This is a genomic window from Niallia endozanthoxylica, from assembly GCF_008710145.1.
In the GTDB taxonomy this organism is placed as follows: domain Bacteria; phylum Bacillota; class Bacilli; order Bacillales; family Cytobacillaceae; genus Bacillus_BD; species Bacillus_BD endozanthoxylica.
The window spans coordinates 1-57671 of sequence record NZ_VYKL01000011.1 but is presented as its reverse complement, the minus strand read 5'-3'; the positions used below and the strand labels follow the sequence as shown (position 1 = coordinate 57671).

General features: G+C 41.7%; 55 protein-coding genes (1 of these 55 running past the window's edge). 48 read left to right on the top strand and 7 right to left on the bottom strand.

The genetic code is table 11. The features are described from left to right. The 32 genes from rpiB to spoIID all read left to right on the top strand — a co-directional run. Nucleotides 1-45, top strand: partial view of a ribose 5-phosphate isomerase B gene (gene rpiB / locus F4V44_RS05265; RefSeq protein ID WP_150438952.1) — the 3' portion only. 399 nt of this gene lie to the left of the window's left edge; the window shows 45 of its 444 coding nt (coding positions 400-444); its start codon lies beyond the left edge, outside the window; the stop codon is at nucleotides 43-45. Nucleotides 46-138: 93 nt separating this feature from the next. Continuing rightward, the gene (locus F4V44_RS05260) at nucleotides 139-699 is read left to right on the top strand and encodes a TIGR01440 family protein (RefSeq protein ID WP_396897476.1); all 561 of its coding nucleotides are present in this window, start codon (nucleotides 139-141) and stop codon (nucleotides 697-699) included. A 285-nt stretch (nucleotides 700-984) separates the two neighbouring features. Further along, nucleotides 985-2226 (top strand): serine hydroxymethyltransferase, encoded by a 1242-nt coding sequence (locus tag F4V44_RS05255; RefSeq protein WP_150438950.1) that lies wholly within the window; start codon nucleotides 985-987, stop codon nucleotides 2224-2226. A 243-nt stretch (nucleotides 2227-2469) separates the two neighbouring features. Next, nucleotides 2470-3099: a uracil phosphoribosyltransferase gene (upp, locus tag F4V44_RS05250; RefSeq protein WP_150438949.1), complete on the top strand. Its 630-nt coding sequence runs from the start codon at nucleotides 2470-2472 to the stop codon at nucleotides 3097-3099. Nucleotides 3100-3527: 428 nt separating this feature from the next. Continuing rightward, nucleotides 3528-4670, top strand: a complete 1143-nt coding sequence (gene wecB / locus F4V44_RS05245) for a non-hydrolyzing UDP-N-acetylglucosamine 2-epimerase (protein ID WP_150438948.1) — start codon at nucleotides 3528-3530, stop codon at nucleotides 4668-4670. Nucleotides 4671-4816: 146 nt separating this feature from the next. Continuing rightward, on the top strand, nucleotides 4817-7063 hold the full coding sequence (locus F4V44_RS05240; RefSeq protein ID WP_150438967.1) for a S8 family serine peptidase: 2247 nt from the start codon (nucleotides 4817-4819) through the stop codon (nucleotides 7061-7063). Between the two features lie 349 nt (nucleotides 7064-7412). Continuing rightward, nucleotides 7413-7637: an AtpZ/AtpI family protein gene (locus F4V44_RS05235; protein ID WP_150438947.1), complete on the top strand. Its 225-nt coding sequence runs from the start codon at nucleotides 7413-7415 to the stop codon at nucleotides 7635-7637. Continuing rightward, on the top strand, nucleotides 7637-8014 hold the full coding sequence (locus tag F4V44_RS05230) for an ATP synthase subunit I (protein WP_150438966.1): 378 nt from the start codon (nucleotides 7637-7639) through the stop codon (nucleotides 8012-8014). The genes F4V44_RS05235 and F4V44_RS05230 overlap by 1 nt, the downstream gene beginning before the upstream one ends. Nucleotides 8015-8035: 21 nt before the next feature. Further along, on the top strand, nucleotides 8036-8746 hold the full coding sequence (atpB, locus tag F4V44_RS05225) for a F0F1 ATP synthase subunit A (protein ID WP_150438946.1): 711 nt from the start codon (nucleotides 8036-8038) through the stop codon (nucleotides 8744-8746). 70 nt (nucleotides 8747-8816) lie between these two features. Next, nucleotides 8817-9029 (top strand): F0F1 ATP synthase subunit C, encoded by a 213-nt coding sequence (gene atpE / locus F4V44_RS05220; RefSeq protein WP_150438945.1) that lies wholly within the window; start codon nucleotides 8817-8819, stop codon nucleotides 9027-9029. 185 nt (nucleotides 9030-9214) lie between these two features. Further along, a complete protein-coding gene (locus tag F4V44_RS05215; protein ID WP_150438944.1) occupies nucleotides 9215-9739 on the top strand; it encodes a F0F1 ATP synthase subunit B in 525 nt (174 codons plus the stop codon). Further along, nucleotides 9736-10272: a F0F1 ATP synthase subunit delta gene (locus F4V44_RS05210; protein WP_150438943.1), complete on the top strand. Its 537-nt coding sequence runs from the start codon at nucleotides 9736-9738 to the stop codon at nucleotides 10270-10272. The genes F4V44_RS05215 and F4V44_RS05210 overlap by 4 nt, the downstream gene beginning before the upstream one ends. A 23-nt stretch (nucleotides 10273-10295) precedes the next feature. Continuing rightward, the gene (gene atpA / locus F4V44_RS05205) at nucleotides 10296-11807 is read left to right on the top strand and encodes a F0F1 ATP synthase subunit alpha (protein ID WP_150438942.1); all 1512 of its coding nucleotides are present in this window, start codon (nucleotides 10296-10298) and stop codon (nucleotides 11805-11807) included. Nucleotides 11808-11869: 62 nt separating this feature from the next. Continuing rightward, nucleotides 11870-12730: a F0F1 ATP synthase subunit gamma gene (locus tag F4V44_RS05200; protein ID WP_150438941.1), complete on the top strand. Its 861-nt coding sequence runs from the start codon at nucleotides 11870-11872 to the stop codon at nucleotides 12728-12730. A gap of 81 nt (nucleotides 12731-12811) precedes the next feature. Next, nucleotides 12812-14224, top strand: coding sequence for a F0F1 ATP synthase subunit beta (atpD, locus tag F4V44_RS05195; protein WP_150438965.1), 1413 nt, complete (start codon nucleotides 12812-12814; stop codon nucleotides 14222-14224). Between the two features lie 22 nt (nucleotides 14225-14246). After that, a complete protein-coding gene (locus F4V44_RS05190) occupies nucleotides 14247-14654 on the top strand; it encodes a F0F1 ATP synthase subunit epsilon (protein WP_150438940.1) in 408 nt (135 codons plus the stop codon). A gap of 573 nt (nucleotides 14655-15227) precedes the next feature. After that, nucleotides 15228-15602, top strand: a complete 375-nt coding sequence (locus F4V44_RS05185) for an NADH-quinone oxidoreductase subunit A (RefSeq protein WP_150438939.1) — start codon at nucleotides 15228-15230, stop codon at nucleotides 15600-15602. Nucleotides 15603-15628: 26 nt separating this feature from the next. Next, on the top strand, nucleotides 15629-16105 hold the full coding sequence (locus F4V44_RS05180) for a NuoB/complex I 20 kDa subunit family protein (protein WP_396897477.1): 477 nt from the start codon (nucleotides 15629-15631) through the stop codon (nucleotides 16103-16105). A 3-nt stretch (nucleotides 16106-16108) separates the two neighbouring features. After that, nucleotides 16109-17299: an NADH-quinone oxidoreductase subunit C gene (locus F4V44_RS05175; RefSeq protein WP_150438937.1), complete on the top strand. Its 1191-nt coding sequence runs from the start codon at nucleotides 16109-16111 to the stop codon at nucleotides 17297-17299. A gap of 3 nt (nucleotides 17300-17302) precedes the next feature. After that, nucleotides 17303-18403 carry an NADH-quinone oxidoreductase subunit D gene (locus F4V44_RS05170; protein ID WP_150438936.1) on the top strand — a complete coding sequence of 367 codons (1101 nt, stop codon included), beginning with the start codon at nucleotides 17303-17305 and terminating at the stop codon, nucleotides 18401-18403. Next, complete coding sequence (nuoH, locus tag F4V44_RS05165; protein ID WP_150438964.1) at nucleotides 18403-19410, top strand: NADH-quinone oxidoreductase subunit NuoH; 1008 nt, start codon at nucleotides 18403-18405, stop codon at nucleotides 19408-19410. The genes F4V44_RS05170 and nuoH overlap by 1 nt, the downstream gene beginning before the upstream one ends. A 149-nt stretch (nucleotides 19411-19559) precedes the next feature. Further along, a complete protein-coding gene (gene nuoI / locus F4V44_RS05160; RefSeq protein WP_150438935.1) occupies nucleotides 19560-19979 on the top strand; it encodes an NADH-quinone oxidoreductase subunit NuoI in 420 nt (139 codons plus the stop codon). After that, complete coding sequence (locus tag F4V44_RS05155) at nucleotides 19976-20488, top strand: NADH-quinone oxidoreductase subunit J (RefSeq protein WP_150438934.1); 513 nt, start codon at nucleotides 19976-19978, stop codon at nucleotides 20486-20488. Before nuoI ends, F4V44_RS05155 begins: the two co-directional genes overlap by 4 nt. Further along, on the top strand, nucleotides 20488-20805 hold the full coding sequence (nuoK, locus tag F4V44_RS05150) for an NADH-quinone oxidoreductase subunit NuoK (RefSeq protein ID WP_150438933.1): 318 nt from the start codon (nucleotides 20488-20490) through the stop codon (nucleotides 20803-20805). The genes F4V44_RS05155 and nuoK overlap by 1 nt, the downstream gene beginning before the upstream one ends. Nucleotides 20806-20896: 91 nt before the next feature. Next, nucleotides 20897-22765, top strand: coding sequence for an NADH-quinone oxidoreductase subunit L (nuoL, locus tag F4V44_RS05145; protein ID WP_150438932.1), 1869 nt, complete (start codon nucleotides 20897-20899; stop codon nucleotides 22763-22765). Next, nucleotides 22762-24270 carry an NADH-quinone oxidoreductase subunit M gene (locus F4V44_RS05140; protein WP_150438931.1) on the top strand — a complete coding sequence of 503 codons (1509 nt, stop codon included), beginning with the start codon at nucleotides 22762-22764 and terminating at the stop codon, nucleotides 24268-24270. Before nuoL ends, F4V44_RS05140 begins: the two co-directional genes overlap by 4 nt. Nucleotides 24271-24276: 6 nt before the next feature. Then, entirely contained in the window at nucleotides 24277-25803 is a 1527-nt protein-coding gene (gene nuoN, locus F4V44_RS05135) for an NADH-quinone oxidoreductase subunit NuoN (protein WP_150438930.1), read from the top strand. A gap of 149 nt (nucleotides 25804-25952) precedes the next feature. Further along, nucleotides 25953-26252 (top strand): DUF810 domain-containing protein, encoded by a 300-nt coding sequence (locus F4V44_RS05130; protein WP_150438929.1) that lies wholly within the window; start codon nucleotides 25953-25955, stop codon nucleotides 26250-26252. Nucleotides 26253-26699: 447 nt separating this feature from the next. Beyond that, on the top strand, nucleotides 26700-26942 hold the full coding sequence (locus F4V44_RS05125) for a DUF1146 family protein (RefSeq protein ID WP_396897475.1): 243 nt from the start codon (nucleotides 26700-26702) through the stop codon (nucleotides 26940-26942). Between the two features lie 211 nt (nucleotides 26943-27153). After that, nucleotides 27154-27882: a YwmB family TATA-box binding protein gene (locus F4V44_RS05120; protein WP_191090575.1), complete on the top strand. Its 729-nt coding sequence runs from the start codon at nucleotides 27154-27156 to the stop codon at nucleotides 27880-27882. A 31-nt stretch (nucleotides 27883-27913) separates the two neighbouring features. Next, nucleotides 27914-29224 carry a UDP-N-acetylglucosamine 1-carboxyvinyltransferase gene (gene murA, locus F4V44_RS05115; protein WP_150438927.1) on the top strand — a complete coding sequence of 437 codons (1311 nt, stop codon included), beginning with the start codon at nucleotides 27914-27916 and terminating at the stop codon, nucleotides 29222-29224. Between the two features lie 521 nt (nucleotides 29225-29745). Further along, the gene (gene spoIID / locus F4V44_RS05110) at nucleotides 29746-30780 is read left to right on the top strand and encodes a stage II sporulation protein D (RefSeq protein WP_150438926.1); all 1035 of its coding nucleotides are present in this window, start codon (nucleotides 29746-29748) and stop codon (nucleotides 30778-30780) included. Between the two features lie 123 nt (nucleotides 30781-30903). Here spoIID and F4V44_RS05105 read toward each other — a convergent pair whose 3' ends face one another. Beyond that, entirely contained in the window at nucleotides 30904-31329 is a 426-nt protein-coding gene (locus F4V44_RS05105) for a VanZ family protein (protein ID WP_150438925.1), read from the bottom strand. A gap of 375 nt (nucleotides 31330-31704) precedes the next feature. On the opposite strand from F4V44_RS05105, the gene F4V44_RS05100 reads away from it, so the two are divergent. The 8 genes from F4V44_RS05100 (at nucleotide 31705) to F4V44_RS05065 (ending at nucleotide 38834) form a co-directional block, all read left to right on the top strand. Further along, a complete protein-coding gene (locus F4V44_RS05100) occupies nucleotides 31705-32718 on the top strand; it encodes a M23 family metallopeptidase (RefSeq protein WP_150438924.1) in 1014 nt (337 codons plus the stop codon). Nucleotides 32719-33157: 439 nt separating this feature from the next. Further along, nucleotides 33158-33430 (top strand): sporulation transcriptional regulator SpoIIID, encoded by a 273-nt coding sequence (gene spoIIID / locus F4V44_RS05095; RefSeq protein WP_071393313.1) that lies wholly within the window; start codon nucleotides 33158-33160, stop codon nucleotides 33428-33430. Nucleotides 33431-34107: 677 nt separating this feature from the next. After that, nucleotides 34108-35109, top strand: a complete 1002-nt coding sequence (gene mreB / locus F4V44_RS05090; RefSeq protein WP_150438923.1) for a rod shape-determining protein — start codon at nucleotides 34108-34110, stop codon at nucleotides 35107-35109. A 368-nt stretch (nucleotides 35110-35477) separates the two neighbouring features. After that, a complete protein-coding gene (locus F4V44_RS05085; protein WP_150438922.1) occupies nucleotides 35478-36311 on the top strand; it encodes a flagellar hook-basal body protein in 834 nt (277 codons plus the stop codon). 27 nt (nucleotides 36312-36338) lie between these two features. Next, entirely contained in the window at nucleotides 36339-37172 is an 834-nt protein-coding gene (locus tag F4V44_RS05080; protein ID WP_150438921.1) for a flagellar hook-basal body protein, read from the top strand. A 13-nt stretch (nucleotides 37173-37185) separates the two neighbouring features. Continuing rightward, nucleotides 37186-37452, top strand: a complete 267-nt coding sequence (locus tag F4V44_RS05075; RefSeq protein ID WP_150438920.1) for a DNA-directed RNA polymerase subunit beta — start codon at nucleotides 37186-37188, stop codon at nucleotides 37450-37452. 166 nt (nucleotides 37453-37618) lie between these two features. After that, nucleotides 37619-38056, top strand: coding sequence for a 3-hydroxyacyl-ACP dehydratase FabZ (fabZ, locus tag F4V44_RS05070; RefSeq protein WP_150438962.1), 438 nt, complete (start codon nucleotides 37619-37621; stop codon nucleotides 38054-38056). Between the two features lie 412 nt (nucleotides 38057-38468). After that, nucleotides 38469-38834 carry a hypothetical protein gene (locus F4V44_RS05065; RefSeq protein WP_150438919.1) on the top strand — a complete coding sequence of 122 codons (366 nt, stop codon included), beginning with the start codon at nucleotides 38469-38471 and terminating at the stop codon, nucleotides 38832-38834. Between the two features lie 141 nt (nucleotides 38835-38975). On the opposite strand, the gene F4V44_RS05060 is transcribed toward F4V44_RS05065, so the two are convergent. Both F4V44_RS05060 and F4V44_RS05055 read right to left on the bottom strand, forming a co-directional pair. Next, nucleotides 38976-39206 (bottom strand): hypothetical protein, encoded by a 231-nt coding sequence (locus tag F4V44_RS05060; RefSeq protein WP_150438918.1) that lies wholly within the window; start codon nucleotides 39204-39206, stop codon nucleotides 38976-38978. 120 nt (nucleotides 39207-39326) lie between these two features. Further along, nucleotides 39327-39755: a YwpF family protein gene (locus F4V44_RS05055; RefSeq protein ID WP_150438917.1), complete on the bottom strand. Its 429-nt coding sequence runs from the start codon at nucleotides 39753-39755 to the stop codon at nucleotides 39327-39329. A 254-nt stretch (nucleotides 39756-40009) separates the two neighbouring features. Between F4V44_RS05055 and ssb the strand changes: the two genes are divergently transcribed. Beyond that, a complete protein-coding gene (ssb, locus tag F4V44_RS05050; protein WP_150438916.1) occupies nucleotides 40010-40396 on the top strand; it encodes a single-stranded DNA-binding protein in 387 nt (128 codons plus the stop codon). A 100-nt stretch (nucleotides 40397-40496) separates the two neighbouring features. Beyond that, on the top strand, nucleotides 40497-40691 hold the full coding sequence (locus tag F4V44_RS05045; RefSeq protein WP_150438915.1) for a hypothetical protein: 195 nt from the start codon (nucleotides 40497-40499) through the stop codon (nucleotides 40689-40691). 204 nt (nucleotides 40692-40895) lie between these two features. Here the strand turns inward: F4V44_RS05045 and F4V44_RS05040 are convergent, their stop codons facing one another. Then, nucleotides 40896-41897, bottom strand: a complete 1002-nt coding sequence (locus F4V44_RS05040) for a LysM peptidoglycan-binding domain-containing protein (protein WP_150438914.1) — start codon at nucleotides 41895-41897, stop codon at nucleotides 40896-40898. A gap of 250 nt (nucleotides 41898-42147) precedes the next feature. Between F4V44_RS05040 and F4V44_RS05035 the strand changes: the two genes are divergently transcribed. The 6 genes from F4V44_RS05035 to F4V44_RS05010 all read left to right on the top strand — a co-directional run bounded on the left by F4V44_RS05035 (nucleotide 42148) and on the right by F4V44_RS05010 (nucleotide 51366). Then, entirely contained in the window at nucleotides 42148-44349 is a 2202-nt protein-coding gene (locus F4V44_RS05035) for a helix-turn-helix domain-containing protein (RefSeq protein WP_150438913.1), read from the top strand. A 380-nt stretch (nucleotides 44350-44729) separates the two neighbouring features. Continuing rightward, nucleotides 44730-45584, top strand: a complete 855-nt coding sequence (locus tag F4V44_RS05030; protein WP_150438912.1) for a 3-hydroxyacyl-CoA dehydrogenase family protein — start codon at nucleotides 44730-44732, stop codon at nucleotides 45582-45584. Nucleotides 45585-45635: 51 nt separating this feature from the next. Continuing rightward, the gene (locus tag F4V44_RS05025) at nucleotides 45636-46433 is read left to right on the top strand and encodes an enoyl-CoA hydratase-related protein (RefSeq protein WP_150438911.1); all 798 of its coding nucleotides are present in this window, start codon (nucleotides 45636-45638) and stop codon (nucleotides 46431-46433) included. Between the two features lie 111 nt (nucleotides 46434-46544). Beyond that, nucleotides 46545-47765, top strand: coding sequence for a thiolase family protein (locus F4V44_RS05020; protein ID WP_150438910.1), 1221 nt, complete (start codon nucleotides 46545-46547; stop codon nucleotides 47763-47765). Nucleotides 47766-47891: 126 nt separating this feature from the next. Then, nucleotides 47892-49490 carry an acyl CoA:acetate/3-ketoacid CoA transferase gene (locus F4V44_RS05015; protein ID WP_150438909.1) on the top strand — a complete coding sequence of 533 codons (1599 nt, stop codon included), beginning with the start codon at nucleotides 47892-47894 and terminating at the stop codon, nucleotides 49488-49490. 316 nt (nucleotides 49491-49806) lie between these two features. Continuing rightward, nucleotides 49807-51366, top strand: coding sequence for a long-chain-fatty-acid--CoA ligase (locus tag F4V44_RS05010; protein WP_223881808.1), 1560 nt, complete (start codon nucleotides 49807-49809; stop codon nucleotides 51364-51366). A gap of 127 nt (nucleotides 51367-51493) precedes the next feature. Here the strand turns inward: F4V44_RS05010 and F4V44_RS05005 are convergent, their stop codons facing one another. The 3 genes from F4V44_RS05005 to F4V44_RS04995 all read right to left on the bottom strand — a co-directional run bounded on the left by F4V44_RS05005 (nucleotide 51494) and on the right by F4V44_RS04995 (nucleotide 57168). After that, the gene (locus F4V44_RS05005; protein ID WP_150438907.1) at nucleotides 51494-52504 is read right to left on the bottom strand and encodes a DUF1646 family protein; all 1011 of its coding nucleotides are present in this window, start codon (nucleotides 52502-52504) and stop codon (nucleotides 51494-51496) included. 259 nt (nucleotides 52505-52763) lie between these two features. After that, complete coding sequence (locus F4V44_RS05000) at nucleotides 52764-55571, bottom strand: DEAD/DEAH box helicase (RefSeq protein WP_150438906.1); 2808 nt, start codon at nucleotides 55569-55571, stop codon at nucleotides 52764-52766. Next, nucleotides 55564-57168: an SWIM zinc finger family protein gene (locus F4V44_RS04995; RefSeq protein ID WP_223881807.1), complete on the bottom strand. Its 1605-nt coding sequence runs from the start codon at nucleotides 57166-57168 to the stop codon at nucleotides 55564-55566. Before F4V44_RS04995 ends, F4V44_RS05000 begins: the two co-directional genes overlap by 8 nt. Between the last annotated feature and the right edge of the window lie 503 nt (nucleotides 57169-57671).

Sequence of the window (57671 nt, the reverse complement as noted above, 5' to 3'; positions counted from 1 at the left end):
GCGAACCGAGTTGGAAAAATAACAGAGTATGAGAATAAGCAGTAATGGGTGATGCGAATCGGAAGGGATGATTCGCAATTGATCAATTGAATGAATAGCAGTAGCACAGGAATCAAAAGAAAGGGGGATTTCGAGAGCATGAACATACAAGAGCAAACACAAATCATACTTTCTGATTTCCGAAATATGGTCGAGTTGCGAAAAGGACAGGTTTTTGTCATTGGCTGCAGTACAAGTGAAGTGAACGGGTCGAGAATTGGAACCTCAGGTACAATTGAAACGGCGGAAATCCTTTTTACTGAATTTAAAAAGTTTCAGGAAAGTACTGGAGTTGAGCTTGCTTTTCAGTGTTGCGAGCACTTAAACAGGGCACTTGTTGTGGAACGGGCAACGGCTGAAAAGCATGGGTTTGAAATCGTATCGGTTGTACCTGTACGAAAAGCTGGCGGGTCCATGGCAACCTATGCTTATGAACATATGGCAGATCCTGTTGTTGTTGAGTTTATCCGGGCTGATGCGGGCATTGATATCGGAGACACCTTCATCGGCATGCATTTAAAGCATGTAGCGGTTCCTATCCGTGCATCCATCCATACAATCGGCAGCGCACACGTCACATTGGCCAAAATAAGACCAAAGCTTATTGGCGGCGAACGGGCTGTCTATGAGCAAACAAAGTCTAATAAGTCTTGCAGCTGATGCTATTATTAAGAGTACAGTAAAACTGGAATGTTCGGTTTTAGAACATATTGTCCATACCTGTATTTTGACCATTGGGGCTGTTTTCCTGATAAAAAGTCCTTACAAAGTCCTTGTTTTTCAAGCAGGGACTTACAAGTAAGAGGAAAAGTCGAAAAATGTGGAAAATCCTTATATTTTGCAAAAATCATATTCAATTATTCGGAAAAACGTGTTAAGATATAAAAAGTTAAATTTTCAAACTAAGTTGAATTAAGGCAGGATTTAGACAAGGAGGATATATAAATGAAACACGTAGCACAGCAGGATGAAAAAGTTTTTAAAGCAATACAACTGGAGCTTGGCCGTCAACGTTCAAAAATTGAATTAATTGCATCGGAAAACTTTGTAAGTGAAGCGGTAATGGAAGCACAAGGTTCTGTTTTAACAAATAAATATGCAGAAGGATATCCAGCAAAACGCTATTATGGCGGTTGTGAATATGTTGATATCGTAGAAGATATTGCTCGTGACCGTGCAAAGGAAATCTTCGGTGCCGAGCACGTGAACGTTCAGCCGCACTCTGGTGCACAAGCAAACATGGCTGTTTATTTTACAATCCTTGAGCCAGGCGATACAGTTCTTGGAATGAACCTTGCTCACGGCGGCCACTTAACACATGGAAGTCCGGTTAACTTCAGCGGTGTTCAGTATAACTTTGTTGAGTACGGAGTGGACAAAGAAACTCAATATATCGATTACAATGATGTAGCAGAAAAAGCACGCCAACATAAGCCAAAGTTGATTGTTGCTGGTGCAAGTGCGTATCCAAGAGAAATCGACTTTAAAAAGTTCCGTGAAATTGCTGACGAAGTAGGCGCTTTATTAATGGTTGATATGGCTCATATCGCAGGTCTTGTTGCGGCTGGCAAGCATCAAAACCCAGTGCCGTATGCACACTTTGTGACAACAACAACTCATAAAACACTTCGCGGACCACGCGGCGGTATGATTCTATGTAAAGAAGAATTTGCGAAAGCAATTGATAAATCAATCTTCCCTGGAATCCAAGGCGGTCCATTAATGCATGTAATCGCAGCAAAAGCAGTTGCGCTTGGCGAAGTACTTCAAGATAGCTTCAAGGACTATGCGCAAAACGTTATTAACAATGCACAGCGCTTAGCTGAAGGATTAAAAAAGGAAGGCTTAGGCCTTGTTTCTGGTGGAACTGATAATCACTTATTACTTGTTGATTTACGTTCACTTGGCCTTACTGGTAAAGTAGCTGAGCACGTACTTGATGAAGTCGGCATTACCGTTAATAAAAATGCGATTCCATTTGATCCAGAAAAACCATTTGTAACTAGCGGTGTACGTATTGGTACAGCGGCTGTTACTTCACGCGGCTTCGGTCTTGAGGATATGGATGAAATTGCATCAATCATCGGTTTAGTATTGAAAAACCATGAAGATGAAGCGAAACTTCAAGAAGCAAAACAACGCGTAGAATCATTAACAAGCAAGTTTGTATTGTATCCTGAATATTAATAACTTAAGCCGGCTTCTCTGAGGAGCCGGTTTTTGTGTATAAGCTTCTGCTTGAAAGGATTTCACGGTCGACTTCAGCATGCACAATGGATAAATAGCTAGTATCGGAACTTGCCATAAGTTGTCTGTTTTTTTACACTTTTTGATTCGTGTTGCTCTCGGGGTCTTTTTTCTGTACAATAATACGAAGTGAAAACAGACTAAAGTTTACAAAATTAGACAGTTACTAAAGGAGCGATTCTAGTGGCAAAAGTATATGTTTTTGACCATCCACTTATCCAACATAAACTTACATATATTCGACAAAAAGATACGGGAACAAAGGAGTTCAGAGAGCTCGTTGACGAAGTGGCAACATTAATGGCCTTTGAAATTACGCGCGACATGCCTTTAGAAGAAATTGAAATTGAAACACCAGTTCAAAAGACAAAATCAAGGGTGTTAACAGGTAAAAAGATTGGTCTTGTTCCAATTCTACGTGCAGGTATTGGAATGGTGGACGGCGTTCTTAAACTAATCCCCGCGGCAAAGGTTGGACACGTAGGTCTATACCGTGATCCGGAAACGTTAAAACCGGTTGAATACTACGTGAAACTTCCTAGTGATGTGGAGGAAAGAGATTTTATCGTTGTGGACCCAATGCTAGCAACAGGCGGATCTGCGATTGAAGCTATCCATTCATTGAAGAAGCGCGGCGGCAAGCATATCAAATTCATGTGCTTGATTGCGGCACCAGAGGGCTTAGAGGCGTTAAAAGAAGCGCATCCAGATGTGGATATCTATATTGCTGCATTAGATGAAAAATTAAATGACCACGGCTATATTGTTCCTGGATTAGGAGATGCTGGGGACAGATTGTTCGGTACGAAGTAAAATGAAATGCGGAGGCGCCTTGCCCAGACGCGACAAGCATAAGACGAGGCGGGGGTGAGGTTCGCTTTTTAACCTCATCACCGGCTTGGCTTATGACCTCGAGCGGCTAGGCGCCGGAGCTGGACAGTGAAATGTGGAAGCGCCTTGTCCATAAGAGGAACGCAGACTAAAACCGCCGCGTCCTGTGGCAACGTCTGCATGACCCGCATCCTGCGGGCCTCAGGCTTAAGATGGTTCGGGGAGAAGGTTGTTCTTTAACCTTCTCATCGAAACAGCTTAAGACCCCGAGTCCCTAGGCGCTGGAACTAGACAGAGAAGAACCCAATAAACTTTGGAGACTTGAATAGAGACAAATGGAAGAGAAGGTTGAAGCTGACCTTCTCTTTTATATAAGCTGACATTTTATAATTAGAGAAAGGGTGATAGGCATGGATCGCCCCATTAAAGTGATGACGATTTTTGGGACAAGACCGGAGGCAATCAAAATGGCTCCGCTCGTGCTGGAGCTGAAAAAGCAGCCTGAGCATTTTGAATCGATTGTAACGGTGACGGCTCAGCATCGGCAAATGCTTGATCAAGTACTGGATATTTTTAGGATTGTTCCTCATTATGATTTGAACATGATGAAGGAACGGCAGACGTTAGTGGATGTGACAACACGGGGTCTTGAAGGATTGGACGCCATTATGAAAGAGGTTCAGCCTGATATTGTGTTAGTGCATGGAGATACCACAACAACTTTTGTGGCAAGTTTGGCGGCTTATTATAATAGAATGACAATCGGCCATGTGGAAGCAGGCTTAAGGACGTGGAACAAATACTCGCCGTTCCCTGAAGAGATGAACCGGCAGCTGACAGGTGTAATGGCTGACCTGCATTTTGCGCCAACTTCAAAAGCAGCACGGAATTTGCTGCAGGAAAACAAGCGGGAGGACTGTATTTTTGTAACAGGAAATACAGCCATCGATGCGTTAAAAACAACGGTTAAAGAGGATTATACGCATGAGATTCTTCAAGGTATTGGGGACGATCGATTAATTTTAGTGACCGCCCACCGCCGTGAAAATCTTGGGCAGCCCATGCGAAATATGTTCAGTGCCATCAAACGGCTCGTCGAGGAACATGAGGATGTAAAGGTGGTCTATCCGGTCCATATGAATCCGGCCGTCCGCGAAGTGGCAGATGAGGTTCTAGGGAATGATCCCCGAATTCAATTAATCGAACCACTTGATGTGATTGACTTTCATAACTTTGCCGCTCGTGCTCATTTGATTTTAACGGATTCAGGCGGTGTTCAGGAGGAAGCGCCATCTCTTGGCGTGCCTGTATTGGTGCTTCGCGATACGACTGAGCGTCCGGAAGGAATCGAAGCAGGCACGTTGAAGTTGGCAGGGACAGAGGAAGAGACCATTTATCAAATGGCAAAGGAGCTCCTGGGCAATCCTAGTGAGTATGAAAAAATGGCCAAAGCAGCCAATCCATACGGTGATGGCCAAGCCGCCCGCCGCATTTGTGAGGCCATCCGGTTTTATTTTAATAGAATAGATACTAGACCTGAAGAATATAAATAATGATTAGAAACTGACTCTCTGCTGGGAGTCAGTTTTTTGTATTGGTCTATACATGAAAACCTCAGCAAAACTGCTCCTTTGCATATAAATTCCCTGCATAGAAAATCCTAAGGGAAAAGGAGGGGGCAATATTGAGACAGGTGAGTATGCTTTTGGTCTTATTTATTATTTTTTCTATTATTCCCACACAACAGGGGCTGGCTGCTCAAGAAAGGCTGCTGAAGCTGCCGCCGCTTCCAGCTCAAGATGAGAAAACGGAGCAAATTGCGATTTTTTTAACAAAAAGCGATTTAAAACCAGGTGAACTTAATAGGCTAATGAGAAAATACCCAGCCATTACTCTAAGGAATACCTTTAAATTCGCTTTAAAGGGCTTTTCAGCAAAAGGACCAAAAAGTCAGCTTGACAAGCTTGCGCAGGAACCGGCTATTGCCCAGCAATCCTTTGTTAATCATTATCATACATCCGATATCAAGGCGTTGCCTAACCAGGGCGACAATCTCCAAATGATTGGGGCAGATCAGGTCAGAGGTATGTTTGATAAGAATAACGGCCGGCTGACAGGTAAAGGAATCAAGGTTGGTGTGATTGATACCGGTATCGATTACCTTCATGAGGATTTGAGACAGAATTATGGCGGCGGGCAGGATGTTGTAGACGGTGACGGAGATCCGATGGAGACAACGGGTATCGGCGGCGCTTCAACGCTTCATGGAACACATGTGGCCGGAATTATTGCGGCAAATGGGCGCATCAAAGGGGTTGCACCGGAAGCGACGATTTATGCCTACCGTGCTCTTGGACCAGGCGGTATGGGGACGACGGAACAGGTGATTGCTGCCATTGAACAGGCAATTGAGGATAAAGTGGATGTTTTGAATTTATCACTTGGGAATAATGTGAATGGCCCTGACCTGCCGTTAAGTACAGCCCTGAACAATGCGGTAGATCACGGTATCGTTGCCGTGACGTCTTCAGGAAATTCTGGACCAAACGTATGGACAGTCGGCTCACCAGGTACAGCGGCAAAAGCCATTTCAGTTGGGGCTTCAACTCCGACAATGAAAATTCCTTATCTTGAGATTGAAGGCGAGCAGATGAGGTTGGAACCGCTGCTTGGATCAGTTGCGTGGGAGTTAGACCGCACGTATGAACTTGCAGACGGCGGGATGGGGAAACCAAAACAGTTAAAGGGGGTAAAGGGAAAAATTGCTCTAATTAAGCGGGGAGAGATTACTTTTTCTGAAAAAGTAATAAATGCGGAAAAAGCAGGTGCAGAAGCGGTTATTATTTATAATAATACGAAGGGGCCTTTTATAGGCAATCTTGACCGAACCAGCCTAATCCCGGTTATGAGTCTTTCAAAAGACGATGGAATAGAGTTGACACAAAAAATCAAAAAAGGAAACGCTTACGTAACGACTAATATAATAGAAGAAAAAGATATTATTGCAGACTTCAGTTCGAGAGGTCCAGTCACCTCTTCTTGGGAAATAAAGCCAGACTTACTTGCCCCAGGGGTTTCTATTCTTAGTACCATTCCGGGCGGCTACCTCAGCCTGCAGGGAACTAGTATGGCTGCTCCGCATGTAGCCGGGGCAAGCGCCTTGTTAAAACAAGCCCACCCAGAATGGAATCCGGAGCAAATAAAAGCCGCGCTTATGAACTATGCGAAGCCGCTTCAAAAGCGCAACGGAGAATTTTATAAATCATATGAGCAGGGAGCGGGTCGAATTCAATTGAAGGAGGCGATTGAGGCGGAGGTGTTAATTTATCCGGCCTCACTGCAGTTCGGTAAATTTCAGTTGTCTGACAGGCCGCATGAACATCAGGCGGTTGTGACGATTGAAAATACATCGCAAAAGCAGCAAAAGATAACCTTTGAGGTGCCGAACAAGGAACCCGGACTAACCTGGCATATGCCAATGTCTGTTTATCTTAAGGGAGGTGAGAAGAAAGAGGTAACGATTGAAATGCAGGCAGATCCGCAAATTTTTAAGAAAAAAATTCAGGATGGCCAGTTGACAATCCATACAGATGGGAAGAATATAACTATCCCGTATTTATTTGTCCTTGAAGAACCGAATTACCCGCGCGTAATGGGATTTGATTTTGGAGCAGGAGACCGCGAAGGGACTTTTCGTTATGAAGTATATTTGCCAGGTGGGGCAGAGGAGTTCGGAATTGCCTTATTTGATCCGGATACCTATCAATTTGTGCAATATCTGGACTGGAAACGAAATGCGGGCAAAGGGTTAATTCAGGAGGAAGTTCCTGTCGAAAAACTTCCGCCCGATGGAATCTATGTGTCGAAAATCTTTGCCAGGAAATCAGGTCAGGAGGACTGGATAGAGACTTATATTCAAATATCAAAATCTATAGATATAGAATAATTTTTTACATTCCCATAGTGGTAATGTTGCAATTGTGAATAAACTGTGAACATAAAGCGAGTTGTTCTGACATTATCAGACTTTTCGCTATAAACCAATTGACAAGGGAAATAAGGCTATTGTATGCTTACAAAGGATATAATGAGAGGGTTTTCAAGTAAAATTTGTGTCTAAATTTCGACAATACTAGAGATATTCACATAAAGTTCACAAAATATTACCTTTTATTATTTTAAAATCTTTATTGGTTTTTTCAGCAGTACAGATTATAATGAAAAGGATGATTTTGTGAATCTTTTTCAAACTAACATTTGTCGAAATTTCGGAAGGTTTGAAGGAGCTTGGATGTATGAGTCAAAATCGTCGCCCTTTCAAAGCCATTGCTTTAATGTCAGCCATTTTGTCACAGTTGGTCGGCACCATTTTAGTTGGCATTTTTCTGGGGAGATGGTTGGATGGTCTAATCGGCACGGAGCCGCTGTTTTTGATACTTGGCTTGCTTGCAGGATTGGCTGCCGGAATCATTGCAATTTTCCGCACCATACAACTTTTTTACCGGGAGAACGATGAATGATGCTGCAGTTTAAAACGATGTTCACGAGAGAGCGCAAATACATAGTTTATTTGTTAGCCATTTACGTGCTGGGATGGGGCTTTACATCCTATCAGCCAATATTTTTAGGTCTCATACTTGGTACAACCTTGAGCCTTTTTAATTTATGGCTGTTGGTTAGAAAAATCGATCAATTTGGTGAAGTGATGGAAAAGGGAGGCAAAATGCGCTCACTTGGATTAATGTCACGAATGGCGGCAGCAATTTTTGCTGTACTGCTGGCAGTGGAATATCCTGAGTATATCCATCTTATTTCTGTGGTCATTGGATTAATGACATCTTATCTTGTCATTATGATAGATAGTTTTATACAGCTTTTTCAATCGCAAAAAAAGTAGGGGAAGAGAGGTGAATAACAGATGAATCATGCTGCACCTATGAAAGAGTTTCTAGGTTTAAACTTCAATTTATCCAACGTACTGATGATTACAATCGCAAGCTTGATTGTATTTATCATTGCCGTTCTTTCTACCAGAAGACTTGCCATGAAGCCAACTGGCATGCAAAACTTCATGGAGTGGGTACTGGATTTTGTAAGAGGTATTATTAATAGTAATATGGATTGGAAAACAGGCGGAAGATTTCATGTATTAGGGCTAACCATTATCATGTATATCTTTGTCTCCAACATGCTTGGGCTGCCTTTTGCAATCACATATGACGGCGTACTGTGGTGGAAATCACCAACAGCTGATCCTACTATAACACTGACTTTAGCTGCCATGATTATTGGTTTATCACATTATTATGGTGTTAAATTAAAGGGAGTTGGAACATACGGAAAAGAGTTCTTCAAGCCGTTTTGGTTCATGTTCCCAATTAAATTAATTGAAGAGTTTGCTAACACATTAACGTTAGGTCTTCGTCTTTACGGTAATATTTACGCAGGGGAAATCCTGCTAGGACTTCTAGCTGGCGGTCTGGCAACAGGGTTCTGGGGCACTATCGCAGCTATAATTCCAACACTTGCATGGCAAGGGTTCTCCGTCTTTATCGGCGCAATCCAAGCATTTATCTTCACTATGTTAACAATGGTTTATCTATCACATAAAGTGAGCTCAGACCATTAAACATATATAACCTGTTCATATTATGGACAAAAAAAATACAATTTTCATAATCTTAAGGAGGAAATTTATAATGGGTCTTATAGCAGCAGCAATAGCAATTGGTTTAGCAGCACTTGGTGCCGGTATCGGTAACGGTCTTATCGTATCTCGTACAGTTGAAGGTATGGCACGTCAGCCAGAAGCAAAAGGTATGTTACAAACTACAATGTTCATCGGGGTTGCGTTAGTTGAGGCGATTCCTATCATCGCGGTTGTTATTGCGTTCATGGTTATCGGTGGCTAATACAGTCATATCGATGGTTGAAATGGCGAAGATATCTTACAGAACCTTCGCCTTTCCTTTATCATCTTTTTTTTGCAATAATGTGAGTAAAATGTAAAAATGTGTCATTTTATTTTGGGGATTATTCGAATTTCTAATAGATGAAAGTAATGAAGTGCTAAACTCTTGAAGGGAGTGAATCGAGGGTGTTAACAAACGGTCTAGTATTAGGGGCATCTGCACACGCAGGCTTTAACAGCGGGGATGTTATATTCCAGCTTGTGATGTTTATCATATTAATGGCTTTATTGAAGAAATTTGCTTGGGGTCCGTTAATGGGTATCATGAAACAACGTGAAGACCATATTGCGGGTGAAATCAGTGCGGCTGAACAAAGTCGTGTTGAATCCAAGAAACTTTTAGAAGAGCAGCGTGAACTATTAAAGCAAGCACGTTCTGAAGCTCAAGAATTAGTGGAAAGTGCGAAAAAGCAAGGCGATGTTCAGCGTGAAGAAATTATCACAGCTGCACGTGCTGAAGCAAACCGCTTAAAAGAAAGTGCAAAACTTGAGATTAACCAGCAGAAGGAGCAGGCAGTTGCGGCAATCCGCGAACAAGTGGCTTCTTTATCCGTATTAATTGCTTCTAAAGTAATTGAAAAGCAATTAAATGAGAAAGATCAAGAGAAATTGATTAACGAATACATTCAACAGATAGGAGAAGAGCGATGAGTAATTCAGCAGTAGCAAACCGCTATGCGTATGCTCTTTTCCAACTTGCAAAAGAAAAAAAGCTTCTTGAACCAATGGAAGAAGAACTTCGTGTAGTGAGAGAAGTAGTAAGTGGAAATACGGGATTAAATACTGTTTTGAAATCTCCTAAGGTTTCAAAACAAGATAAAGAACAGCTGATTAAGAAGGCCTTTTCAGCTGTGAATCCGTATGTGCTAAATACTCTATTAATTCTCATTGACCGCCATCGTGAAGATGAAATTGCACAAGTGGCAGATCAATTTATTACATTAGCAAATGAAGAAAAAGGAATTGCGGAAGCAACTGTTGTTTCTACTCGTCTCTTAACAGAAGAGGAAAGCAAAGCTCTTTCTTCGACATTTGCAGCAAAAGTAGGTAAGAAATCTCTTCGTATTGAAAATAAAGTCGATTCCAATTTGCTCGGCGGCGTAAAAGTCCGCATCGGAAACCGTATTTTTGATGGCAGCCTTAAAGGCAAGCTTGAGCGTTTGGAACGTCAATTGTTACGCTAAGTTCGTAGATAGGGGTGAAACTCATGAGCATCAAAGCTGAAGAAATAAGCGCGCTGATAAAAAAGCAGATTGAAAATTATCAGTCAGAAATTCAAGTGAGTGATGTAGGTACGGTTATCCAAGTCGGTGACGGTATCGCCCGTGCTCATGGCCTCGACAATGTCATGGCTGGAGAGCTGCTTGAATTTTCAAACGGCGTTATGGGTTTGGCGCAAAACCTTGAGGAAAATAACGTCGGTATCGTTATCTTAGGACCATACCAGGATATCCGTGAAGGCGATGAAGTTCGCCGTACAGGACGTATCATGGAGGTTCCGGTTGGTGAAGAATTAATTGGACGTGTTGTAAACCCAATCGGACAACCAGTAGATGGATTAGGTCCTATCAATACAACAAAAACTCGTCCGATCGAATATTTAGCACCAGGCGTAATGGATCGTAAGTCCGTTCATGAGCCATTACAAACAGGTATTAAAGCGATTGACGCTCTTGTACCAATTGGACGTGGACAGCGTGAGTTAATCATCGGTGACCGTCAAACAGGTAAAACATCTGTTGCAATTGATACAATCTTAAATCAAGCTGACCAAAACATGATTTGTATCTATGTTGCAATTGGTCAAAAAGAATCAACAGTCCGTGGGGTTGTTGAAACATTACGTAAAAACGGAGCATTAGATTATACAATCGTTGTTACCGCATCTGCGTCACAACCAGCTCCATTACTATATCTTGCACCATACGCAGGCGTTGCGATGGGTGAAGAATTCATGTTAAATGGTAAGCACGTTCTTATCGTATATGATGACTTAACAAAGCAAGCATCTGCATACCGTGAATTATCATTATTACTTCGTCGTCCTCCAGGTCGTGAAGCATATCCAGGGGATGTATTCTACTTGCACTCACGTTTACTAGAGCGTGCGGCTAAATTAAGTGATGCAAAAGGCGCTGGTTCAATTACAGCACTTCCATTCATTGAAACACAAGCAGGGGACGTTTCTGCTTATATTCCAACAAACGTTATCTCAATCACAGACGGACAAATCTTCTTGCAGTCTGACTTATTTTTCTCTGGTGTACGTCCTGCGATTAACGCTGGTCTATCCGTATCCCGTGTAGGAGGATCTGCACAGATTAAAGCGATGAAGAAGGTTGCTGGTACACTACGTCTTGACCTTGCTTCATACCGTGAGCTTGAAGCGTTCGCACAATTCGGTTCAGACCTTGATGCTGCAACGAAAGCAAAGCTAGAGCGTGGTGCACGTACGGTTGAAGTACTTAAGCAAGACTTAAACAAGCCGTTGAAAGTTGAAAAGCAAGTTGCGATTCTTTACGCATTAACACGTGGACACCTTGATGATATCCCAGTTGGCGATATCCGTCGCTTTGAAGCTGAGTTCTTATCTTGGTTAGACCAAAACCGTAAAGAAGTAATCTTAGATCATATTGCAACAACAAAAGAACTGCCTTCTGACGATGATATGAAATCTGCGATCAATGATTTCAAAAAGACATTCGCAGTTTCTGAATAATAGACGTTCGTTATGAATAGAAATGCCAACCGAATTGGTTGTATCAAGGGTGGTGAGAACCTATGGCATCTTTACGCGACATAAAGTCAAGAATTACATCTACTAAAAAGATGAGTCAAATTACAAAAGCGATGCAGATGGTATCTGCTGCGAAAATGAACCGTGCAGAACTAAATGCCAGGTCCTTTGTTCCTTATATGGAAAAGATTCAGGAGGTTACAACCTCTGTTGCAGCTGGAGCAAAAGACTCTAATCATCCAATGCTGAAATCACGTCCGGTGAAAAAGACTGGTTATATTGTCATCACAGCAGATCGTGGTTTAGCCGGATCGTATAACAGTAATATTTTGCGCCAGCTCCATCAAACGATTAAAAGCCGTCACAAGTCAAATGATGAATTTGCAATCATTGCACTTGGCCGTGTAGGACGAGACTTTTTCAAAAAAAGAGGCATGAATGTTATCTTAGATATTATTGGCCTTCATGACCAGCCTGCTTTTGCAGATATAAAGGACTTTACGAATAAAGCAGTTAACATGTTTGCTGATGGTACATTTGATGAGTTGTATCTGTACTACAGTCACTACGTCAATGCCATCAAGTATGATGTAACTGAGAAAAAATTACTTCCATTTGGAGACTTGGCTTCTAACTCTGGAAAGTTAACATCCTATGAGTTTGAACCATCTGCAGAAGAAATTCTGGAAGTATTGCTGCCACAATACGCGGAAAGCTTGATTTACGGTGCAGTTCTAGACAGTAAAGCAAGTGAGCACGCTGCTCGTATGACAGCAATGAAGAGTGCTACGGATAACGCAAATGATATTATTCATAATTTGAGTTTGAGTTACAACCGTGCACGTCAGGCTGCCATTACACAAGAAATTACAGAAATCGTAGGCGGAGCCGCCGCCCTCGAATAAAGAAAATAAAATGGGGTTGTAGAGACTTATCTGTACTCTACCCCCTAAAGTTTGTTTTAGAGACTGGTAGGAGGGAAAATGATGAACAAAGGACGCGTTGTTCAAGTTATGGGTCCGGTTGTTGACGTGAAGTTCGAAAGCGGTCAGCTTCCAGAGCTCAATAACGCATTGAAAATTGCAACTCGTAATGAAGATGTTGAAATCAGCCTAACGCTTGAAGTTGCCCTTCACTTAGGTGATGATACCGTTCGTACGATTGCAATGTCTTCAACAGATGGACTAACTCGCGGCGTTGAAGCTGTTGATACAGGTGCACCGATTTCTGTTCCTGTTGGTGAAGTGACACTTGGCCGTGTATTTAACGTATTAGGAGATGCGATTGATTTAGGAGAAGCGATTCCTGCGAGTGTACGCCGCGACTCTATTCATAGAGAAGCCCCTAAATTCGAAGAGTTATCAACTGAAGTAGAAATCCTTGAAACAGGTATTAAAGTAGTAGACCTTCTTGCTCCATATATTAAAGGAGGAAAAATTGGTCTATTCGGCGGTGCGGGTGTAGGTAAAACCGTACTTATCCAAGAATTAATCAATAACATCGCGCAAGAGCACAGCGGTATTTCTGTATTCGCTGGCGTTGGTGAGCGTACTCGTGAAGGAAATGACCTTTTCTGGGAAATGACTGACTCAGGCGTTATCAAGCAAACGGCGATGGTATTCGGACAAATGAACGAGCCTCCTGGTGCACGTATGCGTGTTGCCTTGACTGGTTTGACAATGGCTGAATATTTCCGTGATGAACAAGGACAAGACGTGTTATTGTTCATTGATAACATTTTCCGTTTCACACAAGCAGGTTCTGAGGTTTCAGCGTTACTTGGCCGTATGCCATCTGCCGTTGGTTACCAGCCGACACTTGCTACTGAAATGGGACGTCTGCAAGAACGTATCACTTCAACTAACAAAGGTTCTGTTACATCTATTCAAGCAATCTATGTACCAGCCGATGACTATACTGACCCGGCTCCAGCTACAACGTTCGCTCACTTAGATGCAACAACAAACCTTGAGCGTAAGCTTTCTGAAATGGGTATCTACCCTGCGGTGGATCCTCTTGCTTCAACATCTCGTGCATTATCACCTGAAATTGTTGGTGAAGAACACTATGATGTGGCTCGTAGAGTACAATCTACGCTTCAGAAATATAGAGAATTACAAGATATCATCGCGATGTTAGGTATGGATGAGCTTTCTGACGAAGATAAGCTTGTTGTATCACGTGCGCGTCGTATCCAAAACTTCTTATCTCAAAACTTCCACGTTGCTGAACAATTTACAGGTCAGCCAGGTTCATATGTTCCTGTAAAAGAAACAGTAAGTGGCTTCAAGGAAATTCTTGAGGGTAAATACGATCACCTTCCAGAGGATGCATTCCGTCTAGTAGGCCGTATTGAAGAAGTGATTGAAAAAGCAAAACAAATGGGTGTAGAGGTATAATTTCGGACCAGGAGGGTAAAAAATGAAGACGATCAAAGTCAGTGTTGTTACTCCCGACGGCCCGGTGTATGAGTCAGATGTTGAGATGATTAGTACAAAAGCTCAAAGTGGAGAGCTGGGAATTTTACCTGGCCATATCCCAATGGTAGCCCCATTACAAATCGGATCCGTTCGTCTGAAAAATGGGAGCAATACAGAATTCGTAGCAGTAACTGGCGGATTGTTAGAGGTTCGTCCAGATCAAGTAACGATTCTTGCTCAAGCTGCCGAAACAGCAGAAGATATCGATTTAGACCGCGCCATGCAAGCGAAACAACGTGCTGAGCAGCGTCTAAATGAATCAAGACAAACAAACGTTGACTTCCAGCGTGCTGAACTTGCACTGAAGCGTGCGGTTAACAGAATTAACGTTTCTAGAAGAGATATATAATTAATAATAGATGCCTCATTTCGCATTGCGGAGTGGGGTTTTTTATTGCGTTTTTTTAACATAACTTCCCCTCTTTGACTCATATACTTGAACAATATGGTTGTTCAACTATCGAGAGGGTGAGTGGTGTACAATGTCCAAGCCGTCTTTTGTTTAGCAGGAAGAGTATGCTCTGCTCCCAGATTTGTTCTGCTGCTAAGCAAGTGCCATAACAGCATGAAAAATAATTGAAATATATCTTTTATTAAATCCTTCTGTGATTAATCTATATTATCCTCTAAACAGCTGTCGTTTCATCAATCAACTCAGTTTGCCTTTCAATGGAAATAACAAGGGACAAAAATACCATTTCAATTTAAAACAAGAATGAAAGGTTGTTTGTTGAACATATGTTAATTTATAGAGATTTTCTATACAAATAGCCTGATAGAAAGGATATGAAGCTCATATAATACAAGAATAATATCCTAATCTATCTATTAATTCGGTTCTGTCGACACCAAATTGTAACAGTGCTATAATGGTTACGGTTACAATTTTTACTTTTCAGACAACAAAAGGAGGAGATGAGGCATGGATCTATTGAATGTTTATCAAAATAATTATTTAATAGTCTTTATATTTCTGATTCTTGGTATTATCCTGCCGATCGTCGCGTTATTTTTTGGAAAATTATTAAGACCGAGTAAACCTGAGGAAGCTAAGTATACCACCTATGAAAGTGGGATAGATCCATTTGGTGATTCAAGGGTCCAATTCAATATAGCGTATTATATTTTCGCTCTCATGTTTGTTATTTTCGACATTGAAACAGTATTTTTATATCCTTGGGCTGTAGCCTATGAAAAACTCGGTATTTTTGCACTGGTCGAGATGTTAATCTTTGTTGTCATGCTTATCATTGGGCTTATCTATGCTTGGAAAAAGAAGGTGTTAAAGTGGAATTAAAATATGATGGATTTACACCAGATGAAATGGAAGAGATTAAAAGAAATATATTTTTATCAACGTTTGACCAGGTTAAAGGTTGGGCGCGAAGCAACTCGATGTGGCCATTATCATTTGGGCTTGCCTGTTGTGCAATTGAGATGATGGGTACTGGAGGAGCGCATTATGATTTTGACCGGTTTGGTGTAATCTTCCGGGCCTCTCCTCGTCATGCAGATGTGATGATTGTAGCTGGTACTGTTACGAAGAAAATGGCGCCTATTTTAAAAAGATTATATGATCAAATGCCGGAGCCGAAATGGGTTATCGCAATGGGAGCATGTGCCATTGCCGGCGGACCGTATGTAAAATCCTATTCTGTTGTCAAAGGGGTCGATCAAATTGTCCCTGTTGATGTCTACATACCAGGCTGCCCACCGAACCCGGCTGCACTCATTTACGGAGTTAATAAATTGAAGGAGAAAATCCGCTATGAGGCAAAAACCGGGAAGAAGGTGATGTAACAAATGAGTGGAGAAAAGGATATAGAACAATTAAAAAAGGAAGCTGCAGCAAAAGCAAAGGCCGCAGCTGCAGCAAAGGCAAAAGCAGCAGCGCAGGCAAAAATGAAAGCGGAAGAGAAGGCAGAAGCATCGAATCAGAATGGAGAAAGTGCTCCTGCAGATGATCTAGCGAAACAAAAAGCTGCTGCAGCCGCGAAGGCAAAAGCTGCCGCATTAGCGAAAGCGAAAGCAAAGGAACAAGAGGAAGCATCATCGGGTGAAGCTGCCCCATCAGATGATTTAGCGAAGCAAAAAGCAGCCGCAGCCGCAAAGGCAAAAGCCGCTGCACTAGCGAAAGCAAAAGCAAAGGAACAGGGAGAAGCCTCAGGAGAGGAAGGTCCATCAGATGATTTAGCAAAGCAGAAAGCTGCCGCAGCTGCAAAGGCAAAAGCTGCAGCATTAGCGAAAGCAAAAGCAAAGGAACAGGCAGGGGAGACTGGAGCGGCCGATGATGCCGATGCAAAAGCGAAGGCAAAGGCCGCCGCAGTAGCCAAGGCCAAAGCCGCCGCAGCCGCGAAGGCGAAAGCTGCAGCGAGTGGTGGAGACTCGGGTGATGAAAAGGCAAAGGCTATTGCGGCTGCGAAAGCCAAGGCTGCAGCCGCAGCTGCTGCCAAAGCTAAAGGTGCTGGCGGCGGGGGTGCTAAGTCGGAAGCACCAGCAGAAGAGGCAAAGCCATCTCCAAAGCAGCCCTATTTGGATAAATATATCAAAGTGATTGAAGAACATATCGGAAAAGAGGCAATTGAAGAAAGCTATATAAATAAGCTCGCCAAAGATATGCCGACCTTAATTCTTCGCAAAGAGGATTATTATAAAGTGGCTGAATATCTCAAATATAATGAGCAGCTTAGCTTCGATTATGTATCTGAGCTGCATGGCACTGATTTTCAAACCCATATGGAAGTTTACGTTAGCTTGTATTCTTATAAAAATTCACAAGCGGTTGCTATTAAGGTGAAACTTGACCGGGATCAGCCTGAAATTGAGTCACTTGTACCTCTGTGGGCTGGCGCAAACTGGCCTGAATGTGAAGCATATGATTTATTGGGGATTATATTCAAGGGACACCCTAATCTCCATCGCATTATGATGGGAGAGGAATGGGTTGGTCACCCTCTCCGTAAAGATTATGAGCCATATGATGTGGAGGTATAGGCAATGCTAAGAACGGAAGAAATGTTGTTAAATGTTGGGCCTCAACACCCTAGTACACATGGAGTTTTCCGAATTGTTTTGAAAATAGATGGAGAAATCATTAAAGAAGCAAAGCCGGTTATCGGGTACTTGCATCGCGGTACAGAAAAGCTGGCGGAGAATCTGCAGTATACGCAAATTATTCCGTATACAGACAGAATGGATTACGTAGCAGCGATGACAAACAACTATGTTCTCTGTCATGCTGTTGAAACAATGATGGGACTTGAAATACCAGAACGTGCTGAATACCTAAGAGTAATCGCGATGGAATTGAATCGTGTGGCCAGCCACCTTGTTTGGTGGGGCACCTATTTGCTTGATATTGGTGCAACCAGTCCATTCATTTATGCTTTTCGAGACCGTGAAATGATTTTGAATCTGCTAAATGAGCTTTCCGGCGGGCGGATGACGTTTAACTATATGCGTGTGGGCGGCGTTAAATGGGATGCTCCGGATGGCTGGATTGATAAAGTAAGAGAATTTGTTCCTTATATGAAGGAACAATTGAAAGGCTATCATCAATTAGTAACAGGAAATGAAATTTTTCTCAATCGTGTAAAAGGTGTTGGAGTCATTACACCGGAGGAAGCTCTTCAGTATTCTTTAAGCGGGTCAAACCTGCGCAGTACGGGTATTAAGTGGGATTTACGCAAAGATGAACCGTATTCCATTTATGACCGCTTTGATTTTGATGTTCCTGTTCAAACAACTGGCGATTGCTGGGCACGTTATCAGGTTCGGTTAGCAGAAATCGCGGAATCGCTAAAAATTCTTGAACAAGCCATTGAACAATTTCCAAAGGATGGAGCTATTTTAGCAAAGGTTCCAAAAATCATTAAGGCTCCAGTGGGAGAAACCTATGTCAGAATCGAGTCTCCTCGCGGAGAAATCGGCTGCTATATTTCTAGTGACGGAAAAAAGGAACCGTACCGCCTGAAATTTAGACGTCCATCATTCTATAACCTTCAAATTCTCTCAAAACTGCTTGTTGGGGAAAATATATCAAACTTAATCGTCATTCTAGGAGCTACTGATATTATCCTTGGGGAGGTTGATGGATGATGATGGCCGATTTATTAAACTCGAGTCCAAGTCTCGTCAATTTTGGGATTTTCTTTTTACTAGCAACGTTATTTTTGTTTGTCGTTCTTGGATACGTAACCTATGTCATTCTTGCGGAACGGAAGGTAATGGGTTTTATGCAGCTCCGGATCGGTCCTAACCAGCTTGGGGGAAAATGGGGACTGTTGCAGACGGCTGCGGATGTTTTGAAGCTTCTTTTAAAAGAAGATATTATTCCAAAGCTTGCTGATAAGCCGTTATACATTTTGGCTCCAGTCATTGCCTTTGCACCATCCTTTATGGTAGTTGCGGTTATTCCTTTTACGGATAATTTCTATTTTGCTGATATTGGAGTCGGGCTGCTGTATTACATTGCCATATCCGGTATCACTGTGCTTGGAATGGTAACAGCCGGATGGGCATCCAATAATAAATATGCATTGCTCGGTGCCATGCGTGGTGCGGCCCAAATGATTTCCTATGAAATACCGCTCGTTATGTCTGTGGTGGGTGTCATTTTATTATCAGGCAGTTTAAATTTAACCGATATTGTGAATGCACAGCAAAACGGTTGGTTTATGATTTTGCAGCCGATTGGGTTTATCCTATTCTTCATTTCAGCTGTTGCCGAACTAAACCGGATACCATTTGACCTTCCAGAATCTGAATCAGAGCTTGTATCAGGATATCATGTAGATTATTCCGGTTTCCGATTTGCCTTCTTCATGTTAACGGAATATACGTACATGTTTGCTATGTCTGCCTTAATTGTTGTTTTATTCTTAGGAGGCTGGCTGCCGCTTCCATTCTTAGGCTTTATCCCTGGTGCGGTTTGGTTCGCGCTGAAATTCAGTGTTGTTACGTTCGTCCTATTATGGCTGCGTTCAACATTCCCGCGCGTCCGTCCTGATCAGCTAATGGAATTCGCTTGGAAAATATTACTGCCAATCGCCTTGGCCAATATCTTCCTAACAGCCATCATAAAAGAAATTATCAATCTTTTCTAAAAGGAAGCGATATGTTACCACGTTAAAGCGCCGGGGGACAGTCCCCCAGAATGTTACCGCGTTAAAGTTGCGGGGGACTGTCCCCCAATGGTTTAACGTGATAAAGCGAAAGGGGAGCAGTTTACCCCATTTACTTAAGAGGTGATCAGATGAAAGGGTTAATGAAAGGTTTGGCATACACGCTGAAGAATTTGTCACGTGAGAAGATGACGTATGATTATCCAAATGAGTCAATCCCTATGCCTGACCGTTTTCGCGGAATCCAGAAGTTTTATCCGGAGAAATGTATTGTCTGTAACCAGTGTGCCAATATTTGTCCGACCGACTGTATTAACTTAACTGGAAAGAAGCATCCAGATCCAACGAAAAAGGGGAAAGTCATTGACACATATGATATAAATTTTGAAATTTGTATTCTATGTGATTTATGTACAGAGGTTTGTCCGACAGAAGCGATTATTATGACGAACAACTTTGAGCTGTCAGCATACAGCCGTGACGATTTGTTTAAAAACCTAGAATGGCTGGATGAAAACGATGAGAATATTCGGCAGGTGAATAAACCATGAGTGGAGAATTTCTCGCATTTATCATACTCGCTTTTATTGCCGTTTCAGGAGGCGTCCTGCTGCTGAATCTGACAAAGGTTGTCCATATGGTGCTGGCTCTAGTTGCCACTTTTATCAGTATCGCAGGGATCTATATTCTACTATCAGCCGAGTTTCTAGCGGTCGTTCAGATTTTAATCTATTCAGGAGCCATTACCATTATTATGCTATTTGGGATTATGTTAACACGGCATGATGATAAGGATGAGCCAAAGGGAGGCTGGGTCAAGAAAGGAACCCTCTTCCTCGGAGTGGCAGGCTTTGCAGCTGTTGTCTATCTTGGAATCTATAATTTAGATTTTCCACAGCTGAATCAAGAACTTCATGTTAATAACACAGAACAAATCGGCATTGCCTTGTACACAAAGTACATTATTCCATTTGAATTAACATCGATTGTTCTGTTAGTGGCTCTTATCGGAGCGATTATTCTTGCAAAAAGAGATGATAAAAAGGAGGCCGATGAATAATGAGCTCATCTGTACCGATTTCAGCTTTTCTTGCATTGGCCTTAATCCTTTTCTGCGTTGGCCTTTATGGGGCGCTGACAAAGCGGAATACCGTAATTGTCTTAATCTCCATTGAGCTAATGTTAAATGCCGTGAATATTAATCTAGTTGCCTTTAGCAAGTTGGGCGTCGCACCGTCGATAAACGGGCAGATTTTTGCCTTGTTCAGCATGGCTATAGCGGCAGCTGAAGCAGCAATTGGCTTAGCTATTTTGATGGCACTATATCGTAACAGAAAAACCGTTAATATTGATGAAATGGACACGATGAAGCACTAAACTAAACGAAGCTTCAGAGTTTATGAGGAGAACGGATAATTTTTCCGCAAAACACCCTGCAGATGGGTACCTCAAAAAGGGGGATCTGAATTTGATGGAAAGCGCATGGATCATACCGCTTTTCCCGCTACTATCGTTTCTACTTCTCGTCCTTTTCGGCAAGCGGCTGAAAGAGGCAAGTTCCTATATTGCCATTCTACTGGCATTCGCCTCATTTATTTATTCAGTGTTGGTGCTTATTGATCGTTTCACAGCTCCAACCTTTAAATCAGAAGCAGTTTGGCTGAAAATCGGGGAATTAGAGCTTACGGTGGGATTTGAAGTCAATCAATTGAATGCATTAATGTTAGTCATCGTCTCACTTGTCAGCTTTCTTGTACATACATATTCAGTTGGGTATATGAAAGGTGACGACCGATTTTCTGTATTCTATTCCTATTTAGGTTTGTTTACATTTTCAATGCTCGGACTTGTACTTTCACCTAATTTACTGCAAACCTATATTTTCTGGGAATTAGTCGGAGTAGGATCATTTCTATTAATCGGGTTTTATTTTTACAAAGAAGAAGCGAAGGCAGCAGCAAAAAAAGCCTTCATTATGACCCGTATCGGTGACGTCGGTCTATTAATCGGGATGATTCTCTTATTCTGGCAGGTTGGAAGCTTTGAATATGATGCCATTTTCAAAGCGGTTACGTCGAATGAGATTTCTTATGAAATGATTACACTGACAGCCATCCTTATTTTCGTCGGGGCAGTTGGAAAATCAGGTCAGTTTCCGCTCCATACCTGGCTTCCGGATGCCATGGAAGGTCCGACGCCTGTTTCCGCACTCATCCACGCCGCAACAATGGTTGCTGCCGGTGTGTATTTAGTTGCATCATTGTTCCCGCTATTTGCGGCGAGCGAAACCGCGTTGATGACAGTTGCAGTAATTGGCGGCATTACGGCTATTTTTGCCGCAACCATCGCTCTTACGCAAAAAGATATTAAGAGAGTACTAGCATACTCAACCGTCAGCCAGCTGGGCTACATGATGCTTGCTCTAGGATCTGCCGGTTATGTAGCAGGCGTATTCCATTTAACCACTCATGCCTTTTTCAAAGCATTATTATTCCTTGCTGCTGGAAGCGTGATTCACGCCGTTCATACGCAGGATATTGAAAAAATGGGCGGTTTGTGGAAGAAAATTCCCAAAACAAGCATGTTGTTTTTAATCGGTACGATGGCCATCAGCGGTGTGCCGTTATTATCAGGTTTCTTCAGTAAAGATGAAATTCTTGTGGCAACATGGAACGCGGGTCATCCAATCTTGTTCACATTAGCTGTTATTACAGCATTCTTAACAGCCTTTTATATGTTCCGTTTATTCTTTATGGTCTTTTCAGGAGAAGCAAGAAGCAAAACGGATAATGTTCATGAATCACCGTCAGTAATGACCATACCGATGATCGTTCTGGGTGTTTTAGCAGTGATTGCCGGATATATGAACACACCATGGTTTGGAAACTTCTTAGGCGATTGGTTAACAGAAGGAAACGAGTTGCTTGGACACGGGCATCATGAAGCACCGATTTGGATTATGCTTGTGGCAACGATTGTTTCACTTCTTGGTATTTACTTGGCATGGTTAATTTACGGGAAAAAGTCTATTTACCGCGATTGGTTATCCAGAAGATTCCCGCTTGCCTACAGCGTCTCGTATAATAAATGGTTTATGGATGAGCTTTATGAATACACGGTAGTAAAGATCACAAAGCTATTCAGCTTGATTCTTCAATATATGGAATGGTTCATTGTCGAAGGATTGGTCAAACTCGTACAAGGCATTATTTCTTCACTGGCACACTTTGGTTCAAAGGTGCAAAACGGACAGATTCAGATGTACGGGGCCTTTGCTTTCGTGGGCTTAGCTATTTTAGTTGTCATCTATGCCGTAACAGGGGGGTATTTTAAATGAGTCTATTATCGTTCTTGATTTTCTCCCCTCTTATTGGAGTACTCGCGCTATTATTTATTCCAAAAACGCAGGAAAAGCTGCTGAAGCTTATTGGCCTCTTAGCAACGATTCCAGCGCTAGTGATTTCGTTAAGTTTATTTTTCCAATACCGCTCAGGGCTAAATTTAGCGACGTTGAGCGAAAAGCTGGACTGGATTGCGTTTAAAAATGCGATTCAATACGGAGAATTATTTACGATTAAATATGAACTTGGAGTAGACGGCTTTCAGCTTGTGCTAATCGTCTTAACTGCGATTGTTGCAACACTTGCTGCGATTGCCTCCATTCATATAAAAGAAGAATGGAAAGGGTATTTCATGCTGTTCCTGTTGTTAGAAACAGGAATGCTCGGTGTCTTTGCCGCTGAAAACTTAGTTTTATTTTTCATTTTCTTTGAAATGACTTTAATTCCAACCTTCTTTTTAATCGGAAAATGGGGTTACGAGGAAAAAGTAAAAGCAGCATATAGCTTCTTAATTTATAACGGCCTTGGTTCTGCGATCCTCTTGATTGTCATTATTGTGTTCTTTGCCCGCACAGGCACAACAAATATTGAGGCATTGCAGGCAATGATGACAGCGGATAATCCTCAGCTAATTGCTAGTATGTCTGATGATTTGAAGCTCGGTTTGTTTATTGCGTTGCTTGTGGCATTTGGCATCAAGCTGCCGATTTTCCCATTGCACAGCTGGATGGTGCGCGTGCACGTTCAGGCACCGCCATCCATCGTTATGCTTCACTCAGGGATTCTTTTAAAAATTGGTGCTTACGGTTTAATCCGCTTTGGAATGGGCATTTTCCCAGAGCAGTTTAAATCAATGGCCGTCATGCTTGCTGTTCTTGGAGTCATCAATTTGTTGTACGGAGCGTTCCTCGCTTTCGTGCAAAAGGATTTCAAAATGGTGTTAGCTTATTCATCGATTTCTCACATGGGAATTGTGTTAATCGGATTAGGTGCCTTAAATGAAGCAGGAGTGCAGGGGGCTGTTTTCCAGGTCGTGTCCCACGGATTAATTTCCGCATTGCTCTTCTTCCTAGTCGGTGTTTTTTATGAAAGAACACAAACAACACAGTTCGAAAAGCTCGGCGGAATGGCGAAGGCTATGCCAATTACTGCAGGCTTTTTACTAGCCGGCGGGATGGCATCCTTAGGCTTGCCAGGAATGTCTGGATTTGTCAGTGAATTTATGGCGTTCTTAGGACTATTTAAAGAGTTACCAGTACTTGCAGCAGTTGGGGCAATCGGAATTATTATGACGGCTGTTTACCTGCTTCGCGCAGTGCTTGGCATTACGTATGGAAGTGCAAACTGGAAATGGTACGGAGCAAAGGATCTTAGCCCTGTCGAATTTGTACCAGCCGTTGCGCTACTTGCCTTAATTGTGTTAATCGGTGTGTACCCAAATATACTGAGCGAACCGCTGCAGTCAACATTAGAAACTATTATGCTTAGGATCGGAGGGTGATGAGGGATGGATCTCGAAACATTGTTATCATTTGAATGGGGTATCATGATGCCTGAGTTCATCATCCTTGGGGTCTTGACCATCATAACCTTGCTTGATTTATTTATGCCAAAAACGCAGAACCGCAAAATTCTCGGCTGGATTGGCTTTGTCGGTATTTTGGCTGCGATTGTGTCCTTGGCAGGGCTCTTAGATAAAGATGTGGCATCGATTTTATATGATACATTCAGGCTGGATGCCTTTGCGAAGGCTTTTAAATTGATTTTACTCGTTGGTGCCGGGCTGGTTATGCTTCTGGCCATCAGCTATGAGCCGAAGGAAGGCATGAAGGAATATAGAGGCGAGTTCTTCTATCTATTCTTAGCTGCGCTTCTGGGCGCTATGATTATGACGTCAAGCGGAGACTTGATTACGTTATATGTAGGACTCGAATTGTTATCCATTTCTTCCTATGTATTAGCAGGTATTCGAAAAAACAATCTGCAGTCCAATGAGTCTGCGATGAAATATGTGGTGAACGGAAGTTTATCTTCTGCCATTACGTTGTTTGGTATGAGTTATGTGTTTGGGTTAACAGGCACAACGAATTTGACTGAGATGCGAGATGTACTGATGGTAATCCATGATTCGCAGCATGTGTACTTACTCGTGATTGCCTTCTTGATGATTTTTGTTGGCTTATCCTTTAAAATTGCTGCTGCGCCGTACCATATGTGGGCTCCGGATGTGTACCAAGGTGCACCAACACCAGTCACAGCCTTTCTAAGTGTAGTATCAAAGGCTGCCGGCATTGCGCTGATTGTCCGTATGATTCTATCGATTTTTGCGGCCGCTGCTACAAATGGTCCAGGTTCCACATCCATTCTTGTGAATATGGAACCTTACATCGCGATTGTTGCCGCTGTAACAATGATTATCGGAAATGTGGTGGCATTGCGCCAAAGTAACATCAAGCGGATATTTGCGTATTCGAGTATCGCACATGCCGGTTATCTGTTAGTGGCCGTTGCGGCGTTATCATTGTTTATGTTTGATTCCCTATGGTTCTATTTAGTGGCCTATCTGTTCATGAATATGGGGGCCTTTGCGATTATTCAATTGGTGACGGAAAAATCAGATTCAGAGGATTTGAGTCATTTTGCCGGTTTGTATAAACGAGAACCGCTCTTAGCCGTGGCAATGGGTATTTTAGTATTATCCCTTGCCGGAATCCCAGGTACGGCTGGATTTATCGGGAAGCTGAACATTATCACAGGGGCACTTGTTCGCGAGCAGGCCAATTATCTGTTAGTCGGCATCATGATTGCAACAACCGTCGTGTCATATGTATATTATTTCAGGATTTTGGCACAGATCTTTTTCAAACAAGCTCCAGAGGGAAGCGAGAGTTTGCCGAAGATAAAGATTCCAGTCGGAATAGGAATTGTCATCATCGTCTGTGTCGCAGCCAGTGTCCTATTCGGGATTTTCCCGAATCTGGCATTTGACTTCCTGCAAACACAGTTTTATGAGTTTGGAGACTTTTTGCGATAGGATATAAGGAAAGAAGAGCTAAAATCATCGTGATTTCGGCTCTTCTTTTTTTTAGTAGGAAGCGGTAAAACCTCTTTGTGCTTTATTTTCCTTTTTAGGTCAACATTTCACTTTTAATACATATGCTTGAGTATGAGGAGTGAAATCATATGAAAAATGGACAGGAACCGTTTGAGCGTGAAACATTGACACATATTGGAAATAGACTTGATTATATTTACTCCATTTCTAAGAGGTACAATAACGATAACCCCGAACTAATGGATACAGTCGCAAGTTTAGCTTCAATCGCCAAAATGTTTGCCAATATTAAGATTGAAGAGTTAAAAGGAAACGTAGAAACGCAAGGTTCTCAAGGATATATTGTGCGAAATCTGGGAAACGCATTTTCCAGAATGCAAGAATATGAGAAACAAAAGGACCAGGATTTTCCGAAATGGAAACTCTAATAGCTGCTGTGGTAAGGTTATCAGCAGCGAAAAAATAATAATCAAAACACCTAAAGGCGCCTTATTTGGCGCCTTTTTTCAGTGGATATATGGTAAAAAAGACGTGGATAAACAGTTCAAAGCCGCAGATTTCTAGAATACCGGTGTGGTTCTTTTATAGAGTTCTCTACGTCTAAAGAACCTTTTTAGAGAATTTTTTTTAATGTACCCCCATAAATCTATAGGGGGATTCGAATAATATTTATGGGTTATTTTTTTTTGCAATATTTTGAAATAATTTTGAAATAATTTTGTAAATTTTGAAACCTTTTTATCGACTGATTCGTTTTATATATCGTACAGCATGTTTTCTGACAGTCAGCAAAAGTTCCATAGCAGCATAAATTATTTTATGTGAGGGTGATTGAAGAGTGTGGTAAAATAAGGATTGGTTTGTAAAAGGAGGAGATGATGGTGTTAACGGAGTATGGACCTCAGGCGATTTTGAGTATAATCTCGCATCTTGCCTTTATTGCGCTAACTTGGTGGGCATTAATGGCAATCAACTTTGAGAAGTTTTTACGCGCCAATCGGGTGGTCCAAGCGAGAGTGCTTTATATATTATTGTCGATTGCAATCGGTTCAGTCGTTAGTAACTTTTTCCTCGACTATCTGGCATGGTCACAGCAACTTCCGCTATTATTGGAATAGAATTTGGAAAAAAGATAGGTCTTCATACACGTTTGCGAATGGAAGATTTTTAGTACAATTTTATATGATATGGTATTATTACCTGCTCACAATACATAGACATCAAATTTGTGCATTTTTTTACAAAGTCGTTGTCAAAAAGTGACGTTATTTCATGGGTATGTTACTCCTTCGCTTGGTAACAATGGTATTAAGGGGAGGGGTACGGTGTATGAAAAAAATAATCCTTGTGATTGTCACTTTATCAGTGGTTGGAATGGTTCTTTTTAACATGGAAAGTGCAAAGGGAAAGGGCGAACTGGATCTCTTTAAGATGGTGTCAATATTAGAAGGCGAGAATATTATCATCAATAAATGGACGTTGCATGCAAGACAAGATTTGGGAAACGTCCAAGTACAGGAGAAAATGAATAAATTAAGTAAGGCGTATCCCAATTTAGATTGGGAAATTACTGAAGATAATGAAAAATGGGAAGCGAAAGCTGTAATGGCAGCTGGCAATGGCTTGAATGAAACGCTTCAAATTCTTTCTGCCGGTGAAGGTAACCATATGCAAAGCTATTTGATTTATGAGGTAACCGGAGAGGGCTGGCAAAAGGAAACGAAGGAATTTTTACAAAGAGCGGTTGTCGAAAAAATTAGCGACATTTTTCAAGGAAAAGCCAATATTTTCTCTTGTATATATAGTGAGTTCGGTGATAAGATGAATAAGTCTTTGCCTAGTAGAGTAAATCATTTGTTACAGGCATTTGATGCAAAAGCAATTGAAAAACTTGAAGAAAACTCCTTTGTATCGACAACAGCATATTCGAAGATTTTTTCAGAAACGATAAAAGGACAAAAAGAAGAGATGAATCTGCAACTTGGAGTAAGAAATCAAGGATTGGGCGGAAATACTACCCTCGTAGTTGGCACACCAATCATTACAGTTGAATATTAATATAGAGATAATGGACGCGGAGGGGAATACTTTGGAAAAAATCATCGTCCGTGGCGGAAAAAGGTTAAACGGAACTGTCAAAGTAGAGGGGGCAAAAAACGCCGTTTTACCTGTTATCGCCGCAACACTGTTAGCAAGTGATGGAAGAAGCGTTATTCGGGATGTGCCTACACTCTCCGATGTATATACCATCAATGAAGTATTGCGTTATTTGGGTGCCGAAGTGGCATTTAAGGATAACACTGTTGTCGTGGATGCATCAAAAGAGTTAAATGTAGAAGCACCGTTTGAATATGTGCGTAAAATGAGAGCTTCAGTTTTAGTTATGGGGTCTCTTTTAGCAAGAAACGGCCGTGCAAGGGTTGCATTACCAGGCGGCTGTGCCATTGGTTCACGTCCAATTGATCAGCACTTAAAGGGCTTTGAAGCCATGGGTGCAACGGTTAAGGTCGGAAATGGCTTTATCGAAGCAGAAGTAGATGGCCGCCTGAGCGGCGCGAAAATTTATTTAGATTTCCCAAGTGTTGGTGCAACGGAGAATATTATGATGGCGGCTGTTCTTGCTGAAGGAACAACTATTATCGACAACGTTGCAAAAGAGCCGGAAATCGTTGACTTAGCAAACTTCCTTAACAAGATGGGTGCTAAGGTCAAAGGTGCAGGTACGGGTACAATCAAAATTGAAGGTGTGAATGTGCTGTTTGGCGCTGATCACAACATCATTCCAGACCGTGTCGAAGCCGGAACCTTTATGGTAGCTGCCGCTATTACTGGCGGAGATGTGCTTGTAAAGGGTGCTGTTCCTGAGCATTTAACATCTCTTATCGCAAAAATGGAAGAGATGGGCGTGAAAATCATTGAAGAGACTGAAGGTCTCCGTGTAATTGGATCTGACAATCTGAAGGCTGTTGACATCAAAACGATGCCGCATCCTGGTTTCCCAACTGATATGCAGTCACAAATGATGGCATTATTGCTTCAGGCAAAGGGAACTTCTATGATTACAGAGACGGTTTTTGAAAATCGTTTTATGCACGTAGAAGAATTCCGTAGAATGAATGCGGATTTGAAAATTGAAGGACGTTCTGTTGTCATTAATGGACCGGCAAACCTTCAAGGTGCAGAAGTTGCTGCAACTGATCTTCGCGCAGCAGCTGCGTTAATCGTGTCTGGACTTGTCGCTGACGGTATGACACGCGTAACAGAACTAAAGCACTTGGACCGTGGGTATGTGAACTTCCATGAGAAGTTGGCTTCTCTTGGTGCAGACATCGAAAGAGTCAACGAAGCAGATGAAGTGATTAACTACGATGAAAAATATATTTCAGATCTTAATGCCTAAATCAAACTATAACTCTTAGAAAAACCGCATGGAAACCGAGTGCGGTTTTTTGCTTTGTTTTTGATTTGGGAAGTATTTGGTTGGAGTTTGTGCTGTTTGTGCTTGCGTTTTCGAATGATTTCCTGTGAGAGAAAAGATGCTTAAGCTATGACAGGTTCCCTTGCTGTTTATTTAGCTATTGATTTTACACAATTCTCAAACCCTATTATTATCCTCAATTATTTCTCCCTATATTATATTATTACCCAAAAAAATGAAAAATATGCATAGATCAAAATTAGTCATAAAAACTTGTCCATCTCCATATGAATGAAATGTGAAAGAGATTTTCTGAACGTTTGATCAAAATAATAGGAAAGGATTTAATGTGTTACTGCGGCGGGGATTTACTGCGATGGGGGACAGTCCCCTGGAACGTTAAAGCGTTACCGCAACGGGGGACAGTCCCCCACTACGGTAAAGTGCGGAAGTGCTCCGCTGTTCACTTATTGTGAACATTTTATTCATTATGGAGGATAATCATGAAGAAATTCAAACCGGTCGTTCTACTAGCAGCACTATTATTCATTGTAACCCTGATGATTCCGACGTTTGTGGTACTTCCATTTGGTGAAGAAAAGGTAAGTGGAAAGCTTGGGGAGGATGTCAAAGAAGCAGCACGAGAAAAGCCGGAAGCAGAGGTAACTGCAGCTCCTTCAATTGACGTAGCTGTCTATCGGACTGCCAAGCAAGATGTGGAGAGCATTCCTCTTGAAGAATATGTAGCAGGTGTTGTCGCATCTGAAATGCCAGCAGATTTTGAAAAGGAAGCGCTTAAGGCTCAAGCTTTAACAGCCCGTACGTATATTGTGAAGCAATTGATGAGTAATCAGAGTGTGGAGCTGCCAAAGGATGCCAATGTTGCTGACACGGAGTTTTTCCAAGTATATAAAAGCCCGGATGAACTAAAGCAAATTTGGGGACCCTCTAATTTTGAGTGGAAGATGGAAAAAATTAAAGAGGCAGTCCGAGAAACGCAAGGGCAGATTCTAACGTATGACGGTACCCCGATTGATGCAACTTTCTTTTCCACAAGCAATGGCTATACAGAAAGTTCTGAAGCCATATGGCCTAATTCGTTGCCTTATTTAAAAAGTGTAGAAAGTCCTTGGGACAAACAATCTCCTAAATACAACGGTCAAAAAATTATTTCCGTTAAAGATTTTGAGGCAAAGCTAGGTGTTAAGCTTTCGGATAATAAAACCATCGGTGCAGTAATCGAACGAACAGAAGGCAAGCGGGTGGCGAAGGTTAATATTAATGGAAAAGAAGTAAGCGGGAAGGATATTCGTAATAAATTGGGTCTCATGTCCACAGACTTTACATGGGAGCGCAGGGGTGACAATATCGTCATTAACACAAAAGGATACGGTCACGGAGTAGGTATGAGCCAATACGGTGCAAATGGAATGGCGAAAGAAGGAAAGAAATACGCAGATATTGTTCAATACTATTACCAGGGAGTCCAAATCGCTGATTCAGAACCATTCATAACAACAATTACAGCGAAGAAATAACGTTAAGTATATAAGGTCATAAACATAAAAAAGAGGGACTGTTCATCACCGCATTAAAGCGGCGGGGGACAGTCCCTCATCTTATTAATGCTTTACCGCATTGGGGGACAGTCCCCCGCTATATTACCGCGTTGAGGTGTTCTCTAATTTCCTCAATAATGTCCCAAGCTTTAAAAATCTTTTTTTCTGATAAGCTCCATATAAAATCCAGGAGGCTACTAGGACGCCTGTGATGTCTTTGACCACGTCTATTATGGTTGCAGAGCGGTATGGGACGAAGGATTGATGGATTTCATCTATGATCCCATATAGAGAGGCAATAATGATAAGAATAATGTTTCGCTTTGCTGTTAATCCTTTGAACGTTAAGAGTGCCAGGACGAGCAAGACATAAAGAATGCCAAATTCGATTAAATGAAGCGATTCTTTAATATTGGCATCCCATTCTGAATCTGGCAGCTCGACCACCGCATTATCAGGCATACTCGACATTACCCAAATCGTAACTATATAAATGAAGGGAAACAATCTTAAAAGTATTTTTAACATAATAATACTAATACCACCAATCTACTATATAAATGATTTATAAAACTCAATGTTCCAAAGCCATTTTCGAGTATATTCTGTCTTGAGCAACTAAACCTGCTAAAAACAATTCTTGCGCTGCTTAAGCCTCATAAATAATAAAGTAAATAAAAGTAAGAAAACTAACACTACACCATTTTAAAGCATTACCGTAATGGGGGACTGTCCCCCATTACGGTAATGCTTTAGAGTAGTCCAGAACAATGCGAATGAAATTTTTACAATAACTATGAATAATTATAAACGTTTTGTCGAAAAATAAGGAGTAAAAATTTTTTTCCAGGAAGGTATATAAACTTAGCAATTTGTTCAGAATGATTGCTGAGGTGATGATAAATGAGAGAGGAAGAAAAAAATACTTCTCGAGGTTTTAAACGCTATTTCAAAAAGCGTTGGGTATTTCCAGCTGTTTATATTGCGAGTGCAGCCCTTATTCTAACCGGTGTTTTATGGTATCAAAACAGCAGCACGGACAATGCAATTGATTCAGATAAGTTTAGTCTAAATGGGACAGATGTTCCTGGACAGAATGCAAAAGATCAAGCTATTGAAGTAGCGCGTGCGATGGAAAACGTGAAACTTCCGCTTACTGCAAAAGACAGCAGCAGTGTTGTGATTCAAAAGAAATTCTATGAAGACAACGCGAAGGCTGAAGATCAGGAAGCAGCTCTAGTTGTTTACCAAAATCAATACCATCCAAACACAGGAATTGATATTACGGTAAAAGACGGTGAAGCATTTGATGTCATCGCATCATTAAGCGGAACCGTAACAAGAGTGGAAGAAGATGCACTTCTAGGAAACGTAATCGAAATCAGACACAGTGATGATATCGTTGTTCAATATTCATCTATTAAAGGGATGAAGGTTGAAGTGGGTGACGAAATCGAGCAAGGACAAGCGATTGCGACGGCTGGACAAAGCTTGTTCAATGAAGAAGCAGGCACACATATTCATTTTGAAATCCGTAAAAATGGTGTACCTGTAAATCCTGAAAAATTTCTAAACAAACCGGTTAGTGAGTTACAAGAATCTACAATAACAGAAGAGCCAGCTGCTGATGAAGAGCAAACAACTGGTGATAATGGTGTTAGCGAAGAAGAAGAGTTAATGAACGAAGAGGGCCAAGAAGAGACGAAGAAAGACCCTGCAGCCGATAAGGACAGTTCAAATGCGACTGAAGGTCAAGAAGAGTCTACAGAAACTCCAGCTGATTCAGACAAGCAGACAGAAGAGAAGCCTGCAGAAGATAAAAAGGAATCAACTGATTCTGAAAAGCCTGCAGATGAAAAAGACGCTGACAAAAAGCAAGAGAAAGAATCTACTAATAAAACAAATCAAGATGCATAATGATTGCATAAATAAAAAAAGGTGTCAGGAACAATATTATGGTCCCGACACCTTTTTTATTTTTTCAAAACAGTGAAGGCTAAAAAATGTAAACGTTTCATTAAATGTTTATCGTCCATTCTGCTAGTTCTCTAGAATTCGAACCCATATCGTAAAAAAATTCCCTAATTTTTGCTCAGATTGCTGAAATTGTGCATATTCCTGCCGTGATGCTAATAAACTGTTACAAACCTTACAAAGAGAGTGTTTGAGGTGAGGAGTCGTTTGAGATGAAGATAAATCTAGCTCTGGACCTGTTTATACATTGTAAGTTCAGAAAGCAGATGCTTTCGACCGTATGAAAGAGATGGGGGTATCATGCGGGTATCCAATAATTCACGGACAAAAGAGGCGAGTCTCATTTCACACTTCTCACATCCAAATTGGGGAGGGCGAGTGTGTGCACGATTACATCAAAGAGAGAACTATCAAGATTGGAAAGTATATCGTGGAGACGAGAAAAACAGTTCGCGTGATTGCGAAGGAGTTTGGCGTATCCAAAAGTACAGTCCATAAAGACCTGACAGAAAGACTTCCTGAAATCAATCCTGATCTAGCAAATGAAGTCAAAGAAATCTTAGATTATCATAAATCCATCCGCCACCTCCGAGGGGGCGAAGCAACGAAACTCAAATACAAGAAAGAAGAATTTGAGGAAGAACCGGTGCAATAAGCCGGTTTTTCCGCTGAGTATAGATAGAAGTAAGGTTTTGGCCTCCACTCTAGCTGGTTTGGAGGTTTTTTACATAGTTAAAAGTCTGCAAGGGCAGGCGGGAACTTCTTGATGTCCATTTCTCATGGAAGAGTCAATAATCAGTTTATCCACAGTGTTTGCTAACAAAGCTTTTTTGAAAAGAGCTGCTGGAAGTTCAGACTAATTCTTTTTCATTTTGAAGAGTTTAAATGCCGATCATTGGTGGTTTTGTTAAAGTCATAGGGTTTTCGTTCTCCCAAGCTACCTTATAGAAATTCATAGTATATTACGTAAATAGGAATAATGAAACTTATAGGTAGTAATTCAGGATTGTTTTGACAAAATAGCGCAAAAAACTACAAGTTTTTTAAACAAACTGTTACTTGCTATGAAAAATATGGTATAATTATCAATTAGGATAAGGACATGGTTGAGATTAAAGCATAGAATTTGTCAGGTCTTGTTACGCCTTTTTTAAAATAAAACAAAATGAGGTTAACAGAGCCGTCAGATAGCATCTGGAGTCCAAAAAATCGGAACACCGGTGCTCAAGGATCGTTGTAGATGCATAGGGAGATACACGTCAGAGCGAAAGTCATGCATGTGACGATAATAAATAGAAGCATCCGGCCATTGTACAAGGAGGAAAGCCGAAAATGTTCGCAAGGGATATTGGAATTGACTTAGGAACGGCAAATGTATTAATTCATGTTAAGGGCCGTGGAATTGTGTTGAATGAACCTTCAGTTGTGGCGATAGATAAGAATACGAACCGAGTATTGGCTGTTGGGGAAGAAGCTCGCCGTATGGTAGGCCGGACGCCGGGGAATATCGTGGCCATTCGTCCATTAAAAGATGGAGTTATCGCGGATTTTGATGTCACAGAGGCCATGCTAAAGCATTTTATCAACAAGTTGAATGTAAAAGGATTTCTTTCTAAGCCACGCATTTTGATTTGCTGCCCGACGAATATTACAAGCGTTGAGCAAAAGGCGATTAAAGAAGCAGCGGAAAAAAGCGGTGGGAAAAAGATTTATTTAGAGGAAGAGCCTAAGGTTGCTGCGATTGGCGCAGGTATGGATATTTTCCAGCCAAGCGGAAACTTGGTGGTCGACATCGGCGGTGGAACAACGGATGTCGCGGTTTTATCAATGGGTGATATTGTAACAGCCTCGTCGATAAAAATGGCAGGAGATAAGTTTGACTCAGAAATTCTGAATTATATTAAGAAACAATATAAACTGTTAATCGGTGAAAGAACGGCTGAAAATATTAAAATTACGATTGGAACAGTTTTCCCTGACTCCAGAAGTGAGGAAATGGAAATCAGAGGCCGCGATATGGTATCAGGACTTCCACGTACAATCTCGGTGAAATCAGATGAAATTGAAAGAGCTCTTCGTGAATCTGTGACGGTCATTGTCCAAGCGGCTAAATCAGTATTGGAGCGCACGCCTCCAGAACTTTCCGCGGACATCATAGACCGCGGGGTTATCTTAACCGGCGGAGGCGCATTGCTGCACGGTATTGACATGTTGTTAGCTGAAGAATTGAAGGTACCGGTACTAATAGCGGAAAACCCAATGGACTGTGTGGCTATTGGAACAGGAATTATGCTAGACAATATTGATCGACTGCCAAGAAGAAAAATTGGATAAACCGCAAGAAAAAGCCTGTTGAGACAAAAACTCTCCAACAGGCTTTTTCGCATTAAAGCAGCGGGGGACAGTCCCCCGCTCGAGTAACACGTTAAAGTGTCGGGGGACTGTCCCCCATGGCTTTAAAGTGGCAAAGGATAATTAGTGTAATAAATTCCATTGGTGGTAATAACATAAGGGTTATGGTTGATTATTCCTGTTACTTAATCTTTTTCCAGTGTCTATACTTAGTTTTCTCTGAAAAACGTGCTGATTATTTCTGTTTTTTTTCTTATAATAGTGAATAGGTATGAATGTACGACATTTTTCGTGTCTCACGATTTCATTATAGAATGGAATAGAATGAATGTGGAAGCAGGTGTGGGTGTATGTTAAGAGGTTTTTATACAGCGGCGTCAGGGATGCTGGCGCAACAGCGGAGGACGGAAATGTTAGCAAATAATATGGCCAATGCGAATACGCCTGGTTTTAAAGCAGACCAAACATCGCTTAGGGCTTTTCCAGAAATGCTGCTTAGTCAGATTAAGGAGCAGTCATTTCCTGCAGGACAGAAGAATGTACCAACGTCTTATAATCCCATTGGAGCTTTGAATACGGGTGTCTATCTGCAGGAAACTATGCCGTTCTTTCAGCAGGGCACATTAAAAGAAACTACATTAAGTACGGATGTTTCTCTAGTGGATATTAATCTTCCGATCAATCAGAATACCGGGAGTACAGGTTCTGTCTTTTTTACCATAGCGAATGCGAACGGTGAAATCCGATATACACGTAATGGCAATTTCACTTTAGATAGTGAGGGATACTTGACGACGGGAAGCGGTCAGTATGTATTAGATCAGCAGAGGAATCGGATTCAGCTGTCAAGCAGTGAATTTGAGATTAATGAGGATGGCTATATCACAGGTGCCAACGGGGAAACAGCGCGGCTTGGAATAGGTTATAGTGATAATCCGATGTCCATGGTGAAGGAAGGCGATGGTTTATTCCGAGCAGAAGGCGAGCTTGCTGATGCTTATACGGCGGCAGGTGTCATGTTTAAAATGCAACAGGGATATTTGGAGCAGTCCAATGTGAACACCGCGCAAACAATGACAGACATGATGACAGCTTACCGTGCGTTTGAGGCCAATCAGAAGATATTGCAGGCTTATGATACCAGCTTGCAAAAAACGGTCAATGAAGTGGGAAGAATCGGCTAAAGGTAATTCTGAAGCGGGGGGCTAGAGATGAATAGAACGATGATTACAGCAACGAACACGTTAGGACAGCTTCAAAAGCAAATTGACGTGATAAGTAACAATATAGCAAACGTGGATATAACCGGATTTAAGCGCAGAGAGGCAACATTTACGGACTTGCTTGTTCAGCAGTTTGACAATCTGCCTGGAGGAGATCCAGATACGGCAGCAGCAAGGTTAACACCTGAGGGCATTCGTCAGGGGACTGGTGCGAAGCTTGGACAGATTCAAATGATTATGACACAGGGAACTTTTAAATCAACGGAACGCCCATTGGATACCGCTTTTACAAAAGAAGGCTTGTTCTACCGCATCCAGGTGCAGAGAGGTGATGTGTACGAAACACAGTACACGAGGGATGGAGCTTTCTATTTATCGCCGTTGTCGGAGAATGAGATGACGCTAGTGACAAGCAGTGGTCATCCGATTTTGGATGAGAATAACGAACCGGTGGTTATTGCGGGTAAGGCGAAGGATTATACGATAACTGAAACGGGCACTTTAAAGGTTAATATGGAAGATGGAAGTCAGCAGAATGTAAATCTGGGTGTGTCGCTCGTGAATAATCCGCAATTTTTAGAACAAAAAGGGGGAAACCGGCTTGGGCTTCCAGCTGGAGTCGAAGCGGATGGTGTGTTAACGGATCTTAATGGAGAATTGCGGAGTCAGATTTCCATTCGCTCCGGTACACTAGAGCTTTCTAACGTTGATTTATCAAAAGAAATGACAGATCTGATGACAGCTCAGCGCTCCTATCAATTTCAAGCACGTTCGATTAATATGGCCGATCAAATGATGGGGCTAATAAATGGAATTCGTTAAAGGGGAAAACAGAATGGCTTTAAACGAAACTAGCCGTGAAGCCTTCAAGGCTGAGAACAAACAAAATAAAGAAAAAGAGCAATCCGAAAAGAAAAGTAAGCGAATCCGTATACGCCTGATTCCTATTTGGTTGCGCTTGATTATCGTTTTGCTGCTGATTTTCTTTAGCACAGCCATTGGCGCAATGGTAGGTTACGGTGTTATTGGCAGCGGAAATATATTCGATGTCTTCAAACCATCCACCTGGACCTATATCATTGATTTAGTTCAGAGGAAATAGAGCATTGCATTAAAGCGGTGGGGGACAGTCCCCCAATGTGGTAAAGCGTTAAAGTAATGGGGGACTGTCCCCCACCTTGCTAAAGCACTAAATTAGAGAAGCTTATCCATTGTATTTGTTTGTGAGTTTATGTAAAATTATTCCTAAAATAGGAGGAATACATATGATGTTAGATATAGATCAAATAAAAGAGATTATCCCGCATCGGTATCCGTTTTTGTTAGTTGACCGGATTGTGGAAGTTGAAGAGGGAAAAAGGGCAATCGGAATTAAAAATGTAAGTGCGAATGAAGAGTTCTTCAATGGGCATTTTCCAGAATTTCCAGTTATGCCAGGTGTGTTGATTGTAGAGGCTTTAGCGCAAGTTGGCGCCGTTGCTATGCTAATGAAGGAAGAAAACCGAGGCCGTCTTGCCTTTTTCGCAGGAATCGATAACTGCCGTTTTAAACGTCAAGTACGTCCTGGGGATCAGCTAAGATTAGAAGTGGAGATGACACGTCTACGCGGCTCCTTTGGAAAAGGGAAAGCGATTGCTACCGTTGACGGAGAAGTTGCCTGCGAAACAGAAATTATGTTTGCACTAGGCGATGCAAAAGAAAACTAAGATACTTTAATACGGTAATAGACTAGGGGACAGTCCCTCAATGCGTTAACGCATTGAGGGACTGTCCCCCGCTGCTTTAATGTGCTAAACTGCTGCATGATTGTTGACCCTTTGGTATATGATAAATAAAAGCCATTCATGAGGGTTTTTGTCTTAGTGGATAAAGCTCGTTTTTTATATCGTCAGGACCCGATGCGGTGAGAAGAGCCTTGCTGTGACGCGATTGAGGTTTCAGCACTAGCCGTTCTAATCCAATCCCCTTTTCCGCTCATTCCTCTCCCTCCAATAAAATCCTCCTCTTACAAATTCTGATATACCAGCATCATGCAAGATTGACTTTCATTTGGGTAACCTAACAAAAGACCAAGAGAGGGTCTATTTTCAAACACTTATGTTGAAAGGGGTTACACGAATGAATAAGAAACTTTTATCGTTAATTGGCGGTTCAGTGTTATCCATCATGCTATTGGGAGGCTGTGGTGACGACCAAAATGACCCGCCCCCAGAGGATGATGTAAACATCGAAGAAAATAACGATAAAAACAATGGTATGAACAACGATAACAACGATAACAACAATGGTACAAACGGTAATGATGATAATAATGGTCTAGGTGATGATGATGGAGTTCTAAATGACGAAAATCTAGGTGATGATAACAACAATGATATCAATACTGACAATGATCTTGATCCGGCGACTGATAACAACACGCCGAAAGAAGATATTGTAGAAGACGAACTTGATATGAATGATGAAAATAACAAAGATAAATAGACCCTATTGATGGAAAAATAAAAAGGATAGATAAGAATTTCACTTTGTCTATCCTTTTTATCATTTTATAAAATGAACCATAAATCGCGGCTTAATATCTTAACGCAATCCACTATGGAACAGCTGCTAAATCCAGCCCAATCAGTTTTCGTTCTCACCTTCGAGCTCCTCTTCCATTTCTTGCTCAAAACTATCCCGTTTGCCATCCTCCTCCTCGAGATCCTCAGCCTTTTCATTCGGATCCTTGACAGATGGTTCCTCCTCCTGCGGGTCTTCCGGCGGCGGTGCCGGGTCCTCATCATCGTTACAACCGGCAGCGATACCGGAGGCGAGCAGCACACTCGCAAACATGAGATACCACTTTTTCTTCATAATCATCCTCCTTCCTAAGATAGATTCTTTGTTTAGCTTTTCCTATATGAATCAGATAATCCGCATTTTTCAACCGTAAGATTTATTAAAAAAACAAAAAAAAGAAACCCATTGGCTTCTCTACATTTTCGGCGATATTTTTGGCTTGGTAAGCATTTTTTCTTTAAACTCTTTCAACAGCTCCTGGCCGCACAGGCCTTTTTCAATTAAAGCCTTTAGTAAAACCTCAGGATAGGTGTTCGCTTGATTAATCTCACCCTTAAAGAGGAGACTCAAATATCCGCCAGCTAATTTTTTCATTTGTAAAGACTTTGCCTGAAAATAGGCTGGGTCGTTTTCTGCCCTTGTTATAACCACCTGAAGAGAAATTTCTTGACTGACATCAATCAGTTTTTGAAAATAGGGCTCGTATGCGCCGGAAATATAGGCTTCTAATAGCCAGGTGCGATTTTTATCCTCCTTGTTAATAACGAGACCGTCTTCCAGCTTAATATCAATAAGACCGCATTCCTCAACCACCTGCAGCGAGATGAGCTTAAACGTCTTCATGCATCAACCTCCCGTTATTTGTCTGTTATGGTAAAAATTATAGCACATTTATAATTGAAATCGCTCTCAAAAATTATTTGTTCATATAGGTGAAAATTCATAAATTCATGTGAAAAATTACACAATCATTACAAAAAAAGTGCAATAAATGAATTTTCATTAGATTCTGCCCTTGGAAATTGAATTTTCATGGTTTTACGGGCAGGAGCCACCTAAGGTATGATGAGACCATCAACAAGGAGAGGAGAGAACTTATGATAAATCAAGTCACACTTGTAGGCAGGATCACGAAGGACCCTGAGCTGCGGATAACGCCGGAAGGGATTGCAGTTACCAGCATTACGTTGGCACTTAATCGGCAATTTCGCAGCCAGCAGGGGGAGTATGGTGCCGATTTCGTCCAATGTACCATTTGGAAAAAGGCGGCCGAGAATACCGTGAATTATTGCCGCAAGGGATCGCTCATCGGAATAACCGGCCGAATCCAGACGCGTAACTATGATAATCAAGATGGGCGCAAGGTCTATGTTACCGAGGTCGTAGCGGACACGGTAAAATTCATCGGAACGAAGCGCTCAGAAGACTCTATACACCACCTTGAAAAAGAGAAACCTGAACCTGTACCAATTAGCCAGGGGTAAGGATAAGAAGGTAAGATTTCATTATAAGCTGTCAAAACACAAATAATGTTAGGCAGATTAAAGTCTAGTGACACATATTTCACTGAATCAGAGGTGAATCATGAAGGAACAAAATGACGAATTGCTACTAGAGCATATGATACGAATGCAAGCTAAGCTGATTGAAAAGGTTGACGCCCTTAACAGCCGGCTCAACCAAATCGAGTATGTCCTTAAACAAGATGATCAACGACTTTCTGAGTCTTATTTTTACTGTAAAAATGCTGTAGGCTTTGAAATGTCCATTGAATCATAGATAAAAAAAGTCCTCGCAGGAATCTACGCTTAGAGAAAATCAAACACCGCCCCGCTTTATTCCCCAATATACAATCCGCCGGAGATAATATCCGGCGGTTTTTTGTTTTTGATGGAGTGAGACTTGCAATCAAGTTAAGAGCGTGCGGTTCTAGTGGGTAAATCCTGGCTGCTTAACAATGCCGATGTTGGTTAGCGTAAGAATCTATCTCATACTTGCACGGATTTCCTGCATCTTTTGCACAACTAGCGGATAAAAAGACTGGACTGCATTTTGTGTTGTATTTCCTCCGAAAAAATTAGTGCCAGGGCATGTTTTGACATCATATGAAAAGGCGTTATCCAATACCCTTTGTTTTGTTTTCAGGCTCCACCAGTGATGGTATGTGATTGTGTCGATGGAGGGGGCGAGACCAAACTTCATGCAGAGCAGGGCTGTGAGATACACAATCGTTTCCCTATGCTCCGCTGTCATGACATCTTGACCAAGATCAAAATTGCCAACATGCTCAATGGCAATACCGACAGCGTTAGCCGTCGGGCCAATTGTCCCATCAGGCGCTATGTCAAATGGACGGCAAACCGCAATTCTTCCATCTGGAAAAGTGGTGATGTTTTGTGCGATATTCTGCCAGCCCATTTGCTTCATATGAAAGGTCTCCATCCCCTTCAGCATGGAAAAATGATTGTTGCCGTAAAAATGCTTATAGGATGGGAGCCAGGTGTGATGCTGCTGGATGAGAGTGATTTTCCGAGTGAAAACTTGATGAAATAGCCAGTCACGAAATTCCTCCCGGTTCATTAGAATATACTGCCCCTGCATCGTCATTTTTTTCGGAGGAACCTTCAAAATTTGTCCGATTTCAAGGTCCGCAGATGGCAGCCCATTTGTTGTTTTAATTAGCTCAGATGTTGAATGGTAGGTAGAAGCGATCTTTTCCAACGTGTCCCCGGCAGCGACTTCATACATTATTGGAACGAACAGCCTCTGACCGACTAATAATGAATCCGATATTAATCCATTGGTCGACTTCAACTCTTCAACGGTAGTTCCATACTTATCCGCAATCACCGGCAGGCTATCACCGGCCTTCACTTCATAAAGATGACTAAAATCTTGTTTTACAGCCTGAACGGAAGCAGCTGACATATTCAAAAAAAGTAAATGAATGAATACAATCCATACAATAGCAGCCTTCTTCTTCATCGTATTAATCCTTTCCTTTAATAATAAAAAAGCATCTACCGAATCATTCCACTATTATTGTTGAATAAAAAGAATCAACCTATCCTACAAAATTAATGGAAACTTCCAATCTTTGGTTTTAGCGCATTAAAGCGCTGGGGGACTGTCCCCCAGTGCTTTAATGCGCTAACGCGAAATCCATTGACAGTTATTCTCTTTGCTGGGCTTAAAATATTGTTATAATGTCAGTAAGGAGGCTGTGCTGGTTATTATGTACACATCAGAAAAGTTAATTAAAAGATTAGAAAATCATTTGCGTTCTACGGCAAGGCAGCTGTTAAAGTTTGATACGACAGAAGAAGTGCTGCAATATTTGACTGATTCCTTCCAAACCGAATTAAATTGTGATTTTGTCGGGGTTGTTTTTAAAAATGGAAGCGATTTAATTCCAAAAGCGTGGAGCGGTCACGGGCAATCGATTAGGGAGGCTTTGCCGATGACACTCGATCAAGGTTCCATGGTCCTATTTCAGAAAAGTATAACGAGTATGGATGACGAAGCGGGTACATCCTGTGCTTTTTTTGAATTACTTAATAAAGAATCAGTTACCTGGTTCACGATGCCTATAAAAGATGAGATGGAAATTTTCGGATTTTGTGTAATCGGTTATGCAGAGTATATCCCGCTTTTTGAAATGTATGAAACCTTTAATGAATTTGGAAAAGATGTCGCGACTGCCTTATCCTTGACGAAAAGTAAAGAAATGGCAAGGAAAAAGATAGCCGGTGCGGAATGGATTAGGAAAAATCTTTCTTTTGATGAGTCGCTTGATCGCCTTGTCGGAAAAATTGTAGATATGGCGGGAAAACAAACGAATGCTACATTCGCCAGTATTTATTTATATAATGAAGAGAATGGTTATTTTGCCCTTCAACCGCCTGCGTACGGTCATTCAACGATGCCAACGGAAATCAGCATCGGAGAAGATTATGTACTGAAACATTATTTCCCTTTTATCGAAAGAACAGGGGGCAGTCAACTGACGGTTCCATTATTTATCGATTTGAAGATGATCGGTGTACTTCATGTAGAAAATACTCATGATGCCCTTTTTGACGAAGAGGATTTGGAAATACTGAATCTATTTTCGGACCATGTAAGCACCATGTTAAAAAACGTCCTCCACAAGGATCATGAAAAGGAGCAAAATCAACGGCTTCGTTTATTGCTGGATTATCAACAAGCGCTTGTAACAGCAACGGTTGAACAGGAAAACTTCGACGGAATTACTTCGATTGCGAGCGAGATATTCTCAAAACCAATCATGCTGTTTGATCGGTTTATTCGTCCGCTTTCCTATCAGTTATTTACCGAAGAAGGTTTGGATCCAGATGAATGGACAAAAATGACCCATGAGGAATTGAGTAAACGAAAGCAGAAAAAGGTCACTTTTTCCCTAAAGGATAGCAAGGAGAGAGAGATCAACGTTTGGCCTGTTAGTGGCGGAGGAGATTTGCTAGGCTATTTAGCCATCGCAGTTCCGCAAGAGGAGATAGATAATTTAAGACAACTAACAATAAATTTAATTCGTAATATCATTTCGATTCAATTTATTAAACAAAAGCTAGTACTGAATACAAAAGAACAGGTAAAAGAGAGTTTCATTCATAAATTACTAGTGAAACACGTTGAAGAGAAGGACGATATTCTCCAATATGCGAGTTTATTTCAGTGGGATCTCTTTAAACCGCATCGCGTGGCGATTGTATCGGTGCGGTTAGATGAAAGCGAAAGAAAGGATAAAGATATTCTTGACCAAAAAGCAAGAATGTCATTTATTTTGGATAATTTGAAAACAAGGATTTCTATGTATGTTGAGGATATCGTCATAGCTGCTGTTAAAGAAGAACTGATTTTAATTGTACCGTCGAAGGATGCGAACAGCCGGAAGAAGCATTGGGAAGACCTTTATAATAAGATGAAAAAGTGGATGAAATCAGATCGAGTATCCTGTCAGATTTATGTGGGGGTAGGCGGAGAAGCAAAATCAATCGAAGACTATTACCCTTGCTATCGAAAAGCAAGGGAAACACTAAATGTCATTAGTAACCGATATGATCCGATTGGCTATGCATTTTATGAAGAACTTGGGTCCTATACGCTGCTCCATCACTTAAAAGAGATGTCGGAAACCTCTTTGTACATTAACAACTATTTAGAAAAGCTACGCAATTATTCAGAGGGCAAGAGTAATGATTTACTCCATACATTAAGAGTGTACTTAGAGCAAAATGGAAATGCGAAAAGTACGTCAGAAGAACTTTTTATCCATAGAAGTACTTTGCTGTATAGATTAGAAAAGATAGAAGAAATTTTGGGAAGCGACTTAAATAATGCGGAACTTAGGTTTAACCTGATGCTTGCTTATAAGCTAATTGACCTGTCCGGCAGCAGTAATGGAACAACTCTATAAATAATTGGAAGACTATTTCTTATAAGGGATAGTCTTATTTTCTGTTTGATTATAATGATATTTCTCACCGATGAGTTAAAAATCAGGATTATCAACATGGTTCACGCACAAAGCTTTTACAAAAGAAAACTCGCTTCACATATACTCCTCAGGACATTGAAAATCTCCCCGCCAGCAAACAAAGTGACTGTGAGTGAAAAAGTCCTTCTTTTCCATTCGTACAGAACATATGAAAAAGTCCTTCTTTTTCCATTCGTACATAGTGTATGAAAAGGTTTGATTTATTCATACACTGTGTAGATTACAATTTTAACTGTAAGCACTTACAATAAAGCTATAAATAACAACAACAAATAAAAAAATGAAAGAGGAGATATAACATGGCTATTAAAACAGTTGGAGTAATCGGCGCAGGTTCAATGGGATCAGGAATTGCAAATGTATTTGCATTAAATGGTTATAACGTTGTGTTACGTGACATCGAAGATCGTTTTGTACAAGGTGGCTTTAGCCGCATTGAGAAATTTATGAGCAAATCAGTTCAAAAAGGGAAAATGACAGAAGAAGCAAAACAAGAGGTTCTTTCCCGCATTACATTAACAACAGATTTACAAGATTTGAAGGATGTTGATTTAGTAGTAGAAGCAGTGCTAGAAGATATGGATCTAAAACAATCTGTATTCTCACAGCTTGATGAAATCGTAAGAGAAGATGTTATTTTAGCAACCAATACATCATCCTTATCAATTACGGAAATTGCAGCGGCAACAAAACGCCCGGACCGCGTAGCAGGATTACACTTCTTCAACCCAGCACAAGTAATGAAGCTTGTTGAAGTGGTTCGCGGTTACAGCACAAGCGACGAAACAGTAGACACATTGAAGCAGGTTTCTGAAGTATTGAGAAAAGAAGTGGTTGAAGTAAAGAAAGACGTTCCAGGATTTATTGTTAACCGAATTATGATTCCTCAATTTATTGAAGCCATTAAAGTACTAGAAGAAGGAATTGCTTCAAAAGAGGATATCGATAAAGCAATGAAGTACGGATTAAACCATCCAATGGGTGCTTTCGAACTTCAAGACTATGCAGGTGTTGATATCGGCTACCATGTTATGGAATACTTCCAAAAAGAATTTGCAGATAATCGTTGGGCTCCGCCATTATTATTGAAAAACATGATGCGAGCAGGCCGTTATGGTAAGAAAGTTGGCAAAGGCTACTACGATTACGAATAATTTTAACTTCATTTGGTGAGGCGAATTTGATAAAAAAGGAGATGGAAGAAAATGAGCAGCGAAACATTAGTAAAATACGAATATTTAGTAGTTGAAGTAGAAAATAAAGTAGCGACGGTAACGATTAACCGTGCACCCGTTAATGCTTTAAACTCAAAAGTATATCAAGAATTATCACGTGTCATTGATGAAATGGACGCAAATGATGATGTCAACGTGATTATTTTAACAGGAGCAGGCGAGAAAGCGTTTGTTGCAGGTGCGGATATTAATGAAATGGCTGGCGCGGATCTTGTGACTGTAGTGAAAAATAATAAAGTAGCCCGCAACATGTTCAAAAAAGTAGAGAATTCAACAAAGCCTGTTATCGCAGCACTTAACGGTCTTGCACTAGGCGGCGGTCTTGAACTAGCTCTTTCTTGTGACCTGCGAATTGCTTCTGAAAATGCGAAATTTGCTTTCCCTGAAGTGGGTCTAGGAATCATCCCTGGAGGCGGAGGTACACAGCGCCTGCAGAAGATTGTTGGACAAGGTCTTGCGAAAGAACTTCTGTTCACTGGCACAATGTTTACAGCAGAAGAAGCACACAATTGGCATATCGTTAATAAAGTGGTTCCTGCCGGCGAAGCACTAGCTGCTGCAAAGGAATTAGCAGACAAACTGGCAAAACAGCCTCCAGTTGCATTGCAAATGGTGAAACTTGCTGTAAATACTGGAAGCAATACAGATATTGAATCTGGATTAATCATTGAAAGCAACAGCTTCAATACAGCTTTCTCAACAGAAGACGGTAAAGAAGGTTTAGTCGCTTTTACTGAAAAAAGAAAGCCTAATTATAAAGGAAGATAATCAGCAGCACTGAATGGATAGAAGCTAAAAAAATCGGGTGTTGACCACCCGATTTTTTCTGAAGATATAAAATGTTCTTGATAAATAGATATAGAAGCGGAGGCAATTATTATGGGGAAAGTAGTCATTACGAGCGGCGCAAGAACAGCGGTTGGAGCTTTTCTTGGCGGGTTAAAAACAGTTCCAGTTGAAGAATTAGCAGCAACAGCGATTAAAGAAGCGTTAAAGCGTTCAAATAATCTTGATCCTGCATTGGTCAATGATGTGGTCTTTGGTCATGTAGAATCATCAGGAGATGCACCGAACTTAGGCCGAAATGCAGCCATGCTTGCAGGATTGGATCATGTACCAGGTTATACACTCAATCGTATTTGCGGCTCAGGCATTCAATCTATTGTCAATGCCACACAGGATATCCTAACAGGAAATTCTGAAATTGTTGTAGCCGGAGGAGCGGAAAGTTTATCAAGAGCTCCTTACTATCTTCCATTAGAAGTTCGTTATGACGGATTCAAAATGGGAAATCAGGAATTACGTGATGCGAATACAAAGTATCACCACAACTGCCAGCCATACCCGCAATATCCAATTATGCATATGGGAAATACAGCTGAGAACGTGGTAAGAAAATGTGAGATTTCAAGAGAAGACCAAGATCTTTTCGCATACAACAGCCAAATGAGAGCCAAAGCAGCGATGGAAAGCGGCCGATTCGAAAGAGAAATCGTGCCAGTTGAAATCAAAGGCAGAAAAGGTGCTGTTACGATTATCGATAAGGACGAGCATCCAAAACCACAAACAACATTAGAAGCTCTTGCAAAACTTAGACCAGCTTTTGAAAAAGACGGCAGTGTGACAGCGGGAAATGCTTCTGGATTAAATGACGGCGGTGCAGCAGTTGTTGTGATGTCAGAAGAAAAAGCAAACGAATTAGGATTAGCGCCAATGGCAGAAATCGTGGATTTCGCTGTTGCAGGACTTGATCCATCTGTGATGGGACTTGGACCAGTGTTTGCGATTCGCAAGCTTCTTGAAAAGACAGGTATGGCAAAAGAAGATATCGATTTATATGAAATCAATGAAGCATTCGCAGGACAAATGCTTGGATGCATGAAAGAACTAGAAATGTATTTAGACAGTCCATTATATGATCGCATCAATGTGAATGGCGGCGCTGTTGCGCTTGGACATCCGCTGGGAATGAGCGGTACAAGAATCACGATTTCCTTAATGTATGAACTAATCGAAAGAAATGCAAAATACGGTATTGCCAGCGCATGTATTGGCGGCGGCATGGGTATCGCTTTATTAATTAAAAATCCGAATGCTTAAAGACTAAGGGATCATGGGCAGGGTACATGCGAAGCACACTAACCAAAGTTGACATGGTGCTTGTATACTGCCCATATCTAAAATAGTACTAGTTTGATAGATGGCCAGCAAAGGGGATGGAGAATAATGAGTAAAATCATTTCGCTAGAACAAGCGGCAGCACTAATAAAAGATAACGATGTTGTGGCAACCACTGCTTCTTCTGGTTTAGCTGGTTTACCTGAAGAGTTAATCGTTGGGATTGGAAACCGATTTAAAGAAGAAGGGAATCCAAGAAATATTACGTTTATCAACGGTTCAGGAATCGGAATAAATTCAGAAGGAAGAGGAATGGATCACCTTGCACATGAGGGTTTAGTCAAACGTGTGATTTCCGGTCATATCGGCTTCTCCCACCGCATGTCCAGATTTATTGCTGAAGGAAAAGTAGAAGGATATCTTTATCCGCAGGGAGTTATCACGCAAATTTGGCGGTCAACGGCAGGGAAAAAGCCAGGGGTTATCACAAAGGTTGGCCTAGGTACATATGTCGACCCAAGGAAACAAGGTGCGAAAGCAAACTCGATTACAACGGAAGACTTAATTAGTGTTGTTGAATTAAATGGAGAAGAGTGGCTTCATTATTCCAATTTCGATGTGAACGTTGCTTTCATTCGAGGAACGACAGCGGACGAAAATGGCAATATTACGACAGAGCATGAAGTAGCTAATTTTGAAATTTTGCCGCTGGCAACGGCAGCTAGAAATAATGGGGGCATTGTCATCGCACAGGTAGAAAATATTGCGGAAGCGGGGACTCTTAATCCGAAAGAAGTTCGAGTACCTGGTGTCATGGTTGACTATATTGTTGTATCAAAACAACCGGAATATCATTTTCAAACGATGGCACGACATTATGACCCAGCTCTTTCAGCAGAAATGAGAGTACCGCTTGGCTCTATTAAGCCGGCAGAATTAAACGCCAAAAAAGTGATTGCTAGACGCGCAGCCATGGAACTGTCTCCAAATTCCATTGTCAATCTTGGTGTAGGGATGCCTGCTTTTGTTTCAAGTGTCGCAGCTGAAGAAGGGGTTTCAGATGAAATGACGCTAACCGTAGAGTTTGGTATTTTCGGCGGAGTTCCTGCCAGCGGTTTTGACTTTGGTGCTTCCTATAACCCTGATGCGATTATTAATCATGAAGCGATGTTTGATTTCTATGATGGCGGCGGACTTGATGTAACATTCTTAGGTTTAGCCCAGCTTGATCAGTACGGGAATGTTAATGTGAGTCAATTTGGTCCCAAGGTTGTAGGGCCGGGAGGATTTATTAACATTAGTCAATCTTCGAAAAAGGTTGTATTCGTAGGTCAGTTTACGGTGGGATCAAAAGAAACATTCGAGAATAATCGATTAGTCATCCAGGATCATGGACGAGGCAAGAAAATTATTAACGATGTAGAACAAATTACCTTCAGTGGAGAATATGCGTCAAAAGCGGGTATTCCAGTTGTTTATATTACAGAAAGAGCGGTCTTTGATGTCGTGGACGGCAGATTGAGATTGATTGAAATCGCTCCAGGACTGGATCTTGAAAAGGATATTCTAGCGTGGATGGAGTTTACACCAATCATTTCTGAAAATCTAAAAACAATGGATCCAAGTATCTTCCAAGAACAATGGGGCGGACTAAAGGAAATTATCGAAGCGAAAAGAAACAATCAAGAGTTACAGCCAACGATATAAAGTAAAACTTCCATCAGTAGAGGTTTTACTGCCCGTTAAGAGTGGGATAAGCGTAAGACAATTTTCGAAAAATAGTTCAAGTAAACGAAGGGGATCGTGCTTAGTACACATGCCTAAGCACGATAATAATAGATGAAGAAGTATTCATGAATGGGGAAATGAGATACTTACTGCACAAAGGATACATGCATGTTTTTAAATAGATAAGTGATTATATTTTTATAATGAAAGCGATAACAGATTATTAAAATATAATTTTATTTTTCATTTATAGGGATGAGGAGAAATGGAACCTAAAGTCAAAGGGGGACGGACGGTGAAATTAAATGAAGCACTATCATCAATTGTCAACAAATATCCCGATAAGGCAGCCTTTATCTACCAGGATGAAGAAACAAGTTACTATGAATTCGAAAGCCAGGTTAAAAGGTTTGCCTCAGGTTTAGAAAAGTTAGGCTATCAAAAAGGGGATCATATTGCTCTTATTTCATGGAATAGTCCGTTATATGTCATTGCATTCTATAGTTTACTTCGCATGGGGGCTGTCATCATACCGGTTAAGCCCATTTTAACGGCGAATGAAATAAAGTATATATTGAAGGACGGAAACGTCAAAGCTGTAATTGCAGTTAAAGAATTAGTAGAAAGCCTTGAGGAAATCGCTGAGGAACTGCCAGATGTTAAGCATTATATTCTCTCAGGCACCGATATTCCTCTTGGAAATCAATATTTTGCGTCCAAAGTGAAAGCGTTTAATAGAGTAGTTGAAGAAGGCAACTTGGAATTTGAGGCCCCAGATTTGGATGAAGAGGATACAGGAATTATTTTATATACCTCTGGAACAACGGGGAAACCTAAAGGTGCCATGTTGTCTTATCAAAACTTGTACGTAAATGCCATGAGTACAGCGGATTATTTAGAGTTTAATCCCAATGACCGTGTGGTTAGTGTATTGCCTATGGTTCATGTGTTTTCTATTGGAGCTTCTTTCTGCGGCCCGTTGTTAAAAGGGGCAACACTATTAATTATGCAAAAATTTTCGCCAACAGAAGTTTTTCACATAGCGAACAAACATAAAGCTACCATATTTGCTGGTGTGCCGACCATGTATAATTATTTGCTGCAAACAGCAAAGAAGCATCCGGCTTATAAGGATCATTTTTCCGACATTCGTTTATGTCTTTCTGGAGGCGCAGCCATTCCTCTTGCTTTATTAAATGAGTTTGAGAATACCTTTCATGTAACCATCACAGAAGGCTACGGATTGTCCGAGGCAGCTCCAGTTGCCTATAATCCAGTTCATTGCCCTCCGAAACCGGGTTCCATCGGAAAACGTATTCTGCAAGTAGAGTGTAAAGTGGTAGACAGCAGCGGTAAAGAGGTTCGGATGGGGGAAGTCGGAGAGCTGATTGTCAAAGGTCCTCATGTGATGAAGGGGTATTATAAGCTGCCTGAGGAAACAGGCAAAACCATACAGAATGGCTGGCTTCATACAGGCGATTTAGTCAGAGTGGATGAGGATGGTTATTATTATATTATTGACCGGATAAAGGATGTCATAATTGTAGGCGGTTACAATGTGTATCCGCGTGAAGTAGAAGAAGTGCTCAGTGAGCATCCTCAAGTTGTGGAAGTTGCTGTTGTCGGAGCTCCGCATGAGGAAAAGGGAGAAGCCGTCATGGGCTTTGTGGCGGTCAGCGGTGATGTGACAGAAGAAACGTTAATAGACTATTGCAGAAAAAGTTTAGTAAAATTCAAAGTCCCGTATAAAATTGAATTTTTAGATGAACTGCCAAAGAACGCAACAGGCAAGATTATTAAAAAGGACCTTGCTGCCATGGCTAAGCGCAGCAGATCGGTGGAAGAGCCTGTATAGGTAATGGCGGAAAATAGGGGTGTTTTGCGTCCTGCCTAATTGAGTGAAAAAAATGGAATAGTCATTTTATCAAAAAAAGCTAGCCTTTGAAGACTAGCTTTTTTGCATGTAGATGAATAGATTTTTACTAGAATATAAACAAAATAACAAAGTAAACAGCCATAATCACAAGTCCAACTGGCAAGCCGAACACAGCCCATTCTTTACTCGTGATGTTTAATTTTCCGGCTGCAATAATGTTCGGGATATTTCCTGGAATCAGCATACCTCCAGCAATGAGAAGGCCAAGCAGGATGGCGCGAATCGTTTCGCTGTCCATTGCCGGGCTGACTTCAGCAGCAGCAAGGGTCGCATTATCTAAGACAGCAGAAATCATATTAATCCAATACAACAGCTCTGGGCTGAGACCAAGAATATATTTTTCAATGAGCGGCTCGAATCCATGTCCGAGGAAGGTTAAGCCCATAACAAATAAATAGATTTTTGCTGCACGAATGATAATTTCCTTATAGGTCTCAGCAGGCTGCTCAGAACCTAATGTATCCGAGCTTTCTTTTGTTTTAACAAAAAACATCGAGATGATTCCCAATACAATAACAGCAGGAATCACTTCCGGTCCGATTAACTCAAATAAGTAGCCGAAATCCTCACTTAATTTGCTGACAACAATGGTTGAAAGCGGTTCGCCAATCGGTGTTAAAGCAGCGCCAAGGCCGATGGAGAAACAAGCCAATATGGTAAAATGAACCTCTGATTTGCGTTCAAGGGGCAGTACATTAACAATGATAACAAGAATAATAGCCGCAATAATGGCTGTAATAATACTGGAGGCCAGTCCTAAAATGATGACCATTAAGGCCAAGAAAATCCGCGGTGTCAGCGCTTTGCTAGTTGCGAGAATCGCTGCTTCAAGCGGCTTTTGCGCCCATTTTGTAATCAGACCGGCAATTAAGACGGCAAGTGTAATATTAATCGGGTCAACAAGTGCCTTTTCAATCAAGTGAAGGTTCATCATGCCGCTGACTGTTGCAGCCGCAATCCCCATCACAAAGAGGAAAGCCTCCAAATTGTGTTCAACCTTTTTAACTGAAAACGGTAAAAATAAGACTAGAAATAAGATAATAAATAAACCAATCATTTTCCCAGATCCTTTTCATTTGAGTGTTGAATAGATAAAAGCAGGTATATAATCATGTATAAATGCTTCACTAATAAAAATCATAACATCTTTTGCCAAACATAATAAGTGAGTAACATCACAAAAATTCCCTCAAATATATGAAACTAACAATGATTAAACACCAACTTGCTTTAACGTATTAACAAGGTGGGGGACAGTCCCCCGGCCCGTTCATGCGTTAAACCGCCGGGGGACTGTCCCCCAGCGCTTCACTGCGTTAACGCAAAATCACCAGATCTTTTAGTTCATCTGTGGACAGTTCGGTTATCCAGCTGTCACTTTGGATGACTTCATCGTTCAAGGCTTGTTTCTTGTCTAGCATCAAGTCAATTTTCTCTTCTAAGGTCCCTGTGCAAATCAGCTTATGGACATGAACAAATCGTTTTTGGCCAATTCGATAGGCCCGGTCGGTTGCTTGGTTCTCAACGGCAGGGTTCCACCAGCGGTCATAATGAATGACGTGGTTTGCTGCTGTCAAATTCAGTCCTGTACCGCCGGCCTTCAATGACAGCAAGAAAATCGGAAACTCTCGCTCCTGGAAGCGGGCAATCATGTTGTCGCGCTGCTGCTTCGGCACACTGCCGTTCAAGAACGGAACCTCATAGCCAAACTCTTCCTTAATCATCTTTTGAATCATATGACCCATCTCAATATACTGCGTGAAAATTAAACAGCTTTCTTCCTGCTCCACCACAGACCCGACAAGCTCCTGCAGCTTCTCGAGTTTTGCTGAACGCTCCAACAGCCCCTCAGGCCGCTCTTCCTTCAAGTACAACGCCGGATGGTTACACAGCTGCTTCAACCGGCTCAGCATCTGCAGAATCAAACCTTTTCGCTCAAACGCAGAAAGCTTATCAATATCAGCCAGTGTATCCTTTACCAACTGTTCATACAACGATGCCTGCTCAGCCGTCAATGGACAATATTCCTTCTGCTCCAGCTTATCCGGCAGGTTCAGGGCCACATCTTCATCTTTCTTTGTTCTTCTCAATAAAAACGGCCTAATCAGCGTCTGAAGCTGCTGAATCTTTTGCTTCTCAGAATCACGCTCAATCGGCAGCACGAATCGCTTTTGAAACTGGCCGCTCGAGCCCAAATACCCATGATTGGTAAAATCAAAAATGGACCACAGTTCTGTCAACCGATTTTCCATCGGTGTCCCGGTGAGTGCAATATGATGCTGTCCTTTTAGCTTTCGTACAGCCCGCGACTGTTTGGTCCCGGCATTTTTAATATTCTGCGCTTCATCAATCGCAATCGAACTCCACGTCACTGATTCCAGCTCGGCCGTATCCATCGGCGTCAATCCGTAGGACGTCAATACCACATCAGCAGCACCAGCCTGCGCCGTAAACTCTTCATCCTTCAACCTGCCAGGTCCATAATGCAAGTGCACTTTCAAATCAGGGGCAAACCGCTCAATCTCTTTCTGCCAATTCCCAAGCACGGATGTCGGACAAATAATCAGTGCCGGCCCAGCATCTCTCTCCATCTCACGAACCCGGAGTAAATAAGAAATCAGCTGCACGGTCTTCCCGAGACCCATATCATCCGCCAAGCATCCGCCAAATCCATACTTCCGCAGGAATAACATCCAGCTCATCCCCAACTGCTGATAAGGCCGCAGCTCACCGTGAAACCCGTCAGGCACCGTCTCGAGCGGCAGCGACTTTAAATCGCGCAGCCCGTTGATCATTTGCTTCCAGTTTCGGTTCAACTCAATCTGAATCTTTGCAAATGCCTTTGGATTCTCAAGCTCGTCATCCGCCAAGCCTTCCTCAGCAAACAGCTCCTGCTCAATAAGGTCACGAACATGCAAGCCTTCCTTCTCGGCCTTTTTCATCAGCTCCTGAATTTGATGGATAAACGCCGGGTCCAGCTTAATCCAACGGCCGCGAATATACACTAACCGCCGTTTTTCCTCAACGAGCTGACTGAATTCCTCCTCGGACAAATCCACACCGTTCATCGAAAAGCGCCAGTCATAATCGAGCATCGCCTGCAGACCAACAAACGATGGGCGGTAACTGGAACTGCCTTTCACCTTCGCTTTTACTTTCAAACTCGCATTTTTCATGGCTTGCCACCAAGACGGAAGGAGTATATCCACACCAAGTGCCAGAAGCGTTTCACTTGCATCCGTTAGGAATAACCACGCTTCTTCTTCTGTCAGTTTATCTGTCAAACCTTTATCCCCGTTTAGCCATGGGAACAGCCGAGTCCAACGCTCCTGCTCCACATCAATCCGTTCCAAAAACGGCAGCCACCGTTTCGGGTATTCCGTCTCATTCCCAGCATCGACCGCTAAATCCGGATTTTTTTTATCGCGTAAAAAAACTTCTAACGTCCAGAAGCTGTCAATATCAGCAGGCTCCTCCAGTTTAAGCCCGAGCGTGAAGGGAACAGGGCTATCAATAATGCCCATCCACTCGCGAAAGCTTTGCTCGTCAAAAAAAGCAGCCAGCTGGCGGGGAGGAATCGAGCCTTCGCGAAGTGCCTGCAGCTTATCGCCAAACGCCGCCTTCAGCCCTTGATTTTGATTCATATAATCGTTCAATGAATGGTTAAACCATTTCTTCATAAAAGGAAGAACATTTTCCCCCTCCCAGAACGCCGGTGAAAATTCATCCAGTACCCGGTCGGGCAGAATCCAAGAAAACTCAACCTGCTCCCAAGCAGTAAAGTCCGGGAGCCATTCTTTTTCCAAAATCGCATCCTTTACCGTATGAGCGGAAGAAAGGCAAAGCTCTGCCGTTTCATCCCAATCCCAATCAACCATGCGGTTAAACTGCTCACTCGCAAATAAAGTGGACAGCTGCCAGCCATTCAGCACAACCCCTTCAATCCCATCCAGATTCTCTGTTTCCACCATTGTCCCGAAAAACGTTTCCTGATGATAATTAAATAGAAGATACTGCCACACAGAAGGAGGGAAAAAACTCTCATTCCCGTCCGTCGCATAGACAAAGTAACGGTCCTTATCCAAATCCTTTACGAAAATCTTAATATGTCTTGACTTAAGCATCGATCAACTTTCCCCTTTTACATTCTTCCTGGAACGCACGAAGCCGTTTTGTGCGGACAAGCAGCATTTCTAAAAACAAGTTCCAGTCGTCAATGCGCTTCATTTTTTTATAAATCGTACGAAGCTTCTTCAGCTTCCTTACAGCCTGCTTATAGGCATCCCGGTTTTTCCCGTCAATATCAGCTTGAATCGCTTGATGATAGAGGGGAAGAAGGATAGGTGCATCTTCTGCAGTCAGAATCTTAATCCGGTCCTTTGATACATTATCGAAATTAAACCCGACATATGTCTGCAGCTCCATCCACTTTTCATACTCCTTTTTTTCAAAAAGAAAATACTCATACTCATGGAAGCTGTACGGCAGCATCTGTGCTAAAGCTTTTTCATAGATATCGAGGCGATTGGTTTCTGAGCAGAACGGAGTCAGTGCTTGGGTCGCCATCTTCATAAATGAGCGGCAGGCATAATAATCGTTTCGCCAACTCAAATATTCCTTAATGCGGGAAACAAATTCGATGACAAACGGCTCCATCCTCTTGTTATCTAACTGCTCCATCCAGTAAAAGAAATACGGCGTAATCTCTTCGTCCAGAGGGCGGAGGAGGGCCAGTGCCTTCTCATCCTCACGAAGCAGAAGATGTAAATGGGAGAGACCAAGTGTCACCGGCAGATTTTTGTTTGGTACTGCCTCAAGCTGCTTCATAACTTCCTCACGCCACTCTTTTTTCTTAAAAAGGTCACTCCATAGCAGTCGAAATAAATGCACCCGGTCAAATTCTAGTGAAAAATCAGATAGAAGGAGAGGAAGTGTATCATCCTTCAGTTGCTCAATAAATTCATCAAACGCAAACGGCATCGACTGTATGGACAGCCGATTGGACAAATCCTCAATATCGTCAAGGATATTTTGAAAAAGATGACGGTAATAACGGTCTACCGCCGCCACATCATGCTCATGATTCACACTAAGCTCAAGCAATTTCTCAAACGAAACCACGGCACCAATGAGCATATAGAGATTCTTCCACTCCTGCTTAAACGGCGCCCCCGCTTTCAACCGGCGGGCATACACTCCGAACAGCTCATTTACGAGATAGGGCTTCGGATTCCCGCTCCCGACAATCTGATCAAAGCTCTCGCGAAAAGCCTTTGTCCACGTCTGATAATCCGGCTTCATGTATCCGGCTGTTTTCAATAAATCTTTCGCCCGGTCAAGACCCAATGTCTTTGCTTCCCTTTTTTCGCGGAGCGGCTGACGCCATTCATCCACCCAAGACGATACACTGCCGCTTCCATGTGCAAGAATTTTGAAAAATACCGCCAGCTGATGACGGCAATACCCCTCAGTCGAACAAGAACACTCACTAGAATAGGGAAGATTTAAATCTAACCGTACCTTGACCGGAATCACGTCCTGAACCGTCCCAAGCACACCGTCTTCTCCTAGTTTCAATTGCGACACACTATTCTGGCGGTATAAAATCAATCCTTTATGCACGATATCCGCATCAACCGATGACTCCGTGTTCAACGAGCCCTTCAGCTCATCCGAAAACCACTGCAACGGCTCAATAAAGCTCTCTGGAATCAAACTCACAAAATCCCTCCGATCAAAACATATCTTCTATTATACCTTTCTTTGTTGGTGGTAGTAAATTCCTTCAGAATGAGGGGGCCGGTTCTTGATTATGTTAAATGGAGAGGATTATTTCATAAAAGAATGGTTGATTCAGAAAACAAATAATGATATTATGTAATTCCGTCACTTCTATAGCCTTTGAGTTATAGGGGATAACGGCTGCACACATTCTTCTATTTTATTGAGAGAATGTGGGGAGAAAAAAACTTTTAAAAAGAAGTTGACTTCTTCCGCTGAAGTTGTTATATTAATAAGCGTCGCTGAAAACAAAGGTTTTAGGAAATAAAAAAAGTTGTTGACTTCGACGAGTGGAAATGATAAAGTGTTTCTTGTCGCTAAAAAAACGCGATACGAAATGATTGTTCTTTGAAAACTAAACAAAGCAGAAACGTCAACGTTAATTCAAGTTGCTATGTAGCAACATTATTTATGAGCAGTCAAACGATTCTTTTGGAGAGTTT

Coding starts and splice junctions, on each gene's coding strand:
- F4V44_RS05055 (WP_150438917.1), bottom strand. CDS start 39,755: ATGAAGACGTTTAAGCTCATCTCGCTGCAGGTGGTTGAGGAATGCGGT.
- F4V44_RS05085 (WP_150438922.1), top strand. CDS start 35,478: ATGTTAAGAGGTTTTTATACAGCGGCGTCAGGGATGCTGGCGCAACAG.
- F4V44_RS05210 (WP_150438943.1), top strand. CDS start 9,736: ATGAGTAATTCAGCAGTAGCAAACCGCTATGCGTATGCTCTTTTCCAA.
- F4V44_RS05175 (WP_150438937.1), top strand. CDS start 16,109: ATGAGTGGAGAAAAGGATATAGAACAATTAAAAAAGGAAGCTGCAGCA.
- atpD (WP_150438965.1), top strand. CDS start 12,812: ATGAACAAAGGACGCGTTGTTCAAGTTATGGGTCCGGTTGTTGACGTG.
- F4V44_RS05155 (WP_150438934.1), top strand. CDS start 19,976: ATGAGTGGAGAATTTCTCGCATTTATCATACTCGCTTTTATTGCCGTT.
- F4V44_RS05190 (WP_150438940.1), top strand. CDS start 14,247: ATGAAGACGATCAAAGTCAGTGTTGTTACTCCCGACGGCCCGGTGTAT.
- fabZ (WP_150438962.1), top strand. CDS start 37,619: ATGTTAGATATAGATCAAATAAAAGAGATTATCCCGCATCGGTATCCG.
- nuoN (WP_150438930.1), top strand. CDS start 24,277: ATGGATCTCGAAACATTGTTATCATTTGAATGGGGTATCATGATGCCT.
- F4V44_RS05020 (WP_150438910.1), top strand. CDS start 46,545: ATGGGGAAAGTAGTCATTACGAGCGGCGCAAGAACAGCGGTTGGAGCT.
- F4V44_RS05180 (WP_396897477.1), top strand. CDS start 15,629: ATGGAAGAGATTAAAAGAAATATATTTTTATCAACGTTTGACCAGGTT.
- F4V44_RS05000 (WP_150438906.1), bottom strand. CDS start 55,571: ATGCTTAAGTCAAGACATATTAAGATTTTCGTAAAGGATTTGGATAAG.
- F4V44_RS05240 (WP_150438967.1), top strand. CDS start 4,817: ATGCTTTTGGTCTTATTTATTATTTTTTCTATTATTCCCACACAACAG.
- F4V44_RS05130 (WP_150438929.1), top strand. CDS start 25,953: ATGAAAAATGGACAGGAACCGTTTGAGCGTGAAACATTGACACATATT.
- F4V44_RS05065 (WP_150438919.1), top strand. CDS start 38,469: ATGAATAAGAAACTTTTATCGTTAATTGGCGGTTCAGTGTTATCCATC.
- F4V44_RS05035 (WP_150438913.1), top strand. CDS start 42,148: ATGTACACATCAGAAAAGTTAATTAAAAGATTAGAAAATCATTTGCGT.
- F4V44_RS05170 (WP_150438936.1), top strand. CDS start 17,303: ATGCTAAGAACGGAAGAAATGTTGTTAAATGTTGGGCCTCAACACCCT.
- F4V44_RS05185 (WP_150438939.1), top strand. CDS start 15,228: ATGGATCTATTGAATGTTTATCAAAATAATTATTTAATAGTCTTTATA.
- F4V44_RS05060 (WP_150438918.1), bottom strand. CDS start 39,206: ATGAAGAAAAAGTGGTATCTCATGTTTGCGAGTGTGCTGCTCGCCTCC.
- F4V44_RS05200 (WP_150438941.1), top strand. CDS start 11,870: ATGGCATCTTTACGCGACATAAAGTCAAGAATTACATCTACTAAAAAG.
- spoIID (WP_150438926.1), top strand. CDS start 29,746: ATGAAGAAATTCAAACCGGTCGTTCTACTAGCAGCACTATTATTCATT.
- F4V44_RS05100 (WP_150438924.1), top strand. CDS start 31,705: ATGAGAGAGGAAGAAAAAAATACTTCTCGAGGTTTTAAACGCTATTTC.
- nuoI (WP_150438935.1), top strand. CDS start 19,560: ATGAAAGGGTTAATGAAAGGTTTGGCATACACGCTGAAGAATTTGTCA.
- F4V44_RS05080 (WP_150438921.1), top strand. CDS start 36,339: ATGAATAGAACGATGATTACAGCAACGAACACGTTAGGACAGCTTCAA.
- F4V44_RS05075 (WP_150438920.1), top strand. CDS start 37,186: ATGGCTTTAAACGAAACTAGCCGTGAAGCCTTCAAGGCTGAGAACAAA.
- F4V44_RS05015 (WP_150438909.1), top strand. CDS start 47,892: ATGAGTAAAATCATTTCGCTAGAACAAGCGGCAGCACTAATAAAAGAT.
- atpE (WP_150438945.1), top strand. CDS start 8,817: ATGGGTCTTATAGCAGCAGCAATAGCAATTGGTTTAGCAGCACTTGGT.
- F4V44_RS05030 (WP_150438912.1), top strand. CDS start 44,730: ATGGCTATTAAAACAGTTGGAGTAATCGGCGCAGGTTCAATGGGATCA.
- F4V44_RS05040 (WP_150438914.1), bottom strand. CDS start 41,897: ATGAAGAAGAAGGCTGCTATTGTATGGATTGTATTCATTCATTTACTT.
- F4V44_RS05260 (WP_396897476.1), top strand. CDS start 139: ATGAACATACAAGAGCAAACACAAATCATACTTTCTGATTTCCGAAAT.
- atpA (WP_150438942.1), top strand. CDS start 10,296: ATGAGCATCAAAGCTGAAGAAATAAGCGCGCTGATAAAAAAGCAGATT.
- mreB (WP_150438923.1), top strand. CDS start 34,108: ATGTTCGCAAGGGATATTGGAATTGACTTAGGAACGGCAAATGTATTA.
- nuoK (WP_150438933.1), top strand. CDS start 20,488: ATGAGCTCATCTGTACCGATTTCAGCTTTTCTTGCATTGGCCTTAATC.
- atpB (WP_150438946.1), top strand. CDS start 8,036: ATGAATCATGCTGCACCTATGAAAGAGTTTCTAGGTTTAAACTTCAAT.
- wecB (WP_150438948.1), top strand. CDS start 3,528: ATGGATCGCCCCATTAAAGTGATGACGATTTTTGGGACAAGACCGGAG.
- F4V44_RS05025 (WP_150438911.1), top strand. CDS start 45,636: ATGAGCAGCGAAACATTAGTAAAATACGAATATTTAGTAGTTGAAGTA.
- F4V44_RS05105 (WP_150438925.1), bottom strand. CDS start 31,329: ATGTTAAAAATACTTTTAAGATTGTTTCCCTTCATTTATATAGTTACG.
- F4V44_RS05140 (WP_150438931.1), top strand. CDS start 22,762: ATGAGTCTATTATCGTTCTTGATTTTCTCCCCTCTTATTGGAGTACTC.
- F4V44_RS05235 (WP_150438947.1), top strand. CDS start 7,413: ATGAGTCAAAATCGTCGCCCTTTCAAAGCCATTGCTTTAATGTCAGCC.
- F4V44_RS05230 (WP_150438966.1), top strand. CDS start 7,637: ATGCTGCAGTTTAAAACGATGTTCACGAGAGAGCGCAAATACATAGTT.
- F4V44_RS05045 (WP_150438915.1), top strand. CDS start 40,497: ATGAAGGAACAAAATGACGAATTGCTACTAGAGCATATGATACGAATG.
- F4V44_RS05005 (WP_150438907.1), bottom strand. CDS start 52,504: ATGATTGGTTTATTTATTATCTTATTTCTAGTCTTATTTTTACCGTTT.
- F4V44_RS05255 (WP_150438950.1), top strand. CDS start 985: ATGAAACACGTAGCACAGCAGGATGAAAAAGTTTTTAAAGCAATACAA.
- F4V44_RS05120 (WP_191090575.1), top strand. CDS start 27,154: ATGAAAAAAATAATCCTTGTGATTGTCACTTTATCAGTGGTTGGAATG.
- F4V44_RS05125 (WP_396897475.1), top strand. CDS start 26,700: ATGATGGTGTTAACGGAGTATGGACCTCAGGCGATTTTGAGTATAATC.
- nuoH (WP_150438964.1), top strand. CDS start 18,403: ATGATGGCCGATTTATTAAACTCGAGTCCAAGTCTCGTCAATTTTGGG.
- ssb (WP_150438916.1), top strand. CDS start 40,010: ATGATAAATCAAGTCACACTTGTAGGCAGGATCACGAAGGACCCTGAG.